Annotated in this window: 46 protein-coding genes and 5 pseudogenes (1 of these 51 running past the window's edge); 25 read left to right on the top strand and 26 right to left on the bottom strand. The window is 62.7% G+C overall.

The window, feature by feature from the left end:
• From repC to repA, 3 genes are all read right to left on the bottom strand, one after another.
• Positions 1-477 carry the 5' portion of a plasmid replication protein RepC gene (gene repC / locus FXB40_RS37800; protein WP_148777356.1) on the bottom strand. It extends 756 nt beyond the left edge of the window, so only the first 477 of its 1,233 coding nucleotides appear in the window; the start codon lies at positions 475-477; its stop codon lies beyond the left edge, outside the window.
• 197 nt (positions 478-674) lie between these two features.
• On the bottom strand, positions 675-1,694 hold the full coding sequence (repB, locus tag FXB40_RS37795) for a plasmid partitioning protein RepB (RefSeq protein ID WP_148777355.1): 1,020 nt from the start codon (positions 1,692-1,694) through the stop codon (positions 675-677).
• Positions 1,691-2,905, bottom strand: coding sequence for a plasmid partitioning protein RepA (repA, locus tag FXB40_RS37790; protein ID WP_148777354.1), 1,215 nt, complete (start codon positions 2,903-2,905; stop codon positions 1,691-1,693). The genes repB and repA overlap by 4 nt, the downstream gene beginning before the upstream one ends.
• A gap of 1,765 nt (positions 2,906-4,670) precedes the next feature.
• Between repA and FXB40_RS37785 the strand changes: the two genes are divergently transcribed.
• From FXB40_RS37785 to FXB40_RS37775, 3 genes are all read left to right on the top strand, one after another.
• Positions 4,671-4,916 carry a type II toxin-antitoxin system VapB family antitoxin gene (locus tag FXB40_RS37785; RefSeq protein ID WP_028152781.1) on the top strand — a complete coding sequence of 82 codons (246 nt, stop codon included), beginning with the start codon at positions 4,671-4,673 and terminating at the stop codon, positions 4,914-4,916.
• A complete protein-coding gene (locus FXB40_RS37780; RefSeq protein WP_148777353.1) occupies positions 4,916-5,311 on the top strand; it encodes a type II toxin-antitoxin system VapC family toxin in 396 nt (131 codons plus the stop codon). Before FXB40_RS37785 ends, FXB40_RS37780 begins: the two co-directional genes overlap by 1 nt.
• A 233-nt stretch (positions 5,312-5,544) precedes the next feature.
• Positions 5,545-6,684 carry an RHE_PE00001 family protein gene (locus FXB40_RS37775; RefSeq protein ID WP_148777352.1) on the top strand — a complete coding sequence of 380 codons (1,140 nt, stop codon included), beginning with the start codon at positions 5,545-5,547 and terminating at the stop codon, positions 6,682-6,684.
• A 6-nt stretch (positions 6,685-6,690) separates the two neighbouring features.
• Here FXB40_RS37775 and FXB40_RS37770 read toward each other — a convergent pair whose 3' ends face one another.
• Positions 6,691-7,074 carry a DNA -binding domain-containing protein gene (locus FXB40_RS37770; RefSeq protein ID WP_283813010.1) on the bottom strand — a complete coding sequence of 128 codons (384 nt, stop codon included), beginning with the start codon at positions 7,072-7,074 and terminating at the stop codon, positions 6,691-6,693.
• A gap of 135 nt (positions 7,075-7,209) precedes the next feature.
• On the opposite strand from FXB40_RS37770, the gene FXB40_RS37765 reads away from it, so the two are divergent.
• Together FXB40_RS37765 and FXB40_RS37760 are read left to right on the top strand one after the other, a co-directional pair.
• Positions 7,210-7,947, top strand: coding sequence for a type IV toxin-antitoxin system AbiEi family antitoxin domain-containing protein (locus tag FXB40_RS37765; protein WP_148777350.1), 738 nt, complete (start codon positions 7,210-7,212; stop codon positions 7,945-7,947).
• Positions 7,944-8,858, top strand: a complete 915-nt coding sequence (locus FXB40_RS37760; RefSeq protein ID WP_129273744.1) for a nucleotidyl transferase AbiEii/AbiGii toxin family protein — start codon at positions 7,944-7,946, stop codon at positions 8,856-8,858. The genes FXB40_RS37765 and FXB40_RS37760 overlap by 4 nt, the downstream gene beginning before the upstream one ends.
• 207 nt (positions 8,859-9,065) lie before the next feature.
• On the opposite strand, the gene FXB40_RS37755 is transcribed toward FXB40_RS37760, so the two are convergent.
• The 6 genes and pseudogenes from FXB40_RS37755 to FXB40_RS37720 form a co-directional block, all read right to left on the bottom strand.
• Positions 9,066-9,383: a DUF736 domain-containing protein gene (locus tag FXB40_RS37755; protein ID WP_129273743.1), complete on the bottom strand. Its 318-nt coding sequence runs from the start codon at positions 9,381-9,383 to the stop codon at positions 9,066-9,068.
• A gap of 655 nt (positions 9,384-10,038) precedes the next feature.
• Positions 10,039-10,311, bottom strand: a pseudogene (locus tag FXB40_RS37745) (zincin-like metallopeptidase domain-containing protein); the annotation flags it as partial.
• A pseudogene (locus FXB40_RS37740) lies at positions 10,293-10,961 on the bottom strand (tyrosine-type recombinase/integrase); the annotation flags it as partial. The pseudogenes FXB40_RS37740 and FXB40_RS37745, both read right to left, overlap by 19 nt.
• On the bottom strand, positions 10,958-11,899 hold the full coding sequence (locus tag FXB40_RS37735) for a tyrosine-type recombinase/integrase (protein WP_148777349.1): 942 nt from the start codon (positions 11,897-11,899) through the stop codon (positions 10,958-10,960). The gene FXB40_RS37735 and the pseudogene FXB40_RS37740, both read right to left, overlap by 4 nt.
• Positions 11,896-13,107 carry a tyrosine-type recombinase/integrase gene (locus FXB40_RS37730; RefSeq protein WP_148777348.1) on the bottom strand — a complete coding sequence of 404 codons (1,212 nt, stop codon included), beginning with the start codon at positions 13,105-13,107 and terminating at the stop codon, positions 11,896-11,898. Before FXB40_RS37730 ends, FXB40_RS37735 begins: the two co-directional genes overlap by 4 nt.
• A 116-nt stretch (positions 13,108-13,223) precedes the next feature.
• Positions 13,224-13,853: pseudogene (locus FXB40_RS37720) on the bottom strand (ArdC family protein); the annotation flags it as partial.
• Positions 13,854-13,935: 82 nt separating this feature from the next.
• Between FXB40_RS37720 and FXB40_RS37715 the strand changes: the two are divergent.
• Positions 13,936-14,157 carry a hypothetical protein gene (locus tag FXB40_RS37715; protein WP_148777346.1) on the top strand — a complete coding sequence of 74 codons (222 nt, stop codon included), beginning with the start codon at positions 13,936-13,938 and terminating at the stop codon, positions 14,155-14,157.
• Positions 14,158-14,190: 33 nt separating this feature from the next.
• Here FXB40_RS37715 and FXB40_RS37710 read toward each other — a convergent pair whose 3' ends face one another.
• From FXB40_RS37710 to FXB40_RS37690, 5 genes are all read right to left on the bottom strand, one after another.
• The gene (locus FXB40_RS37710) at positions 14,191-14,778 is read right to left on the bottom strand and encodes a hypothetical protein (protein ID WP_148777345.1); all 588 of its coding nucleotides are present in this window, start codon (positions 14,776-14,778) and stop codon (positions 14,191-14,193) included.
• A gap of 394 nt (positions 14,779-15,172) precedes the next feature.
• Positions 15,173-15,586, bottom strand: a complete 414-nt coding sequence (locus tag FXB40_RS37705) for a hypothetical protein (RefSeq protein ID WP_148777344.1) — start codon at positions 15,584-15,586, stop codon at positions 15,173-15,175.
• The gene (locus FXB40_RS37700; protein ID WP_148777343.1) at positions 15,583-16,476 is read right to left on the bottom strand and encodes a DUF7007 domain-containing protein; all 894 of its coding nucleotides are present in this window, start codon (positions 16,474-16,476) and stop codon (positions 15,583-15,585) included. The genes FXB40_RS37705 and FXB40_RS37700 overlap by 4 nt, the downstream gene beginning before the upstream one ends.
• Positions 16,473-16,949: a hypothetical protein gene (locus FXB40_RS37695; protein ID WP_148777342.1), complete on the bottom strand. Its 477-nt coding sequence runs from the start codon at positions 16,947-16,949 to the stop codon at positions 16,473-16,475. The genes FXB40_RS37700 and FXB40_RS37695 overlap by 4 nt, the downstream gene beginning before the upstream one ends.
• A gap of 89 nt (positions 16,950-17,038) precedes the next feature.
• On the bottom strand, positions 17,039-18,724 hold the full coding sequence (locus tag FXB40_RS37690; RefSeq protein ID WP_148777341.1) for a ParB/RepB/Spo0J family partition protein: 1,686 nt from the start codon (positions 18,722-18,724) through the stop codon (positions 17,039-17,041).
• A gap of 507 nt (positions 18,725-19,231) precedes the next feature.
• On the opposite strand from FXB40_RS37690, the gene FXB40_RS37685 reads away from it, so the two are divergent.
• On the top strand, positions 19,232-19,657 hold the full coding sequence (locus tag FXB40_RS37685; RefSeq protein WP_148777340.1) for a hypothetical protein: 426 nt from the start codon (positions 19,232-19,234) through the stop codon (positions 19,655-19,657).
• A gap of 162 nt (positions 19,658-19,819) precedes the next feature.
• Here the strand turns inward: FXB40_RS37685 and FXB40_RS37680 are convergent, their stop codons facing one another.
• From FXB40_RS37680 to FXB40_RS37660, 5 genes are all read right to left on the bottom strand, one after another.
• The gene (locus tag FXB40_RS37680; RefSeq protein WP_148777339.1) at positions 19,820-20,227 is read right to left on the bottom strand and encodes a hypothetical protein; all 408 of its coding nucleotides are present in this window, start codon (positions 20,225-20,227) and stop codon (positions 19,820-19,822) included.
• Positions 20,228-20,268: 41 nt separating this feature from the next.
• On the bottom strand, positions 20,269-21,399 hold the full coding sequence (locus tag FXB40_RS37675; protein ID WP_148777338.1) for a helix-turn-helix transcriptional regulator: 1,131 nt from the start codon (positions 21,397-21,399) through the stop codon (positions 20,269-20,271).
• Between the two features lie 582 nt (positions 21,400-21,981).
• A complete protein-coding gene (locus tag FXB40_RS37670; protein ID WP_148777337.1) occupies positions 21,982-27,300 on the bottom strand; it encodes a cadherin-like domain-containing protein in 5,319 nt (1,772 codons plus the stop codon).
• 282 nt (positions 27,301-27,582) lie between these two features.
• The gene (locus FXB40_RS37665; RefSeq protein WP_148777336.1) at positions 27,583-28,341 is read right to left on the bottom strand and encodes a hypothetical protein; all 759 of its coding nucleotides are present in this window, start codon (positions 28,339-28,341) and stop codon (positions 27,583-27,585) included.
• A 30-nt stretch (positions 28,342-28,371) separates the two neighbouring features.
• A complete protein-coding gene (locus FXB40_RS37660) occupies positions 28,372-29,652 on the bottom strand; it encodes a YadA family autotransporter adhesin (RefSeq protein WP_187437423.1) in 1,281 nt (426 codons plus the stop codon).
• Positions 29,653-30,326: 674 nt separating this feature from the next.
• Here FXB40_RS37660 and FXB40_RS37655 point away from each other — a divergent pair.
• Positions 30,327-30,746 (top strand): hypothetical protein, encoded by a 420-nt coding sequence (locus tag FXB40_RS37655; protein ID WP_148777334.1) that lies wholly within the window; start codon positions 30,327-30,329, stop codon positions 30,744-30,746.
• A gap of 34 nt (positions 30,747-30,780) precedes the next feature.
• A pseudogene (locus FXB40_RS37650) lies at positions 30,781-31,742 on the top strand (transposase); the annotation flags it as partial.
• Positions 31,743-32,215: 473 nt separating this feature from the next.
• Here the strand turns inward: FXB40_RS37650 and FXB40_RS37645 are convergent.
• The 4 genes from FXB40_RS37645 to FXB40_RS48375 form a co-directional block, all read right to left on the bottom strand.
• On the bottom strand, positions 32,216-37,318 hold the full coding sequence (locus tag FXB40_RS37645) for an N-6 DNA methylase (RefSeq protein ID WP_148777333.1): 5,103 nt from the start codon (positions 37,316-37,318) through the stop codon (positions 32,216-32,218).
• Positions 37,319-37,487: 169 nt separating this feature from the next.
• Positions 37,488-38,093: a DUF1419 domain-containing protein gene (locus tag FXB40_RS37640; RefSeq protein WP_148777332.1), complete on the bottom strand. Its 606-nt coding sequence runs from the start codon at positions 38,091-38,093 to the stop codon at positions 37,488-37,490.
• A gap of 197 nt (positions 38,094-38,290) precedes the next feature.
• Positions 38,291-39,253 (bottom strand): DUF3991 and toprim domain-containing protein, encoded by a 963-nt coding sequence (locus tag FXB40_RS37635; protein WP_148777331.1) that lies wholly within the window; start codon positions 39,251-39,253, stop codon positions 38,291-38,293.
• Positions 39,254-39,459: 206 nt separating this feature from the next.
• A complete protein-coding gene (locus FXB40_RS48375) occupies positions 39,460-39,636 on the bottom strand; it encodes a hypothetical protein (protein ID WP_028343048.1) in 177 nt (58 codons plus the stop codon).
• A gap of 648 nt (positions 39,637-40,284) precedes the next feature.
• Here FXB40_RS48375 and FXB40_RS37630 point away from each other — a divergent pair.
• The gene (locus FXB40_RS37630) at positions 40,285-40,542 is read left to right on the top strand and encodes a WGR domain-containing protein (protein WP_148777330.1); all 258 of its coding nucleotides are present in this window, start codon (positions 40,285-40,287) and stop codon (positions 40,540-40,542) included.
• Here the strand turns inward: FXB40_RS37630 and FXB40_RS37625 are convergent.
• A complete protein-coding gene (locus FXB40_RS37625) occupies positions 40,515-41,351 on the bottom strand; it encodes a helix-turn-helix transcriptional regulator (protein WP_246208230.1) in 837 nt (278 codons plus the stop codon). The two genes, FXB40_RS37630 and FXB40_RS37625, sit on opposite strands and share 28 nt — an antisense overlap.
• A 412-nt stretch (positions 41,352-41,763) precedes the next feature.
• Between FXB40_RS37625 and FXB40_RS37620 the strand changes: the two genes are divergently transcribed.
• From FXB40_RS37620 to FXB40_RS37550, 15 genes and pseudogenes are all read left to right on the top strand, one after another.
• Complete coding sequence (locus tag FXB40_RS37620) at positions 41,764-42,399, top strand: acyl-homoserine-lactone synthase (protein ID WP_148777329.1); 636 nt, start codon at positions 41,764-41,766, stop codon at positions 42,397-42,399.
• Between the two features lie 40 nt (positions 42,400-42,439).
• The gene (locus tag FXB40_RS37615) at positions 42,440-43,009 is read left to right on the top strand and encodes a lysozyme family protein (RefSeq protein WP_148777328.1); all 570 of its coding nucleotides are present in this window, start codon (positions 42,440-42,442) and stop codon (positions 43,007-43,009) included.
• A 76-nt stretch (positions 43,010-43,085) separates the two neighbouring features.
• Complete coding sequence (locus FXB40_RS37610) at positions 43,086-43,382, top strand: TrbC/VirB2 family protein (RefSeq protein ID WP_148777327.1); 297 nt, start codon at positions 43,086-43,088, stop codon at positions 43,380-43,382.
• Entirely contained in the window at positions 43,382-43,720 is a 339-nt protein-coding gene (locus FXB40_RS37605) for a VirB3 family type IV secretion system protein (RefSeq protein WP_148777326.1), read from the top strand. Before FXB40_RS37610 ends, FXB40_RS37605 begins: the two co-directional genes overlap by 1 nt.
• Entirely contained in the window at positions 43,713-46,079 is a 2,367-nt protein-coding gene (locus tag FXB40_RS37600) for a VirB4 family type IV secretion/conjugal transfer ATPase (protein WP_148777325.1), read from the top strand. The genes FXB40_RS37605 and FXB40_RS37600 overlap by 8 nt, the downstream gene beginning before the upstream one ends.
• Positions 46,037-46,411, top strand: a pseudogene (locus FXB40_RS50010) (type IV secretion system protein); the annotation flags it as partial. The gene FXB40_RS37600 and the pseudogene FXB40_RS50010, both read left to right, overlap by 43 nt.
• Positions 46,412-46,533: 122 nt before the next feature.
• Positions 46,534-46,797: a type IV secretion system protein gene (locus FXB40_RS50005; RefSeq protein WP_283813008.1), complete on the top strand. Its 264-nt coding sequence runs from the start codon at positions 46,534-46,536 to the stop codon at positions 46,795-46,797.
• Entirely contained in the window at positions 46,794-47,039 is a 246-nt protein-coding gene (locus FXB40_RS37590; RefSeq protein ID WP_148777324.1) for an EexN family lipoprotein, read from the top strand. The genes FXB40_RS50005 and FXB40_RS37590 overlap by 4 nt, the downstream gene beginning before the upstream one ends.
• Before the next feature lie 11 nt (positions 47,040-47,050).
• Positions 47,051-48,034 carry a TrbL/VirB6 family protein gene (locus tag FXB40_RS37585; RefSeq protein WP_148777323.1) on the top strand — a complete coding sequence of 328 codons (984 nt, stop codon included), beginning with the start codon at positions 47,051-47,053 and terminating at the stop codon, positions 48,032-48,034.
• Between the two features lie 349 nt (positions 48,035-48,383).
• A complete protein-coding gene (locus tag FXB40_RS37575; RefSeq protein ID WP_148777321.1) occupies positions 48,384-49,055 on the top strand; it encodes a VirB8 family type IV secretion system protein in 672 nt (223 codons plus the stop codon).
• A complete protein-coding gene (gene virB9, locus FXB40_RS37570) occupies positions 49,052-49,903 on the top strand; it encodes a P-type conjugative transfer protein VirB9 (protein ID WP_148777320.1) in 852 nt (283 codons plus the stop codon). The genes FXB40_RS37575 and virB9 overlap by 4 nt, the downstream gene beginning before the upstream one ends.
• Before the next feature lie 11 nt (positions 49,904-49,914).
• On the top strand, positions 49,915-51,060 hold the full coding sequence (virB10, locus tag FXB40_RS37565; protein WP_148777319.1) for a type IV secretion system protein VirB10: 1,146 nt from the start codon (positions 49,915-49,917) through the stop codon (positions 51,058-51,060).
• Positions 51,057-52,088, top strand: coding sequence for a P-type DNA transfer ATPase VirB11 (virB11, locus tag FXB40_RS37560; RefSeq protein ID WP_148777318.1), 1,032 nt, complete (start codon positions 51,057-51,059; stop codon positions 52,086-52,088). Before virB10 ends, virB11 begins: the two co-directional genes overlap by 4 nt.
• Positions 52,054-54,000 (top strand): type IV secretory system conjugative DNA transfer family protein, encoded by a 1,947-nt coding sequence (locus tag FXB40_RS37555; protein ID WP_148777317.1) that lies wholly within the window; start codon positions 52,054-52,056, stop codon positions 53,998-54,000. The genes virB11 and FXB40_RS37555 overlap by 35 nt, the downstream gene beginning before the upstream one ends.
• Positions 53,984-55,141: an LPD7 domain-containing protein gene (locus tag FXB40_RS37550; RefSeq protein ID WP_148777316.1), complete on the top strand. Its 1,158-nt coding sequence runs from the start codon at positions 53,984-53,986 to the stop codon at positions 55,139-55,141. The genes FXB40_RS37555 and FXB40_RS37550 overlap by 17 nt, the downstream gene beginning before the upstream one ends.
• A gap of 627 nt (positions 55,142-55,768) precedes the next feature.
• Here the strand turns inward: FXB40_RS37550 and FXB40_RS37545 are convergent.
• On the bottom strand, positions 55,769-57,205 hold the full coding sequence (locus FXB40_RS37545) for an alpha/beta fold hydrolase (RefSeq protein WP_148777315.1): 1,437 nt from the start codon (positions 57,203-57,205) through the stop codon (positions 55,769-55,771).
• Positions 57,206-57,671: the final 466 nt, after the last annotated feature.

Genomic DNA, 57,671 nt, shown 5'->3' with positions numbered 1-57,671 from the left:
TTCGAAATCGGCCGCCAGGCTCTCGAACTCTTCCGAACGCACGACGAGCGGTGACAGATCGAAGCCGAACGCGAGCTCGATTTCGCCAGCATCGTCCTTCCGCGCATATCGCTTGCCATTTGGACTGTCGCGCCGAACGATTAGCCCCGCGTCGACCAGCACAGCGAGGTGGCGTCGCAGCGTCGATGCCGGCATGCCGTGCGCTCGCCGAGCGAGCTGATGGTTCGAGGGGAAGACAATCAGGTCATCCTCTCCCGTCAGCGCGGTCTCGGGATGGAAGGTTAAGAGCGCGTTTAGCACCGAGAGCGCGCGCTCCGACACCCCAAGCCGCGGCCGTGCCGTGCAGATGGCGTGGAAGATCTTCCATTTGTGCACGATCTTCTCGGGAGGACGTGCCGTTGCGACCATCTGGCTTGCCACATGGGCAAGCGTCAGCGATCGCCGCCCAAAGGGCGTCGTTGGAGAGTGTGACTGCATGTCTTTGCCTCAGTTGGGCAAAGAAAATCCGCTCGCCGAAACGACGATAAAATCGCGTAGAAACGCTTGACTGCGATTCGCGAAAGTGATTCTCTGTCAGTCGCCAAACTTGAAGAGAAGGGCTTCCGGAACTCCGTTTCGGGGGCCTTTTTCTTTTGCCTTGTCTGCTCCTGGTTCGTGTTTACGGGACGAGACCGTCAGGCCTCGGTACTTTCCTGACCACTGCTCTTCTTGGAAAAGGCGTCGAACAGGGCCGGGAGTTGGTCCACAAGAAATGCCGCGAATGTCGTCGAGACATTCTTGTCGATGGTAAGCTTCAATTCGCGCTCGGCCTGACGCACGTGCGCAATCTTATCCCCGGACACGGAAAAGACCGGCTTCTCGTCCGGCTCTTTCCGGGGCTCCCCGCGAGATGGACGGGTTGCTGCGGAGAATGCTGCAAGAAATCGTGCGTCGGTTTCGCGCTCTGCAAATTTAGGTTCGGCGATCGCCGCTCTGACACGTTTGAGTGCCGCGGAATCCTTGATCAATTCAGCGAATGACTGCCAGCGGCCGCGGCCAACTTTCGGGGCTTTCCCGATTGCTTGAATGACCTCGGCAGGAACCGATCGAGCCACGGCAAGAAGTTTCGAGGCCTCCGCCCGATCGACCGACAACGCATCTTGCACGACTGAGCGGCTATGCCCGGCATCCTCGATATGCATCGCGAAGCTGGCGCGCTCAATGAAACTCAAATCTTCGCGCGGTGCGTTCTCAAGTCCTTGCGCCACGACAAGCGCTTCATCTGACAACGGTCGCAGAATCGCTTTGACGGAAATACCTAGTTCGCGCGTGGCGCGGACGCGGCGATGACCATAGGCGCTCTGATAGCGCCCTTTCGCTTCAGGATGCTCCCGAACGAGAATGGGCACCTCTTGGCCACGCTGTGAGATCGACTGTTTGAGCGCTTCGAACGAGCTATCATCCTGATCGCGAAAACGGTCGGCCAGCGGTGACGGATCGACGAGCGAGGGGTCGATTTCAAGTATCACAGCCCCGGATGCAATTCTTTCGCGAAGCTCCTCGTTCTCTTTCTCAACCTCAGAGAAAGAGTCTTTCAACGAGCGAACCGAGCCCGACGAGACCCGCGGCAAGGCAGCGGGCATGTTGTCAGCTGACAACGCACTTGATTGCGGGGCCGTGAAAAGGCTCTTGATAGTGTCAGTACGTTTGCTCATCGACCCCACACCTTCTTAAGAAGTTGCGCGATTTCGGCATTGACCGCGTCGACCGACTCCAACGCTCGATCGTAGGCGCCCCGCCCTACGGCTCCGCGCTCCAACTCATAAAGCGATTGCTTCGTGAGACCGGCGTTGGCGATCGCGGTCGATTTCCACACAGTCGCCTGGAGTACATCCGAACCAAATAGGGTACGCAGGAGGGCCACAATTTGAGCTTCAGGCACGTCATTGGGATCGTGACGCGTGATGACGTACCGGATGAAATCGTGATCGAGTCGCCCGCCAGCTTCTTCGATGACGGACATGAGGTCCGACGTCATGAGGAGAAATTGGCTCATGGATGCGACATCAACCATCTGCGGGTGGATGGTCACGAGCATAGCGGTCGCCGCGTTTAGCGCGCCCATGGTCAGGTAACCAAGTTGGGGTGGGCAGTCGATCACAACGACGTCGTATTCGTCTGCAACCTGGTCGATGGCACTGGCGACACGGCGAAAGAACAGGTCGTGTCCGCGTTCTCGCCGCTCGACCATTGCTCGAGGCGTAGTGTGCTCAAATTCCATAAGCTCGAGATTGCCTGGAACGAGCCCTATCCCGTCAAAATAGGTCGGCCGGACAATCTCGCGCAGTGGCCGGCGGTGTTCGTCATATCGGATGGCCCCGTACAGGGTTTCGTTCGCCCCAATGTCAAACTCGGGTTGGTACCCGAACATTGCTGAAAGCGAAGCTTGCGGATCGAGGTCAATCGCGAGGACCCGAAAGCCGGCAAGGGCGAGGTATTGCGACAGATACAATGCCGTCGTCGTCTTGGCGGAGCCGCCTTTGAAGTTTGCGACGGTGATGATTTGGAGCTTGTCGCCTGGGCGCCGGCGCGGAAGGAATTCCATTGCTTCGCGCGGCCGCGCAGTGGCTAGATACTCGCGCAACTCATGAATCTGACCCAGAGTGTAGGACCGTCGCCCCCCGATTCCTGTCGCTGGGGTCGGTCCAAGTCCGTCAAGAGAGAGCTGCCGAAGGTACCCATCGGACACGCCCGCAATTCGCGCAACCTCTCCAGAGGTGAACGACCGGAGCGACTTGCTCGCCGAAGGCGGGAAAAGAGTTGTCGCGAGCGAGCGAAGCTGGCCGGAAAGAATGCCCGCGTGCCGAGTGATCCGCGCAGACGCAGTCTCGCTCATGGTAGCCGAATTTTCCGCTAAGATCGCCATTTGCCTTCTCAAGACGGTTTCTGCTCGTCAGACGCCTAGTCTCCGTCTTGAGAGATGGCCACGATTCTGTGATTTGAGCAAGAATTAAAGGGTTAACGAGTTATTAACGCTCGATGACGTGCCAAACGGCGCGCGGGCCTTTTTTTTGGTGCACCGCCCTGTTGTTGTCAGCTGACAACAACGGCTCAGCACGAATGGATGAGCCTCGACTATGGCGTGAGTCGGCTCGCCTTCACGACTCCCCAGAGCGTCATTTTTTTAGCTCGCCAACCGCTGCGCTGAACGGTGCTGCCACGGCTGGAGTCCGGACGACGGGACACGCCCCGGTGCGTAGCCTCCGTTCAGTGCTCTGATCTCAGGTCATGTAGGGCAAATTCTAGAGAATCGCGCCGCCATGTAGCGTCGGCTCCTGCCCGCCATTGCCCAACGTCTGGCGCCGCGGTCCCGCGAGAAGCACCCTCCCCGCCTCGTTCACGACAATGGCCTCAGACGCCCGCGCTGAATGGCAAGACAACCGTAAAGCGACGATGTCGTCTCGCTTGGATCGGCGGCGCGCCGGACCTTCCCGGGTGTTGATCGGGGGGCTGGCGCGTCACTTCGCTGCGTCGCCGCTCGCCCCAAAAAGGGCAAGCAGAAGAACCGCACTGTCGCAGGGGATCCACCGGCCGGCCGGGCGAACAGGTCGCAAGCAACCGAGCAGACGCATCCCAGGTCATCCGCGCTGGCCCTTCTCTTGCACTTCCGTGTGGCCACACCGACGGATCGCCAGGCGCGACATCGACCTCAGGGCTCGGCGCTGCAACGGGGCCCCTTGCCCTTTTCAACGATGCAGGAGTGCCGCAGCGCGTCAATCATCGCTTCACCCCGGGCGCGTGCGATCCGACGAAGGAACGGCAACGGGCCGCCACCTCGTCCGGGATGCGGTGCGGATCCAATCTTGAGCGGGGAGCTCGACGCCGGGCCTTCAGATCCATTCGCGGGAACGCTCGCCGCGCCCGGGTTCCAGATAGGGACGGTTTTCCTCGAAAGCCCGCATCGTATCGCCGCGCGGGAACCTCCTGTTGACTCGAATCGACCAGCGCAACAATGGACCGGCGTGAGGGGCCAAGCAGGCGAACGCATTCAGGACCTTGGGCGAGGTTCAGGCCGAGCTCGCAGGTTGATCGGAAGGCGTCCGGCGTGGGGTGCCCCTTTTGGCGAGCGGCAAGGCCGTCGAACGAATACGATCTCCCGATGGTGGGTGCTGGCGCGGATATCGAGCTGCGTGGCTCTCGAACGAAGCCGATCTGACCCATGGACGCCGCTGGATCATGGCAGACAGTAGCGCCCCCCTGGGCGATTGTTGTCAGCTGACAACAGGGCCCTGCCAAGGATGGATGTTGTCAGCTGACAACAATTTGTGCCCTGCGGTCATCCCTCGCTTCAATTCGCCAAGGCGCGTTGCACCAGTCGAGTCACGATCGGTATCGCATCAGCAGTCGACGTCGATCCGCGCCGCGCAGAATTCAAAGCGAGGAAGGAGCGGGCGAGGGTGGGATGGTCGTTAATAGCCCGAAGGGCCAGATGATCTGCGAGGACAGCCCTGAGGGAAGTAGCACCCGGGAGACGGAGAGGGCAGGCGTTCATAGCCAACTAACCATAAAAGTTGCCCTCACACGCAACGAAGGCCGCGCGTCTTAGGGGCGCCAACGACGAGGCCGGCCCTTCCGTCAGTGTATCCGTGATGGTATATAGGTATACACGATGCGGTCTAGAGGAGCGCGCCATGGCCTTCCACATCAAGAACCCGGAGACCGACGCGCTCGCTCGCAAGGTGGCCTCGCTAAAAAAACTCGGCCTCACCGAAGCAGTGCACGTGGCGCTCGCCCATGAGCTCGAGCGCGAGCAGGGCAAGCCGTCTTTGGTCGACCTTGGCGTCCAGTTCTGCCGGGATCTACGCGCGAGGGGCGACGCCGCCAAGGGACAGCCCGCCGATAAGGCGTTCCGCGACAGTTTGTATGAGGACACCTGATGTTCATCGACGCTTCGGCTTTGACCGCGCTCCTGACCGACGAGGAGGAGGCACGAGAGCTTTTGGCTCGCCTGCAGCAGACCGGAGCGCGTTTGACGTCACCGTTGGCGGTATGGGAGGCGGCGGTCGCGGTCGCGCGCGTGCTGGATCTTTCGGTCAGCGCCGCCGCCGAAGCGGTCGAAGAGTATTTGGCGCTGATGGAGATCTCCATAGTCGCGGTGCCGGCTGAAACGGCAAGGCTCGCGCTCGACGCCTTCGACCGATTCGGCAAGGGCCGGCATCCGGCGAGCCTCAATTTCGGGGACTGTTTTGCCTACGCTTGCGCCCGGCATCTGGGGCAGCCCTTGATGTTCAAGGGCGGTGACTTTCCGCAAACCGATATCGAAGCCGCCTAAGCGACCCGGCTGGGGCGGCCGCGGCGCGCGGAAAGAAGGGGGCTTGTCCGGACCAGGGCAGGGAGTCTACCGGGCTGCGGCCCTGGGATCGCTTATGCGCTTTAACGGTCTGCTCAATCGATAAGCAGTGATTATTGACAGCGAGTGCCACGGGGAACCAGCCTGTCGCTATGACCGAAGTTATTCCCGTGATAGCTTCCGTTTGAACGATTCCTGTTAAGGTTAACAAGACCTTGCAAAACGGTCACTCAATTCCCGATCCACTGCCTTGGGCTCAGCTAGCCAGCCCGCTCGCCATCGCCGAGGACGCGCTTGCCCGGCTCGACGAACGCCTGGCCAAGAGCCCGATCCGCGACGGCTGGATTGCGCGCACACATTATACTGACGCCTGCGCCAGTCTGTGGCTGGAAGGCGAATTGGTCCACCTCGAAGATCTGGTTCTCCACGACGCCGGCATGGACATCCGCGCCCCGACCCACGAACTCACCCGCGCCCACGCCATGCTACGGACCCGGCGCCGCATCGCCGACGCGAAGCCGGATTGGGCGCCATCGCCGGCGGGGCTCGACAGCCTGCGCGGCCGCACCGGGCAGGGCGAGTGGGAGGAGGGCAGGGGCATCCGAAAGGAAGGGGAGCGAAGCTTCGTCGGCGGCTACGATAGCGGAGACGCTGATCTCGACACGCCGCTTGGCGGCATCGAGTCCGACCCGCACCTGGCCGCCGCCTTCGCCGCGGTCGACGCCGCGAATGCCAAGGCGGAGCGGACACTCGCCGGCGGGAGTCGCACCCAGTCCGAGCGGGACCCGCTGGTCTACGACCCCGACTGGGACGAGGACGCGCGTCTCGACGACTGGCGCGCCGTGGTCGAGCAGACCCGCATATTGCCGCCGACGCTCGCGGCCGCGCTTGCGACTGAGGCTTGGGACGCCATCGCCCCGCTGCAGCACACGCCCTGGCTCGGCCGGCTGCTGGCAGCCAGCGTGTTGCGCGCGCGGGCCAAGACCCGCTGGCATCTGCCCTGCCTGCATGACGGGTTGAAGGCGATCCCCCGCGAACGCCGGCGGCCGCGCGACGCGGCGGCGCGACTCGCCGTGCAACTCGAGGCCATCACCGCTGCCGCGGCGGCCGGGCTCAAGGACCACGACCGCTGGCTTAACCAGCGAACCCTGCTCGCCCGAAAACTCGCCGGCCGTCGCGCCACGTCAAAACTGCCGGCGCTGCTCGACTATATGCTGACCCGGCCGATCGCCTCGGCCGGTATGATCGCGAAGGAGCTTAAGATCACGCCGCGCGCCGCTCAGGACCTGGTCGGCGAGCTTGACCTGCGGGAGGTGACCGGCAGGGGACGATATCGGGCCTGGGGGATTCTGTAGGCGCCCTCAGTGCGGTGCCCCGCCCCGCAGCAGATCCCGGTAGCCATGCTCGGTGATCCAGCGGGCACGGGCGAGATGGGTTTCCCACGCCCGGCGCGCCCGATCCGGCTCGCGCGCGACGTCAATATGCAGCACGGTCCGCGCGACCTCTTTCCAGTCGGCGCCATCGGCTGCGGCGTCGAGCAGACGGAGATAGGTAACCAGGTGCTGCTCGTCATAGCCGGTCAGAATCGGCGCGGTCGGCGCGACATCGGCGACATCAAGATTGGCCGCTGACTTCTGCATGGGGTGTATTCGCCGGCAGGGTTTCTTGTCAGCGGAGAGTAGGCGCGTTCGTGCACCGGTGAGTAGTTGCGCACCACGTGGTGCCTGTCGGGTATCACCGGGCATAGCGCAACCGCAGCTGACGGGTTCATGGCTGATCTTGAGGTTCCCTTAGCTTAATCCGGGTTATCGTAGCCTGACTACGACTTCAGCTTCCAATTCAAACTTGCAGAACTTTGATATTATTCTTATTATCGTAGCATGGCTACGACCCAAAGAAACAAACTAAACAGGCTCTGTACCCGCTTGGCGCCGGGGGCGCCGCTGACCTCCGGTGACCTCGCCGTCCTCGGGATATCGGCTGACCTTGCCGTCCACTATGTCCGCGCCGGCTGGTTGCAACGGTTGGCACGCGGCGTCTATTGCCGGCCAAACGATCCGCCCACTTTGCACCCGAGCCTCGTCCTGCTGCAGCGGAGCTTCGAAGGATTGCATGTCGGCGGGAAGTCGGCCTTCGACTGGCACGGCATCCGCCAGTACGTCCCCCAGCGGCCCGTCCTCCATCTGTACGGCTGGAAAGCGGGACGCCTCCCGGAGTGGTTCACCCAGCGCTTCCCGGCCGAGTACCACCGCAAGCGACTCTTCAAGGAAGAACCGGGCGCGCTGCTTCATGTCCGGCCCTTCGAGAGCCGCAAGGGCGGCCCGCTCGTCTCGGCGCCGGAACGCGCATTGCTGGAGGTGCTGAGCGAAGTCGGCGTCCGGCAGCCGCTGCAAGAAGCGCGCGAGCTGGTCGAAAGCACTTACAGTCTGCGGGCCGATCTGCTGCGAGACCTGCTCAAGCGCTGCACCAGCGTCAAGACCGTGCGTCTGTGCCTGCAGCTTGGCCGCGAACTCTCACAGCCCTGGGCCGGCAAACTCGATCCGTCTCAACTGCCCAAGGGCAGCGACAGGGCCTGGGTGTCCCGCTCCGCTGACGGGCTCCTGGTGCTGAAGCCATGAACCAGGTCTACCTCGACAGCGCGCGGTTGCTGACGCGCGTGGCGCCGCTGGTGCTCATCGACGATACGTTCGCACTCAAGGGCGGCACGGCGATCAACCTGTTCGTGCGCGACATGCCGCGGCTCTCGGTCGATCTCGATCTGGTGTTTCCCGACCACACACTGCCGCGCGAGCAGGCGCTGCGGCGCATCAACGAGGCCATCCGTCAGTCGGCCGCGCGCCTGCAGAAGCAGGGCTTTCTGACCCATGCGCCGGCCGCGACGGATTCCGGCGAGACCAAGCTGATGGTGCGGCGAGGGGGCATTGAGGTCAAGATCGAGGTCAACTTCGTCATGCGCGGCACCGTCCATCCGGTGCACATCGCGTCGCTGACAGAGGCCGCGCGCGACACGCTGCAGGCGGATCTCGAAATCCCGGTGGCGTCGTTCGAAGACGTATATGGCGGCAAACTGGTTGCGGCGATGGACCGCCAGCATCCCCGCGATTTGTTCGACGTCACGCAGCTTTTCGCGCACGAGGGAATCACGGCCGGCATTCGCCGCGCTTTCGTCGTCTATCTCGCGAGCCATAACCGGCCGGTGCATGAGGTCCTGTTTCCATCGCTGCGGGATCTCCGCCAGGAGTTCGAGCACAATTTCGCGGGCATGACCACCGAGCCCGTTGAACTTGACGCGCTCTTGGCAGCGCGCGAGCGAATGATGCGCGAACTGCAGCAAGGTCTGAGCGCCGACGAGCGCCGCTTCCTGCTGTCGCTGGTTGCCGCAGAGCCCGAATGGTCGCTACTAGGCGTGCCGCACTTGGAGCAGCTTCCCGGCCTGCGATGGAAGCTGCAAAACTTGGAACGGCTTCGGAAGGCCAACGCCCGAAAATTCACCGAGCAATCGAATGCGCTGGCTCGGCTATTTGGATGAGCGTAGGTGGGCCGTCGCCACGGCCCGCAGGTGATGCGGTGTGACTGCCGACGAGGCCCTGCCGGCCTCCCCATCGGCTATCCGTGAAGGGATAAGCTGCACGATGAGGCAGCGCATGCCGACCTTACGCGCGCGTTCAAAATCGTTTCTCCTTTCCGCCTACGGGGTGAAGGCCCCGCCTCGCGGCGGGGCCACCTGCGCGGCGTCTCAGTCGCGACTCGGGCGAGACCAGATGAGCGAGTGGCCTTCCTCGCCTTCGACCTCGACCAGCGTCGCGTAGATCGGAGCCGGGAAGCTCGGGTCGTCCAGCTTTACCGAGTGGTACTCGCGGCCCGTGTCCTGGGACTTCTTCTTCCACATGGCGCCGAACTCGATGTTCGCGCCCGCGAAGATGCGGTAGTCCGGGGCCTTGTCTGAAGTGCGTTCGGCCGGAACGATCTTGGTCTTGACGGTGCCTAGAGCGAGGGTCTTGACGGTGCCGACGAAGCCGTTGCCGTTGACGATGAAGTTGCCGATGGTAGCCATGTTCGTGTCCTCTTTCGTTCTCGGGCCGCGACCATCGCGACCTCGATGGCTGTCGTTGACCGGAGGCGATCGGGCCGCACCCGAAGGGCCGCCACGCAGTAGAGGGCGGCCAGGGCGAGGCTTTCTTGTCTCGCGAGGAATGGGCGCGCAGCGGCCAGGGGAAGAAAGCCGAGAACGGCCGTTGCGGTCTTTTTGATCGAGGCGGAGCGCAGCGACGACGGCCTTCGGTTAGACATGCCAAATCGAGGACGCATTGGGCGCGACAGGCCGAACGATGAGGATACGACTGAGCGACAGGCAAGCCACACCGCACGACGACGGGCGCATTGGTGAAAGCACTCGCGTGCGCCGCGTAAGCTTTCCGCCAGTCCAGCGGACGCAATAACAACCCCAGACTGTCGTATCGTGATGACATCAGCCTTCCGCGGCTTCGGAAAAACGCTCGCCCAGAAACAGACGGGCATCTTGGAAGCCTGAAGAACCGGCCCGGCGCATCTCCCCTACGCCGTCGGGATGGGAAGCACCGCCTCTCCAGTCGCCGGCACAGGCATGACGACGCACAAAAGAAAGGCCCCCCGCCGTGAGATGAGGCCTTCGTCATTATCTAGAAAGGTGAACGATGAGCGCAAGCGGCCGAGACACGGATCGTTGCACCTCATGCCGCTTGGTCGATCTCGGCCGGCTTGGGTTGAAGATCGTGCAGATAGGTGACTGCCCGCTGAGCGTGGGCGGCCGCGCTGAAGATGAAGCGCCTGTCGTTGGCTAGCACCTCCAACCACGATGCAAGGTAACTCGCATGATCGGCACGCGGCTCGAGTTCGGGCACGATACCAAGGTCCGCGCTGAGGAAGCACGCGCCAAGTTCCGCAACCAGCTCTTCACGGGCGCGCTCGCTGCGATCCTTTGCGTAGCGGCTGAGATCGCGATTGTCGGCTTGCTCTGATCTTTGTCGTTGCCGATCCACGTCGCCAGCAGCTTGGCTGTCTCGCGGCGAAGTGGGGTGGCGCGCTCCTTGCGACCCTTGCCCATGCAACGGATGTGAGCGCCGGTTCCAAGCGCGACATCGCCCCGGGTAAGGCCGACCAGTTCGGAAGCTCGCAGGCCTGTCTGGATTGCGAGCAACAGCAGAGCATGATCGCGCCGGCCCGCCCATGTGGTACGATCCGGAGCCGCCAGCAACGCCGCCATCTCTTCGGCATCGAGGAACGTAACTGCACGCTTCACATAGCGCTTGTTGGGCATGGCTAGGATACGCTGGCAGTGCAGTAGCCAGGTCGGATCGGTCATCGCGACGAAGCGGAAGAACGATCGGATCGCCGCGAGCCGGGTGTTGCGGCTGCGAGCGCTATTGCCCCGCGTGGTCTCGGTATGGGCGAGGAAGTCCGCGACCAGATCGGCGTCGATATCTTCGACCGTCAGGTTGACTGACGGCTTGTTGCGGCGAGTGCTCGCGTACCTGAGCAGCAGCCGGAACGTATCGCGATAGCCAGCGACCGTATGTCGGCTCGCCTCCAGTTGCGTGCAAAGCCGCTCGGTGAAGAAGCGCTGGATCAGCGCAGGTAAGGCGATGGTGCTCATTGTGCCATCTCCCCGCCGCTCGCGGTGGCGCGGCCCATCGCTAGATCGAGCAGCTCCGGGACCGCCTCCAGATACCAATATGTTCCAGAAGGGTTGCTATGACCCAGATAGGTCGTCAGCCGAATCATCTCGCGCGCCGGGTCCTTGCCAGTCCGGTACCAGTTGATCATCGTACGCACGGCGAAGGTGTGGCGCAGGTCGTGGATGCGCGGTCCCCGGCCGTGCCGCTGGTACTGCTGCTCGGATCGCAATCCGATCTGCTGGCATGCTTGCGCAAAGTTGTAGCGTGCCCCACAGTCGGTGAGCCGGGTCGCCTTGTCAGTTACGAACATCGGCTTCGCCGGATGACCGATCAACCGGTCGCGTTTGACGCGATAGTCTAGCAGTCGCTCGACGGCGCTGGGGTCGAGCGGCAGCAGTCGCTCCTTACCGTTCTTACCCTGTCGGACGCGTAACGCACCATTATCGGCATCGAGGTCGTCTCCATCGAGCGCGAGCCCCTCGCTGACGCGCAGGCCCGTGATCGCGATGAGTGCGAACAGCGTCGAGCAGGTCAGCCCGCGCAATCCGCAAATCGACGGAAGTGCCATTGCGGCCGCGATGATCGAAGCGACTTCCGCATCGCTGTAGATATACGGTCGGGAGCGCATCACGGTATTCGGCAACAATCCCCGGGGCGGGGCTTCATGCGCCAGATCGAAGCTACTTAGCCACTGCGCGAAGAGGCGCACGACGGTAAGCCGCGCCGCTCGCGTCCTGCCGTTGGCCTCGTCGAGCGTAGCATGCCAGCGCAGGAACAGCGCCGTGTCGATATGCGTCGCACGCTCGCGGTCGGCAAACCGCGTGAAGCGGCGGAGGATGCGCTCGCTGGTGCTCAGGTCGTAGCCGAGGCTGCGCCGCACGGCCAGATAGCGATCGAGTTGGGAGGTGAGGCTCATTGCGCGCCTCCCACTACGGGCCAGGGCATTGCTATCGACCGCAGCCCATCTATGTCGAGACGGGCATATATCATGGTCGATGTGCGTGAGCGATGCCGCAGCACGTCGCCCACCTCGTCGAGCGATGCACCCGAGTTCACCAACTGGACCGCAAGGCTATGACGCAGCAGGTGCGATCCCACATAGGGCGTCACCGGTTTCTGGCCGGTCGCCTTCAGGGCATCCTTTAGGACGGCGTTGACGATTTGGCTGTCATTGAACGGACGGTGTGGCGCGCGATGGGTAACGAACATCATGCGGCAGGACGTGGGGCCGCGCTCCTCGCGCAGATAGCGGCTCAGCGCATCGCCAACCTCCGAGCTGATCGGCACGCGATCGTGGAGTTTGCCCTTGCCACGAACCAAGAGTTCGCCCGCGCGCCAGTCGACATCGTCCAACCGGATCGCGATGACCTCGGCAGCACGCAAGCCAAGCCGGGCCATGATGAGCAGCATCGCATAGTCCCGAGCCCCGTGCCGCGGGTTGGCGCGCACGCAGGCGAGCACCGCCTCAACGCCCTCGGGCACCAGATGGCGCGGCAGTCGTGCTCCCCAGCGTTTCGCCGTTCTAGGCAGACTCAGCGCTAGATTGGTCGCTGTCGCGCCGTTGCCGAACAGATATTGCAGGAAGATACGAACATGCGTCGCTACCGTCTTGTCGCGCCGCGCACTTGCCATTACGTGCTCAAGGAAGCCGATCACGTCGGCGGGCCGCAACCGCCCCGGATCAACCATCGCATCGCCAAAGCGATGATCGAGGAACCGGTTGGCGAACCGCAGCGTGTGATAGATCGTCCGCGGGCTAAGGCCGCGATGCTTGACCAAATAGGTCTCGAAGTCCGCCAGTAGGGCCGCACGCTCTTGCTGCGCCTCGCTCAACGGCACTGGATGCGTCACGCCGATATCGAGGAGATGCTGCGCGAACCGGCGGGCCAACCTATACGGCCATATCGTGCCGGTTTTCTTACGCGGCACCTTGCGTCCCAGATGCTCGGCCATATCGAGCGTCAACGCTGAAGGACCGATGCCCTGGACATCCATCGCGTGACCCACCTTTCGTAGGATCGATAGGTAGGTCTTGACCGTGCCGGCGCTGTAATTCTCCGCCGCAAAACTCGCTGCGAACGAGCCAAGATGCGGCTCGATGCAGGTCTGCAAATATTGAGACATGATCTTCGTGCTCCTTGTTGTTGGAGCGACGAAGATTATGCCGAATGGGATTGGCGCGATCATGCCGCCAACCGGGCCCAGCCGAGCAGATGCGGCATAATCTGGATCGCGGCATTATGCACGCATTCATGCGCGAGCGTGGCGGCATAGCTCTCGGCGTCACGGAAACTTTCGAACGGCGGCATCTGGATGATGTCGAGCGATGGTGCGAAGAAAGCCTTGTCACCGCCATGCCGGATGGTCGCGCCGGTGTTGGCGAAGAAGGCGTCCACATGCGCGATGCGCTGCGCCGGCGCGATGGTCGGCGCCGGGCGCCCGTAATAGTGATCCGGCAGGTCGTCGATCTGGTCGACGCAAAACACGGTATAGGCGCGCAGGAACGGAACCGTCCGTTCGACGTCGTCGCCATGCTCATCGGTCTCGGTCTTGGTGATCTTGTTGGCGTAGACCACCATCGTTCCGGTCTCGCCCTTGCGGATGTGGCCGCCGAGCTCGAGTGATTGTTTGAACGTCATCCAGATCGGTGACGTGAAGCCGCGCGCGACCGCTTCCGACCACAGCAGCACGACGTTAATGCCCTGATAGGGCATGCCGTTGTGGCGCAGCGGGCGCGTGATGCATCCAGCCGCGGTGGCCGCATTCCATGGCTTGACCCACGGACGCACACCGCGCTCAAGGTCTGCGACGATGCGATCGGTGATGCGCGCATAGATGTCGGCGCGGGGTTTGGTTTCCTTACCAGTCATAATTCTAACCTCCGTTGGAGGCCGCGCCCGTCGCGGCCCGTCACGGCGGTCCGCTGCGAAGGCCTGCGGGGTCGCGCATCCGGTGACGCTGATGGTCGGGGTGAGGGGAGAGACGCCGGACCGGAACGCAGTGGAGGACGGCAAAGCCGTTGCGCTGCCGCGCCGGCCGGAGCATCGACCGAAAGCCGGTACGGGCCGCAACGTGCGCTCCATCCCGGGTCATTTCTCTTTGCTCGTTTGCGCCGTCGCGATGTGCGACATGAAAAAGGCCGGTCCCGAAGGACCGGCCGATATCGGATGGTGAGCGAGAGGCGGGGCCGAAGCCCCGCCGGCGGCGTCACCCGAACGCCGCCATCTGAACCTCGGCCGCCTTGCGGCTGACGGTCTCGCCGGGTTGTTCGGGCTGGCGTTCGAACGGCTTCCAGCTCTCGCCGACGACGTGCTCGTAGGCTGCGGCGGCTCCTTCCGCCGCCATGCGCAGTGCGTGTGCCTGAACGGCGACCTCGGCGGCGAATTCGCGCTTGCGCTGGGCCGCGGATTCGAACCCGACCGGTCCATCGAGGTCTTCGTCGCGCGTGTCGTTGGCGAGCTTTGCCGTCGCCTCGCGTGCTTCGGTGACCGCGCGGCTGTAGAACTGCCCAGCGCCGTGGGCCGAGCCGACATAGGAGCCGACGATGCGCTGCAGGTGAATCTGCATGGCGCGTTCGTTGACGCCTTCGTCAAGCGCGTCGGCGGTCTCGCTGATGAGCCGCTGATGCAGGTCGCGGATGGCGTCGCTGTCGAGGACGGGGAGGCCGAAGCTCTCGGCGATGCGGGTGGCCTGGGCTGCGTCCGGGCAAACGAGCCGGACCATTTCGACGGTGGTGCCGCGGCGAAGCGGGACGACGCGGGCGTTGGTGCGGGGTGCGCGAGCGGTCTTGGTCATGGTGAACTCCTTTTCTGGTTTCGCCGTCGGGTTCGGTCCGGCCCCTGCCGGCTCTCCCCTCGGGTGCGGTCGCCCAGCGCCGCCGGGATGAGGGCCGCTTCAAGGTCCGGGCACCGCCAGGCGAGCAAGGTCCGGTTGCGGACAAGCGGGGTCCCAGGCTGCTGGGCCCTGCGCCGGACGCGGCCGGGCCTTGCCGAGATCGGCGGTCTCCGGTCGCTTGCGACTTGGCCTTGAAGCGGACCGCCGGGGGCGCAGACCGCAGCAAACCCGAGGGGAGAGGCGACAGAATACGGGCCGGGTTGGCGATACCGGAAAGGTTCGATCTGGCCTCCGCCGCTTCTGTGCTCGCAACGTGTGGCCGGGAATGCCGCGAAGTATGCACCTGCGTGGTCCGCTATGCCGCAGCGCCATGCCGCTTCCCTGGACGACACTCGGCCGGACTGCGACATTCGTCCTTGCGATGTGCGCGCTCCGGGTCGTCACGAGCGTGTCGAGACTCCGGCGCGCACCGAGCCCGCAGCATCTCGATCGCGGTATCCTGCCGGGCGAGCTTGCGCGATAACGCGTCGATCTCCGGCTGGCGCGCTGCCGTGATCGCCGCAAGATTCCAGCGGTAGCGTTCCAAGAACGCACTCGGGTCGGGCGGCTTGCCGCGGCGGTATCCCGACCGCTTGCGACCGAGCTGTGATATCAGCGCCGTCATGCGACGGATGATCTGCCGGTCGATCATGTCGAGTTGGCGCTGCGTCTGGCGGCGCGCCTCCTCCACGCGCGAAAGCTGGGCGAGGCGCTCGGGGGAGATCTTCATGGGGACGTCCTCCCTTGCCAGGTGACGAAGCTCGATGGCCCGGAATAGACCGAGTGGCGGGTCTCATCGACGACGAAGCCGAAGCGACCCATTCGGTACTCGTCGGACGGGACCAGGAAGCGCCGCTCCTCGGTGCCTGCGCCACGTCGGCCGCCCGGCGTGGCGACGACTTCGACAAAGCCGGGATGCTGATCCGACGCGTTCGCCGACACGACGATCCAATCGTAGGCGTGCTCGGTCTCGAAGGCGCGCCGATCCTTCTCCCGGGATTCGCCGGGCTGGAGCAGGGTCCCGAAAATCACCTCCCAGGCATCGGGCCAGCTATCCCTAATCGTGCGCTCCGCGCAGCGCCGCTCGTAGCTGGTGAACAGATTCGGGAAGATGATCGCCACGATCGCCCAGCCCTCGTCCTCCTCGTACCAGCCACCCCGCGCGCGCAGCATCGAATGGACGCTGCGGTTGCGTTCGGCGGAAAGATGAAAGCCGCCGTGTCCTGCCGTCGAATGGCAGACGACGCCTTCCGCATAGACGGTCGCGCCCTGAGATGGGCCCCAAGGCGTGTTCGCCGTGGAGGCGATGTCGCGGCGGCCGAGCGCACGCGCCTCGCGCTGGTGCTCGGCATTCTCCGCGATCTTCGCGCGGAAGGCGGCCTCGTCGGCGAGCTCGCCCGAATGGCCGTAGAAGTCGGAGTGCTTCCATTCGGCGATCGGCCGGCCGATGCGCCAGCCGGTTGCGAGATAGTGGCGGCCCTCGCGTGCCGGCAGCATGGCGAAGGCGGTGTCGGCAACGCGCGCCGCGAGGAAGCCATCGCCGCTGCGACCGAACGCAACCTCGGGGAATCCCGAGGCTGAGTCATCGGTGATGGTGGTGGGGAGGGTGGGCGCGGTCATGCGGCTGTCCTCCCCTCTGCAACGTCGGCCGCGACCGCATCGGCCATCACCTCGTCGAGAACGGCATTTGGATAGCCGTGGCTTTGTAGCCACGTTTCGGCATCGGCGCGGCTGCCGGCGAGATAGACCAACTCGGCATCCTCGCCGGGCCGGTCGACCACGCGCACCGCGCCGGCCTTCGGGCGCTCGGTCACAGCGAATTTAAGGTCGCTGTCGACCGAGAACGAGCGGTGGACGCGAAGCACCACGACACCGTCGCCGCCATAATCGCCGGTGTGCAGCGTGATGCTCGCACTGATGACGGTGTTGCCGACGCGGCGTTCGGGTTGCTTGCGGATCAGCCGGCCGCCGCTATTGCGGTATTCCCAGGCCGCGAGCTTCTTGCGGTGGCGCTCCGGTGGTCGCGGCGTGCCGTCTGAAAACCGGACGATCGCGCCGAGCGGGACGAGGTCGTAGATCAACTGTGCGGACATGACGTACTCCTGTTCATGGCGGTGGAAACGAAGCCGCCGCCAGCTGAGCCGGCGGCGGGGTGTCATTCGGATCGTTGGGTGGGGACCGGCTATTCCGCCGCCTCGCGGAACGCCTCGGCGTCCAAGGCTTCGCCATCGTCGGTATCGCCGGCCTCCGGGTCCTCCACCTGGTCGTCGGCCGCGTCGTCTTCGACGACGGCGTTCTTCGCCAGCCACGACAACAAGGCGACCTTGTCGGGAGCGAACAACGCGGCCGGATGCACGAAGCGACCCTCCCTGAAGTGCTCAACCAGGGCGATGCGGGTGTCCTTCACCTTCTGGCGCGGGAGAACCGGCGTGTCCTTGCACGAGCCTTCGAGCGCAGCCCGCGACAGGCACGACAAGAAGTCGTCGGTGCCCATGTTCGGCAGGAAGTTATCCGCGCCGACCACGTCACCGGCGACGCGGGCGACGATGCCGCTGGCGGTGCGGTTCTCCCGGCACGACAGGACTTCCATGAGGGTTGAGCGCGCCGCGACGCGGAGCGTGTCGATGTCGAGGACGAGCTTGCCATCCTGATCGAATAGCGCGGCGGCATGGCGGGCGAAGCGCCGGTTGCCGTAGTAGGTCCCGCCGCTACCGGACTCGACCGAGACGTTCTGGCTGGCGAAGGCGAGGATCAACAAGGCCATCAACGTGTCATCCTCGATCGGCGCGCGGGCCAGCGCCTCGTGCAGCGCGTCCGTTCGGAAGTCGCCGATCATCTCGAGGCCCTTGTGCGTCACGTCAGGACGCGGCTTCGAAACTGTTGCGGACTCGTCCGCAGCGTCGCTGTCGGCCGCGGCAGCCTTGCCCGTCGCCTTCTTCGCCGCGGGCATGCGGTAATGCACGCTCTGCACCCGGCCGTCACGGTCCAGATACATCGCGGTGCAATCGCTCTTCGAGGGCTTGCCGTAGACCCGCTCTGCCTTCGGCGGCAGCTTGACATCGCCCCAGTTCGTCGTCTCAGCGATGATGCCGCGCTTCGGCAGGTTGTTCGTCATCCATTCCTGCTGCGCGCCGAGGAAGGCCTCGACATCCGTGGTATAGCGGCTGTCCTCATCAGCTGGCGCGAACAGATCCTCTGCCCATTGGATTCCGTAAGCCTGGGCGAGGTCGTCGCCGAAGCTGGCATCACGTGCGTACATCCGGGCCTTGGTCAGAGCCTGCGCCACGCTAAACCACGACACCTGCGGATCGGCCTTGGAGGGCTTGTGCTTCTTCCAGACTTCCTTCTGCTCATCCAGCGAGGCGGAGGCGATGGTGCGGAGCTGCCGCTCGTCGGGCATGTCGCCCTTGGCCATGTGATCGAGCATGGCGGGCAGCACGTTCGCGAGCAGGCGGAGCTTTCTGATCTGTCGCACCGGCAGCGCCAAGGCGACGCCGATGGCCTCCTCGGTCCAGCCGAGCGCGACGAGGCGTTCGATCGCGCGCCACTGGTCGACGGGATTGAGCGCTTCGCGGGCGATGTTCTCGATCATCGCGCGCATGGCGCCGTTGTCGTTCGCCGCCTCGTCGACGAGGACGTCGATCTCCTCGAGGCCGGCGGCGATCGCCTGCTTCACACGGCGATGACCGGCGTTGATGACATAGCCGTTGCCACCGCCAGTCTCGGGCGTGATGACGGGCGGCTGGACGATGCCGACGGCCTTGATCGTCGCCAGCAGGAGGGCGTCAGCCTGCGGCGTCGACTTCGTCTGACGCATGCGGTCCGGACTCTCCTTCAGCGCATGCGGATCGACCTTGATGAGTTGCATGGGATTTCTCCTGTTCGGGGTTCGCGGACCGCGGCTCGCGCGTCCTTTTCCGTCTTCTTTCCGAAGACATCCCCCGGCCCGCGGAGCGGTCAGGCCGGCACAACTGCGGCCGAGCATCCCTGGCCGGCCGGACAAGCAGGGCTCTTAAGCCATGCGAAGGACGACGGGCCGGGATCGCGCAGGCCGCGGTTGAGCATCAGCGTTACCGGCCTGACCGATCTGCGAGCGGGCTTTCCTTTCCGCCTATATTGTTCGCCACTGTTCGTGATCGTTCGAATTCAACGGAAAATTCAGTGACTTGCGCCGACATACTGTACTTCGCAGTTCGTCGATGTTCTTGCTAATCGGGTCGGCCACCAGTCACGGTTCGTATGTGCGTGGGTTGCACCCGCGAACGGGCACATGGTCATGTCATCCATAAGTTGTCCCCTCTCGCGATTTATATTCTTTCGTAAATTGAACGCGTGACAACGACAATCCCGCCTGCCTTCGTGTTGGGCAGGTAATTTGTCGAACTGGTCCAGCTATCTGAAAATCGGCGATGGGCGTAAAGCGTCTCTAACAGCGAAACAACCCGACGCTTGCGCGCAGTACTCTGTTCGAGCGGATACTGTAAGGTTTTGCAATACCCGTCCAGATCATAGCTTTCGATTGCACGTCGTCCTGCGTGATCGAGCAGTCGATGAGGCAAAACGATCCGAGCACATTGCTGCGGCGCTAGATGCTGCGCGAGACCCGAAATCGGGCGACATTAGCTTACAGGCACGCTTTGCCGCCAATCCGACCATCGACCTGGCAAGACAGCTAAGAGACGTCAGCGCCGAACCGTCCGGAGCAATCCTGACGATACTGCCTCAAAAGGAAGCGCAAGATCTAGCGCTCGACTACATGGCACATTTCTTACGAAAACTGATCTTCCAAGTGACGACTTGATCGAACATCTTGTTTTTTTGGCTGGGGATTGCAATTGTCCCGAATGCCCGGAGTCCCTTCGTAGGCTCCCCCACTCGCAAGGGCAGTCGTGTGGAAGCGTCTCACGGTCGGGTGCTTGGAAGGCGATGTGAACGCCATTCCCGGCGGTTGCCGGCAGCCCATCTACGGGAGTTTCGAGACCGAAAACGATGTCCGATGCACCGTAGTGCAGTGACGTCTCCGAGGCTCACGAGCATGTTGTCGTGCGGTCCGACCCGCCAGGCATCGGGCAAACAGCCCTTCGATTACCTTGGTGCTTGGATTGATCAGCGACGACCCGTGGGGAAGGCCGAAATCGCTCCTGGAGTTGCCATCGAGATTGCCGAGCAATCCTTCGAAACTGCCGGGCCCGCGGACGCTTCCCGCATGCACGGATAGATCCAAATAGCTGTCATGATCGAGCATTTCAACGAAGTCGAGCGGTGTTTCGATCTGGTGCGTCGTCGCTGTCGCCCTGCCGATGACGACACCATCTCCGAGGTCGAGGCGGTCGCCGACCGCAAACGTGACGGCATGGCCGTCGACGAGCATCGTGCTCCGCGACTAGTGGCAGCAACACGTTTCGTCCTCTCTTACCCGGGAAACGGCCGGGCATCTCCCGCAACAAGCTTGATCAAGTCAGCCTGACGGCGCACGCCGGTCTTTCCAAAGATATTCTGGAGATGAGTTTTCACGGTGGCCTCGCTGACGCCAAGCGCCTCCGCTATCTTAGGTACTCCGCCTACCTTCAGCACCGCATCGAGTACCCGCACTTCGCTCGGTGTGAGTCGGAATTGTCGCGCCGCCACTTCGATCGGATAAGGCGCCGCCATTGATACCTTTCGGACGAAGACGGCAGCGACCGCAGAGTGTCGGCCCCCGGCTTGACGGCGCGCCCCTGACGTCAGCGGCAGGATATCAGCGACCCAGTTCTGGCCAGGCTTGCTAGACAGCGGAATGGCCACACCATCCGTGCCGACAGCGCCATCGCCAGCGTTCGCGGCGGCGATAACATTGCGCAATACCTGCGCCGCATGTGGGTCCACAGCGATCAACGTATTGTTGACGGTTCGTAAAATCGTCGCATCATTGAGCAGCGCTTGTGCGGCTATGTTGGAGAATGCAATATGACAATGATCGTCCAACAGAAAAACACTAGCGTCGAGCCTGTTGAACGCATCTGATAGACTTCCGGCCTTTTCCTTTTGAAGGTCGATGACATTGCCGATCAACACCGCGCGGCGCACGTGAGGAACCAGCAGACGCATGCGCTGCCGCATATCGTCGTCGGCAAGCCCTTGGCGCTCATTCCGGAAGACTCCGAACTGAGCGAAGCTCGTTGCGGATTTGTCGAGCGTGGCAGCCAAATGATCGGCCCACCCGTTCGGCTTGACCCACTCCTTATAGAAAGCCGTCTCGATGAACTCATGATAAGGCAAAACGTTAGTCGTGTTGTAAATCTCCTCAACCTTAAAAAAAAATTGAGCCGTCAAACTCGGATCGAAACGGATGTAGTTGTTAAAATACGCGTCCACGCTGGACGGTTCAACATTGTAAACGTAGTGAAGTTCACCCTGAACGGTGATGTCCTTCCAGTAAATTCCAGCCGCAGTTCCGCCGATGAATTGCGTCGCCTGCTCGAGGACGCCTACCCATAAGCTGGAGTCGAGTGCTGCGTCGTAGATATCGCCGATCAGCTGCGACAAAAATTCCGGATCGACCATTCCCGACACCGCTCATTCGAATGACCACGGTATTGATGCAACTCGGCAATCGCATCAACCGACCTGTGGGATACCAATATGCTCTGAGACCTGATGGCTTTCAGTGTGTGTACGGCGCGAGTCGACTGCCTCCCACCTTAGCCGAGCGTTGTACAGGCGTGGAATATCGCAGACCAGCGTAGATTTTGGTGCGCCACTATCGTGGCAAATTGCCAGATGGCACAGCGAACAGGCACTTTGTCGAGTGGAACGGCAAGGCAGTGGCGTCGATCAAGGCAGGCTTGGTGACAGGAGTGCGCCTCACCGGGCGGGATCCTAACGCAGGAAACGTCACACCGCACACCTTGAAGCACACAGCGGCGACGCGACTCCTGGCCTGGCGTTTGAAGGCTTGGCAGTCACCGAAATCGGAAGACTATTGTTTGCGGCGTGGGCAGTCGTATAAGTCGCATCCGCGGGGCAGCAGCAGCCTTGGTTTGATCGGTTGCGGCTAACCGTTGAGCTACAGGCCCCGCCGCGAGACGGCTGCGGGAATGCTTGTCCGATCAACAGGAACGGGCCGCGATCTCCTTCGGAAAACGCTCAGATCAAGTGCCAGTCGTGTACGGAGATCGCCGACGCATGATCATGTGTCGCATCGCTTCGCCTTTGCGTGAAAGTTTCGTTGCCGAGGCTCACGAGCATGTCGTCCTGCGGTCCAACCCGCCAGGCATCCGCAAACAGCCCTTCGATTACCTTGGTATTCGGATTGACCAGCCACGTGCCATTGGCAAGGCCGAAATCGTTCTTGGCGTTACCATCGAGATTGCCGAGCAATCCTTCGAAACTGCCGGGCCCGCGGGCGCTTCCCGCATGCACGGAAAGATCGAGATAGGTGCCATGATCGAGCATTTCGACGAAGTCGAGCGGTGTTTCGATCTGGTGCGTCTTCGCTGTCGCCCTGCCGATGACGACACCATCGCCGAGATCGAGGCGGTCGCCGACCGCGAACGTGACGGCATGGCCGTCGACGAGCATCGTGCCCGGCTTGGCCTCGTCGAATACGATGAGGTGGTCACCGGCTTCGACAGCAACGGCTGTCAGATAACTCACCCCGGTGTGCCCCAGATTTTCAGCGCGTCCTTCGACCTCGAATTCCGGGCCGGACATTGCATGGGCAATGACATAGTCGCCAGTCGACTGCAGGTTGAATTTGAATCCATCGAACGAAGTGTAGTGGACGTCGCCCCAGCCGCCGCCGGTGGAGCCTGACTTGATGTTAACGCCGACGGTCCCCGTGACCACGCCGCCATGGCCATCGGAAATCGTGTAGTCGAACGCCGCGGCACCACTATAGCCTGCATCCGGCGTGAAGGTGACGGTCTCGTGGGCGGCATCGAACACCACCTCGCCGTGGGTCGCGTGACCGACGTTGACCAGATTCAGCGTGTCGCCGTCGGGATCGGTGTCGTTGGCGAGAAGTGCGGCGGCCGATATCACCAGCGGGGTATGCTCCTGCGCGGTGACATGGTCATTGCCGGCGGTGGGTAGGCGATTGGCCGTCGCCGACAGCGTGGTCGAGATCTGATCGGTATTGCCCGCGAGGTCGGTGACCGATGCGACCAGCGTGTGATCGCCGACGCCGTGGAGCGTGACGTCAGCATGCCACGCGCCGTCGGAGCCCACGATCGCGGTACCGAGCACCGACGTGCCTTCGGTGATGTCGATGGTCCGTCCGGAATCCTCAGGTCCGGCTGTGCCGGAGATTTCAGTCGGCCTATCAGTGATGATGGGTCCGGATGGCGCGGTGAATGCCAGATCCGGCGCTGTGGTGTCGTAGGTGAAATCGATCTCGCCGGCGGCCGAAACGTATCCGGTGGCATTGGTCTGGGTGACGCTGACGTGGTGGTGGCCTTGCGTGAGACCTGCGGGGTCATAGGAAGCAACGACGCTTCCATCCACCGTGTAAACAAGGGTTTCTCCGGATACGGCCGCGACCGCGATGGTTGCGTCGCTGGTGATGTGGTCGGAGTTCGACGCACCGGAATCGTGGGCGAGTGTCAGCGTCGGCGCCGCAGGGGTCGCGATGGTATCGGCGAGATTGCCTTGCGCGTCGGTCTGGATCGCGCTCAGCGACGCCGCATCCGGCGCGGCATGGATCTGGCCGTTGATCGATACCAGCGCCTCCGTGACTTGGTCCGCGGCGTCGCCGGTCAGGCCGGCGAGGGTCGCGATCTGTCCGAGCAGACTGGCATCGGTCAGGTCGATGGTCGGGTGGCCGGCGATGATACTGGCGAAGGCCGAGTATGCCGTCGCAGTGGCCGCCATCGCGGTCGCATTTGCTTGTCCTTCGAGGCCAGCTACGATCAGTGCGACATCCGCGATCACAGTCGTACCGGCCACGAGCAGCGCGAAGGCCGAGGCGTCGCCGGCCGCATTCGCTGCCACGGGATCGATGTGAAGAAGATCCGTACCTGCCGGAAGCCCCAACGCCTGCAGAACTGTCCCGACCGGATCGGCAACCCCGCTCTCGGTCAGCATCTCCGCCAGAGTGGTCAGCGGCGTAATCACTGTCGCGCCGGACGGGGCAGACATGAAGCCTTTGAAGGCAAGACCGGTCGCAATGTCGGTGCCGCCGATGGCAACGAGGGCGCCGCCACCGCCGCCGGGGAGCATAAAATTACCCTGGCTGTCCGAGGTGGTCGAGACTTCACCGGCGCTCAGTGCGTGATCGACATTCGCGTCCACGAATACGGTCGCGCCTGACAGATAACCATCGACCACCTTGCCGTCGATGTCGGGCGGCGTCGGCACTGCCGTGGTGAAATCGAGCGTGCCGTTGGAGAGGCCGGCGAACGCGGTGCCGGCAGCATCGACGACGACAGCGGCCCCGAACGTGACATGGTAGGTCTGCCCGCCCGCGAAATTGTCGGTCGGATTGATCGTCATGGTCGTGCCGGAGAAGATGACCTGACTGGCGTCGGTGACATCGATCGTGCGTACGTCGCCGGCGTCGCCTGTGATCGTGATCGTGCCGTGGCCAGCATGGACAGTCTTGTCGAAATTCAGAGTAATGTCAGCGGCTGCCGCGACATCGGTCGCTTCGTCTGCAGGGCTGATGCTGGCGAGGGTCGGTGCGACGTCGACCGGATGTGACGGATCGTAGGGAAACTTGGTCAGATCCTTGATGAAGACATCGCCCGCTCCATTGGTGTCGCCCGGCACGAGATTGGCTGCGTAGGAGAAAAAGCTGATTTTGGTCCCATCGGTGGAATAGGTGGGGTTCGTCGACCAGCCGCTTCCGTCCGTCCCGAAGGAGTCGTCGGAGACGAGCCTGATCGCTCCCGTCACGAGATTCTTCTCGTAGATGTCACCTGTGCTGTTGCCGACGCCGGGGACAAGATTGGCGTCCGTCGAGACAAAGGCGATCCGCGTTCCGTCGGGCGAGAAGACCGGATATTCATAATACGCGGTCGCGGTTGTCGTCCCCTGTTCCCCATTCGCACCAGTCGAAACCCGCGTGATCGCGCCTGTTTCCAGGTTCTTGATAAAAATATCCGGGGCTTTGTTGGTATCGCCAAGGACAAGGTTCTCGGCGGCGCTCTGAAAAGCCACAGATTTTCCATCCGGAGAAAACACAGGCAATTCAGAATCGCCGTAGGCCTGCGCGCCGTCGGCCGTCGTGGAGACGCGGATAACTTGTCCCGTCTGGAGATTTTTGGCGAAGATGTCGGATCCGTGGTTGGTATCTCCTGCGACGAGATTGTCGGCGGTGGATGCGAACACGACCCATTTGCCATCGGGCGAAAATGAATATCCGGGCTCGAGTGAGCCGACCAGTTGCCCGTCGGCAGGCGTGCCATCAGCCGCTGTCAAAACGCGGGTGGTGGTGCCGGTCGTGAGGTTCTTGACGAAAAGGTCGCCGGCCAAATTGTCGGTGAGGTCGGAGCTTGACGATCTGAACAGGATGCTGTTGCCGTCGAGCGAGAAGACCGGAGAGTAGCTGAGCCCGACACCAACCGTCCCGCCCGGGGTCGTCGAGACCACGGTGGATGTGCCCGAAACGAGATCATCAACTATGATGTTGCGGTCACCCGACGAGAAAGCGACTTTCGTTCCATCGGGGGAAAACACCGGACTGTCGCCACCCTCCGGGCCGGAGACAATGGTCAGGTCGCCGGTCGCCAGGTTCTTGAGCACGACCTGAGCCGCGGCGGCATAGGGGTTTGGCGCGAGATCGGAGGAGTGCGTGACGAAGGCGGCATATTTTCCGTCCGACGACAAGACGGGTGTTCCGGCAAACACGCCGAAATAGGCCTGGCTGCCATCCGCCTGCGTATCCACCCGCTCGATATTGCCGGTTACTTTGATCGTGACCGTTGTGTCTTGGCTCGACTGGTAGCCGGCGCCAGCCTTGTAAGTGAAGCTGTCGGTCCCGATGAAAGTCCCGTCTGGCGTGTAGGTGAATGACCCATCCGGGTTCAGGTCGACCCGCCCGTGCTTGGCGTCTGAAAAGGAGGTGACCGCCAGGGTGCGCTCGCCGGCCGCCACGGAGTCGTTGGCGAGCAGGCCATGGGCCACATCCACCTTGAGCGGCGCGCTATAGCTCGCAACGTATGTGTCCGCCGCCGTGCCCGGCGCTGGGTGCAGCGTCTTGATGAAGACCTCGTCGAGGGAGGGTGGCTTGCCACCCGCCACGAGGCCGCTTTCTGCCGAAGTAAAGGCGATCATGCTGGCGTCGGGCGAGAAGCCGCCCGGATAGGTGAAGTTTCCGTCCGGATTCTGATAGATGCCCTGCGATCCGTCGGCAGCTGTCGATACGCGAGTGACGGCACCGGTGACGAGGTCCTTAATGAAAATGTCGCGGCCACCATTGGTGTCGCCTGGAACAAGGTCGCCGGACAGGGACATGAAGGCGAGCTTGCTGTCGTCGGCAGAGAACGACGGTGCATATTGGCTCGCGAAGACCCCGGAATCGGTTTGGCTTCCATCTGAGGTCGTGGAGACGCGCGTGATTATCCCGGTCTTGAGGTCCTTGACGAAAAGATCCGCGACGCCATTGGTATCGCCGGCGACAAGGTTGCTGGCGTCCGACCAGAACGCGACTTTTGTGCCGTCGTGGGAAACGCTGAAAGCCTTGGTAGAGCCATTCGCCTGAACTCCATCCGCGACGTCTGAAATTCGAGAGACAATTCCAGTAGTCAGGTCTTTGACGAAGAGATCCGTCGCCCCATTGTTATCGCCGGCGCTGGCATTCGTGGCGTCAGATGTGAAAAAAAGCTGATTGGCGTTCCAGCGGATCTGACTTCCGGAAAGCCCGCCATTGAGTTCGGCCCCGCTACTCGACGTCGAAACGCGGGTGATCACGCCAGTGCCGAGATCCTTGATAAAGGCGTCGTACGAATTATTCGTATCTCCGGGAACAAGGTTCGAAGCGAAAGAAGAAAATAGAAGCCGATGTCCATCCGGCGACAGGACTCCACTGCTACTCAGGCCGTTAGCTTGCACACCCGAAGCGGTGGTCGACAACCGCGTGATCGCGCCCGTCGTGAGGTCTTTCTCAAAGATATCAGACACACCATTCGTATCGTCTGGTACGAGCTTGTCGGAGGACGACGAGAAGATAACGGAGTCGTTGGTCCCGAAAGTGCCTGAGCCGTCAGAGTCCAAAGCGGCCGAATCGGTTCCTCCGGGTGAGGAGACAAGGGTCACTGCGCCTGTGGTGAGATCCTTCACATAGAGCCGAGCGCCACTGACAGTCAGGTTCAGCCCCGGAACCAGATTGGTTGCGTAAGACTGAAGGAGCACCTTGGTGCCATCCGGTGAAAAGCCGAAGAAGTAGGTATCACCGTTAGCCGGCGTTCCATCCTGAGCGGTTGAAACGCGTACGATTTCGCCTTGTGCGTCGTTCGGTCCGGCCATCTTATTTTCCTGCAATCTGATTGGTGAAATTGAACTCGATCGCGTTCGGCATTCGGGTCATCGTTCCATCCAGGGCTTCGCGATCTGATCCGTCAGCGGCTTGGTCGACACACGGAGCGCACGCGCTGGCGTCTGATGCGGCAATGCAGAAACACTCAATCCGAAACGGGCGGCCGCTGCCTCCACCGTTCGGTTGAGCCCGGTCCGATTTGGGCAACGCTGCCGCCCACACCGATCACAAGACAGAGAGGCCGCACTTGCGCGGCGAGGTGCCATGCCCTGTCATTTCGCCGGCGGCATCGGAGATGGTGAAATTTTCGGCGCCGGTTGAGCGACCGTCGGCGCCGCGGCTGCACCGGCGACATACTGAACGCTGACGCCGATGATCACGCATCCATTGCCAGCGGTCGGCATCAGGATCCGATGTTCGCCGGCGTTGCTCCGGTACAGTGGAAGTCCCGCCAGTTTTCCAATCATCGCGGAAGACTTCAGAATGTCCTTTTCGACGTCAATGCAGGGCCGCGCCGATGGAAACACCTGAATGGAAGTCGCATCGCATCCGTTGACGGAAGGACTTGCCAAAATCACCGAAGCCGCGCGCGGCGCAATCGGGCTCTGGTAGGTTTCGACGACGATGGATTGAAAGGCGTGCAAATTGGGCGCGCCGGGATTCCAGTTGGAAAAGGCGCTGTGGGGCGCATCGATCGACGACGCCGATCCGCGCTCGACTGCGCTCGTGCATGGACCGAGACCGGCATTTTTGGCGTGCAGGACCGGCTCCGGTTTTTCCGGCGGACTTAAACTGCCGACATCGGAAACGATCGGAATCGATGCGACAGGCGGCGTTGCCGGCGGAGCCGCTTTCTTCGCTGTTACCTTTGGCTGCTGCGCCGTTGCGGGTGGTTGGGCGGCAATCGGTCTGGGACCATTTGCGCCCGGCGGCACTTCAGCTTGAGAGGGCGCTTGTGCGAACGCGTCGCCGATGGCCAGGCACAGCAGGACGCCAATGGCTATTCCCGATCGGCGCACGATATCACGCAATGCCACTTCCAAATCCAGGATTCATCGCGGCTAGTTCAGCGTAAACGAACTGGACACCACGCCGCCGTAAGCGCCTTGATCCGGCGAACCGGAGAAAGTGGCATTGACCCGCCAGCGGTCCGTTGCGGCATAGCCGATGCCGATCGCAAGGCCGGACGAGCCTTTGAAATTTCCATAGGAACCTGCGACCGACACCTTGCCGGGCCGTTGATCGAACTGAAGCGCACCTGCGGCCATCGCCAAGGCGATGCCGGCGCGCGCTTCGCGCAAGTTGTCTGTCACCTGGTTCTGCAAGTTGCTGATCTGCCCCTGGAAGCCGCCGGTGATGCCGGCGAGTTGGCTGACATTGACGGCATCGGTCGGGTTGATGCCGGCTGCAACATTGGTGATGCGGCGCTCGCCTCCCGTCGAGCCGACCGACACGGTGTTGGCGGCGGAAGCGACCGATCCGTTGCCGATCGCCACCGAATTGGCGCCCGATGCCACGGCTCCGGTGCCGATCGCGGTGGCATTCGTGGCGGAAGCGACCGCGCCGTTGCCGAAAGCAGAGCTGCCGGAGGCTGCACTCGCTTGCGCGCCGTCGCCGATCGCGGTGTTGCCGAATGCCGCCGACGAACTGGCGCCGATCGCGACCGAGCCGGTCGAGACGGCGCCGGTGCCGATGGCGATGGCATTGGCGCCGGTGCCGGCGGTTGCACCATCGCCGATGGCGACGCCGCTTGCCCCGGTGGCGCTGGAGTTGTTGCCGGCTGCGAAGGAATTGGTGCCGCTGGCGGTCACTGCGTTGCCCAGCGCAACGGAGTTGTCGGTCGTGGCTTTCGCACCACTGCCGATCGCCGTCGTATTTGCCGCCGATGCGACCGAGTGGTTGCCAATGGCGGCGCCGCCCGCTCCCGATGCGCTGGCGTGGTCGCCGGCAGCGAAGGCGCTTGACGCCGATGCCTCCGAGCTCGTGCCGATGGCGATGCCGCCGACCCCCGTCGCGCTGGAAGAGTTGCCGACAGCTAAGGAACTGAGGCCGCTTGCGGTCGCCGCGCTGCCCAGGGCAGTGCTGGCGAGGCCGCCCGCCGTGCTGCCCCGTCCGTAGGCGCTGGCAGACGTGCCGGTCGCATGACTATTCTGGCCGGTCGCCGTGCTGTTGGCGCCGCTTGCTGTCGTGCCATCGCCGATGGCGACGCCGCTTGCCCCGTTGGCGTGGGAGTTGTTGCCGGCCGCGAAGGAATTGGTGCCGTTGGCGGTCACCGCGTTGCCCAGGGCGACGGAGTTGTCGGTCGTGGCGCTGGCTCCGCTCCCGATCGCGGTCGAGGACACGCCCGCCGCGGCACTGCTCAGGCCGATCGCGATCGATTTGACGCCGGTGGATTGCGCGCCTACGCCGCCGACTCCGTCGCCACCACCGATCGCTACACTGTAATCCCCACTCGAAAGCGCAGCAGAGCTAATACCTGCTGTAACAACACCGGCGCCGATCGCAGTGCTGTATGAGCCTGAAGGAACAAATGTGGCATTGGCGTTTGCACCGATGCTCGTCGCACCAGTTGCGAAAACAGTTGAACCAGCGCCGGCACCTACTGATGTGCTCCCGCCACCGGCCGAGGAACCTTGGCCGATCGCCGTGGCGCCTTCGGTGGCCGTGCCCGAGGCGAACGAGCCGGCACCGCATGCAAGGTCTTTACTGGCTACTGCAGTTCCGGTGCCAGGTCCTGGGCTGAGCGCACAGGCTTGTTGAGCCGACGCGGAACCAACCGGCGCAGAAATTGCCGTGGCGAGCGCTACCATGCCGGTCGCGTAACGTGCCGCGCTCCAGAGCTGGGCGACGCGCACGCGGGATTTAATCAAACGAAACATCGCTTCAGTGACTATACGAGGCATTTGCGCTCTCAGCTCCAAAACGTCGACCAATCTTGATCGATCGGGCCAGACTCAAGATGCGAGAGCCGAATAGCAGCTCCCATTCATCCCAGGCCGAGCGAAGGTGGAAGGAGATGGCGCGCCGCACATCAACCGTTCGGTTGAAGTCGAAGCGATACCGATCTTTGGCGGTGCTTTTTTTCCAAATGTTGCCGAATTGCATCTCCTTCAGCGTCGGTGCGTCCAACATCGGTTCGGCCAGCAGCTTCTTGAGCCTGCGATTCTCCGCTAGCGTGCTCCTCCTTTTCGGCGACAAGGAAAATGACTATCGGCAGTGCAACGATGGCTCCGACACGTATTTTTACAGATCAGGGGACGGCAACGATGAGATCGCCGACCGGTCAGGCTCTGCGATAGATGTTGATACCCTGAGCTTCACGGACCTGAACGCCGGGGACGTGACCGCCAGCCGCACCGGCAACGCCCTGCTTGTCAGAGGGTGTGAATCTTTTGACTGCTTGCAAGCAAGTATAGCGGATCGCAGGTACGTATGATTCTCTTGCCGCGATGGATTGGCAGGAGGCGGCGATGTCGGCTGATGAGTTATTTGGGCAGCTGCCGGAGCAGGCGAAGGCGCAGGCTGGAGCGGCGCCGCTCGGCGCGCCGCGGCTCCGAGAACCCCAACGCGACCAGATCGAGTTGCGGGCGGTGGATATCGAGAGCCTGATTGGGGAAGACCATCCGGTGCGCCTGTTCTGGTCCTATGTCGAAGGGGTTGATCTGAGCGAGTTGGAGAACCGGATCAAGGCGCGGGGTGAGCGGCCCGGTCACCCCGCGACATCGCCGCGGCTTTTGCTGGCGTTGTGGCTCTATGCCACCAACGAGGGCGTCGGCAGCGCGCGCGCTTTGGAACGGCTGTGCGAGAGCCATGACGCCTGTCGTTGGCTGTGTGGCGGGGTGTCGGTGAACCATCACACGCTGGCGGACTTCCGGGTCGGTTGGGCCGAGCTGCTCGACCGGCTGCTTTGCGAGCATCTGGCGGCGCTGGCGAAGGCTGGCCTCGTCGATCTGGAGACGCTGGCGCAGGACGGGGTGCGGGTCCGGGCCAGCGCGGGAGCCGCCTCGTTCCGGCGCGAGGCAACACTGGACAAACATCTGGCTCAGGCTGAGGCGGTTGTGGAAGATCTCAAGCGCGAGGTCGACGCACGCTCGGACGCCAGCAATCAGCGCATGAAGGCCGCAAGGAGCGCGCCGCGCGCGAGCGTCAGGCACGCGTCAAAGCGGCGCAGGCGGCGCTTGCCGAGATCAAGCAGCAGCGCAAGGAGCGCGAAGAAAAACGCGGCAACGGCAAGAAGCCGAAGGAGCCGCGGGCTTCCACGACGGACGCCGATGCACGGGTCATGAAGATGGCCGACGGCGGCTTCCGCCCAGCCTACAACGTGCAGGTGACGAGTGCGGCCAGCCAGCAGATCGCCGTTGACATCGAGGTCTGCAACACCCGGTCCGATCGCGGCCTGATGCGTCCGATGCTGGAGCGGCAGCGCATCCGCGACAGGCTCGAAGAATGAGATCGATTTCCTGAGCGGGATCACCAATCAAAACTTGTGGTTCGAGCAAGCCGGAAATGATCTCAAGATCGATCTTCTTGGGACCAACACCAGCACGACCATCAGCAACTGGTTTTCAGGAGGTGCCAGCACCTTGCAGGGGATCACCGCCGGTGGCCTCAAGATCGACAGCCAGATCTCGCAGCTCGTGCGGGCGATGGCAACATATTCGACGACAATACGGGATTCGATCCGACTTACTCAGGTATCCAGGCTCTGCCCAACGACACGGCGCTCCAAGGCGCGGGGCGTCACTTTGACGGCCTCGCGCAGGGGCTTATCCTCAACGAGACCGACAAAGCATGCCGCGCTGGCGTGGGAGACCGCGAAGGGCCGTGGCTAGGACCGTAGATTGAATGAGATGCGTCCAGAAAAGCCGAGCAATTACAGCTATGTTGACAGACACCCCTTCCTCGTCACGCTGCGATGGCGTTCTCGCCGCTCCCCTCCACATCCGTCGCAAGGGCCTTCTCCACTTCCGCCAATTGCCGGCGCTTCTCGATGAGCTCGGCGGCGAAGGCGAAGTCGCCGTCCTCGCGCGCCTGATACGAGGCGAGCCTACGACGTGTATCCGCGAGACGCTGACGATAGCGCTCCCGCTCGCCCTCGAAGTCGTCGAGCGCGTGTTCGAGACGCGAGATCGCGCCGAGCGGCGTGACCGTGACAGGCAGCTCGACCTCTGCTCCCGCGCCGGTGCGTAGCAGCACGGTGCAGTAGCGGTAACCGTCGCCGCCGAAGCGTTCGCCGGAATATTCGAGGTCAAAGCCGCCGATCGTGGCGATCACAATCTCGCCCTCCTGCTGGAGCTGCACGAGGGTCAGGATTTCCTTCATCAGTGCGCGGCCGGTCTCCTTGCGCTCGACATAGCGCTTGCCGGCCACGCTCGCGGCGAAGGCGTCGGCGGCCGTCGCAACGCGGCGTTCAATATCGTTGCCGACATCTACGATCCGCCGCGTGCAGAACTCGATGTCACGCTCCGCGTCGCGGATCTGCCGGCGGACGGTGTGCTGATCATCGATATGCGCCGCGCGGAGACGTTCCAGCCGCGCGATGTCGGCTTCCAGTCCCGCCTTCTGCATCAGCCGTTGGTCGCCGCTCGCGATCGCCTTGGCCATCGCAAACTGGTTGGCCTGACCTTCGCCGAGGTCCTCGAGCCGGCGAATCGACGTATCGCCGGAGAGCGCCGCGGCGATGAAGCGGGCCTTGCGTTCGTTGTTCTGCCACATGCTCGCGTCGAGCGACCCCTCCGTGGCATAGGCGAAGATCTCGATGACATCGTGCTGATTGCCCTGCCGCTCGATGCGGCCCTCGCGCTGCGCGATCTGCGACGGCAGCCACGGCACGTCGAGGTGGTGGAGCGCCTTCAGCCGAAGCTGCGCGTTGACGCCAGTCCCCATCGTGTCGGAGGAGCCGATCAGGAAGCGGACCTTGCCGGCGCGCACGTCGCCGAACAGGCGCTGCTTGGCCTCGGACTTCCTGAAGTCCTGCATAAAGGCGATCTCGGATGCCGGCACACCCATGCGGACCAGCTCGTCCCTGATCCAGCGATAGGCCGAGAAGCCGCGTGTCTTCTCGACGCTGATGGTGCCGAGATCGGAGAAGATCATCTGCGCGGCGCCCGACAGCTCGTAGGGCTTGCCGTCCGCGCGCACGTAGCTGTTGTCCGATGTTTCCTTCCAGATGCGGAAGGCGTTGGCGACGAGCAGGTTCAGCTTGTTGTCCGGCTCGTTGTCGCTACCTGGATCGACCAGACGCAAATCGATTGCGGCATGGCGGCCATCGGTAATGACGGAGAGCAGGATGTCGTCGCCCGGCTCCGGCGGCCGGTCGCGCATCTCGATTGCCTTGATCCGCGCGTCTAGCAGGGACTGGTAGCGCCTGAAAGCCGGGGTTGGCTTTGCGGTCAGGATCTGCCGCTTGCCCGTCGAGATGGCCGGGACCTTCACGTGCTGCCGCAGGTCCTCCGGCGTCATCACGTCGGCGAAGGACCGGAACATGGCGATCAGCTCGGGGACATTGACGAAGGTCGCAAAGCGTGTGACCGGCTTGTATTTGCCGGACGGCTGAAGCTCGAGCTCGGTCGAGACGTCGCCGAAGGTCGAGGCCCAGGCATCGAACTCGTGCAACCCGCGATCCAAAAGCGCCGCGTAGCCGAGATAACGCTGCACCGAGAACATCTCGCCGAGCGTGTTGGTGATCGGCGTGCCGGAGGCGAGCACCAGCGCTCGGCCGGGGTTCTTTGTCGCGATGAAGCGGGACTTTACATAGAGGTCCCAGGCGCGCTGCGAGCCGTTGGGATCGACGCCCTTCAGCGTCGACATGTTGGTGGCGAAGGACAGCTTGCGGAACTCCTGCGCCTCGTCGACGATGATCTGGTCGACGCCGATCTCGGAGATGGTGAGGAGATCGTCCTTGCGGGTGGCGAGCGCTTCGAGCCGTTCCTTCAATCCCTCCTTCAGCCGCTCGAGCCTTTTGCGCGAGACCCGGTCGTCGCTCTCGACCTTGCTGAGCAGTTGCTCGTAGAGCTCGAGCTCATCCTGGATCATCTGCTGCTCGAACGCGGACGGCACGCCGATGAAGCGGAAGGCGGAATGGGTAATGATGATCGCATCCCAAGTCGCGGTCGCGGCGCGCGATAGGAAGCGATGCCGCTTGTCCTTGGTAAAGTTGGTCTCGTCGGCGACGAGGATGCGCGCGCCCGGATAGAGCGCCAGGAACTCACGCGCGGCCTGCGCCAGGCAGTGGCCGGGAACGACCAGCATGGCCTTGGCAACCAGGCCAAGGCGGCGCTGCTCCATGATGGCAGCCGCCATCGTCATCGTCTTGCCGGCGCCCACGGCATGGGCGAGATAGGTCGCGCCCGAGGCGATGATGCGCCAGATGCCACGCTTCTGATGCTCGTAGAGAACGAATGCGCCCGAGGCGCCCGGCAGCTTCAGGTGCGAGCCGTCGAAGGCGCGCGGCACGATGTTGTTGAACCGGTCGTTGTAGACCCGCGCCAGGCGATCGGTTCGATCAGGATCGGACCAGATCCAGTTCTGGAAGGCGGTCTTGATCTTGTGCAGCTTCTCCTTCGCCGCCTCGGTATCGATGACGTTGAGGACACGGCGCTCGCTGTCGCCGTCCTTGATGGTGTCGAAGATCTGGGGCACCGAGGAATTGAGCGCATCGGAGAGAAGCTGGCCGGCGTGCCGCCGCTCGGTGCCCCATTCGGAGGTGCCCGCGGCCATCCAGCCGAGCTGGCGGGCTTCCACGGTCCACGATGCCAGTTCCGGCATGTGGTGGATCTTGATCTCCGCGCCTATCGTCTCCTTGACGAAGACGACGATGTCGGCGGCGGGGATCCACGGAGCGCCGAGACGCGCGGTGATATCTGATGGCCGGAGGTCGAGGGGTTGCACCTCCCGCAGGGCCGCCACATTGCGCTCATATTCGCGGTCGAGCGCGGCCGCGGCCTGCGCCGCCGCGAGCTTCGATCGAACCGCGCCTGAAAGATAGGCGTCGGCGGTTTGCCAGGAGCCGTCGGCCGGATCGCGGAAGATGGCGCTGCGGAGATCGGCGATCACGTCGTCCGCATCGCGATGCACGAGCTCGGCGATGTGATCGGGATCGACATGGCCGCGCTCGTTGAGCACGACGGCCAGCGCGTCAGCGGCGCTGGTGATGACGGGCGGCGCCGGCGGAGCGAGCACCCGTTCGGTGAAAATCGGGCCCGGCCGTGCCGTATCGGATTCGAGGTCGTAGTCCTCGATCGACGCGACGAGCCAGCAATCGGGATCATCGAGAAAGGGCTGGAGGTTCGGCCGGCGGTGTGTCTCGCGGACCTCGCCGGTTTCTGGATCTTCCGTTGTCGAGACGACGGTCGTGTTGATCGGGCCGAAGGCGCGGACGAAGTTCGACCAGGCGATGCGTAAGCGGACCTGCGCGTCCTTCCACGGTTGGTCGAGCTCCTGGTATTTCAGCACCTCGCGCACCGCATCGCGGATCGGGATCAGCTTCTGGATGATCCGGGCATGCTTTTCCGGAATGCCGTCGGCGCTGCGGCCCTTGCGCACCGCAACAGGGACTGGCTCCCCGTCGAGGATCTGCGTCAGGCCATGCCGGTGATCCAGGAGGTAGCTGCCCTCGCGCGCCGTGAGGCTCGCGGAGCTATCCGGCTTCGCCGGCACGACCTCGTCCTCGCCGTCAGAGTCGATCGCCTCCTGTTCGCCGTCATAGATGGCGTCGGGAAGGAGGGTGATCGCCTCGGCCAGTACGGGCGCGAGGTCCTCGCCCGCCTTGGGAAGACAGGTGTAGGTCTCTCCGAACGGACCGGAGGTCAGCGCGTGCGCGCCGAGCACAAGACCAGGATGGTGCGCAAACCAGCGGTTGACGCGAACGGCGCCCTCATCCTCCGTCGCCGGGCGCACTTCCTCGAGCTCGAGCCAGGACAGGTCGCCTTCCGGCTCGCCGTGCTTGCGCCGGCGGAAGAACAGGATGTCGACCACGACGTCGGTGCCGGCATCGGCGCGGAAGCTGCCTTCCGGCAAGCGGATCGCACCGAGGAGATCGGCATGCTCAACGATCAGCTCGCGCGCGGAGCCATCCGCCTTGTCCATCGTGCCGTGCGAGGTGACGAAGGCGGCGAGCCCGCCCGGCTTCAACAGCTTGATCGCCTTGACGATGAAATAGTCATGGAGCCGCAGGCCGAGCGACCGCAGCGCGCGATCCGAGCGGACGGTGCGATCGGAGAAGGGCGGATTGCCGATCGCAAGGTCGAACCTCGCCGGTAGATCGGCGCGCGCGAAATCGCCGGTGACGATCCGCGCCCGCGGCTGCAGCAACCGGGCGATGCGCGCCGTGACGGGATCGAGCTCGACGCCCGTGACGTGCGAGATATGGCGTAGCGGTTCGGGCATCAGTGCCGGAAACAGGCCGGTGCCGATCCCGGGCTCGAGCACACGTCCGCCGCGCCAGCCGAGCCGCAGCAATGCCGCCCAGATCGCCCGCACGATGAACTCCGGCGTGAAATGGGCGTACTGGGTACAGCGCGCGAGCGAGGCGTAGTCAACATCATCGACCGCGTCCTCCAGATCGGCGCCGATCGCGTCCCAGCCCTTCGCGAACTCGGTCTCGCCCGGCCGGCGGAAGATGCCATTGGCAAGCTCCGACGCGCCGAAGCCGGTAAAGCGGATCAGTCGCCGCTGCTCCTCAATCGTCGCGGGCCGCTGCTCGGCCTCGACCTGTGAGGCGAGCCGGACCGCCGCAACATTGTCGCGGGCGCGCTGCTTCCAGTTCCTTGCGAGGCCGCGCGCATCAGCAAGGTAGAAATTGTCGCAGCGCTTGCGCGAGCCGGCCGGGGAGGGCTGCGTCCACGAGACCGCCGGCCCTGCGGGGACCGACGGCGACGGCGGCGGATCGTCACCATGATCGTCGTCGCCGCCGGGATCGGGGCCGAACGCAGTAACGCCGAGGCCGAGGCCCGATGAAAGGGCGGTGTTGCCGAAGAGGTCGAGGGTGAAAGGATCGTCATGCGCCATTTGGAAATGTCCTTCTGCTGGGCGCGCGCAGTCGTCCGCCGGCGCGGGCTGCGACGGAGGGCATGGGCGCTTGCGGGTTTGACGGAGAGCCGGCGCCAGGGCCGGATGCGGGAATGCGAAGCCCGGCGCGTGGCCGGGCTGCTCGCAGGTCGGGAAGGGAAGGGCGAGGCTAGGCCGCGACCGTCTCCGGCAGATGGCGCAGCTGCACCGGCAGCTTGGCCGCGATCTCCGCCTCCGCCAGGTCGTCGAGAAGCTTCAGGACGGTGCCGCGCTGGCCGGCGTAGACGAGCACGGTGCGGCGACCGCGCATGGGCGCGGGCCAGCGTTCGCCGGCATAGCCGCGATAGTCGTCATGCGTGCTCGACCAGATGTGCTCAAGCCGCTCGTCGCGCGTCATGGCGCGGACCGGCCGCGATTCGCGCTCGATGATCTCTGCCTTCATCCGCTCCGGCGAACCGGGGGCCGACAAGTCGCAATAGCCGTGGATCCAGCGTCGCCTGCCATCGATGGTGAGCGCGAAGAAGATGCTGGTGACGCTGCCGGTCATAAATTCGCGCATCGCGAACATGTCGGCGCGCATCCATAGCGGCGGCAGGATCTCGAGCATATAATCATGATCGCATTCTGCGATCTCGAACCACTCGCCCGCAAAGAGATGCGGGGCGTCGCCTTCGGCCATTGCCGGATCGCCGCGATGGCGGTGGAACATGCGGTACATCTCGGGGCGGGTTGCGACGCCTTCGAAGACTTTGCGGATGGTGAGTGAGGTGTGCATCGGCGGCTCCTTTTCAGCCTGACCGGGCTGAAGCGCGAGCGATCCGCCTGATCTCCTCATCGCTTCAGTCCTTCGTCACACCTCCTCGGCAGCCGCCTCTCCGGTCCGGCGGGTCAAGGGCCGCGGCACGCGGGCGAAGCTTCACCCTTGACGCGCCGGCCGGGCATGCGGCAGCGATCCTCGCTTTTTCTCATTCCTCATATTCGCTCGCCTTCGCGCGGACGACATACAGCACGGGACCATGCCGTATTGCCTTCCTGTCCACCTCCGATTCGGGCGGCGCTGAGGTCTTCGTTCCAATCGTCGGTGAGCGGCTGCGACCGCAGGAAACGAGAGCCGGCCTCGTCCGCGATCTCCCGAATCCGACGGGCGTAGACTTCGCCCTGCCGATTGTTATCGGTCGCGGCGACAATGACGGCATTGGCGCGCCCGGCCAAAGCGCGGACCGCCGTCTCTGTTGCCGGCGCCCATCCCCCGCCCGTGCTGATATACAGAGTGTCATCACGCAGCTCTTCGAGAGCGGCAAGGCTCATCGCATCGACTGCGGCTTCCGTCACACAGATGCGCAAGGAATCCGCGGAACCCAGGCGGAACAGCTCTTTCGTACCGCCCGTCGCAAACCCGCGCCAGCTCCGGCCACGCTCCTCCCAGCCAGTGATGACGCCGACCGAATTGCTGTGTGCCGCCCACATGCTGCCTTGCGGGCCCTCGCGAAGTCGTCCTTCGCCAATGGCAGCGACGATGATCCGTTCGGGGATATGCCGCTCGTCGACCAGGTAGCGCCAGCTCGCGGAGCCGGGCCGAGGTTCGGATCGGCGACACCAACGCTGCGCGATCGAGGCGAGCGGTTTTGGACTTGCGGTCGGCCGCCAGGCGGGCGCGCTGGGCACGAAGCCGACGACGCCGGAAACACGATCACACGCGTCAGCGAATCCAACGGCGCCAAGATGTTGGGCGAGCGAAAACACGTCCCCTTTCGCCGGCGACAGGGGATCGAACCAGCCGCGGCCCTGGTGGATGACGATGATGATGTTGGTGTCGCGGCGATACTTGATCGCACGGCGGGTACTTTCCTTGAGATCGACCTTCCAGCCGTCTTTCTCCAGCAGGGCTGCGCAGCCAACATTTTCGCGCAGCTCTTCGATTTCTCTCTTGTCCATTGTTTGCACCGGCGTCGCGCACGCGGCGTCCGGCCCCTTGTTCTGTTGGTCTCACTTGTTCCTGGCCTTGCGGCACATCCCCGAACGGCCGCGAAGCCTGCCGAATGCAAGGGCGCGCGTACAAGCTGTCGAATTTGTCAGATACCTGGGCGCGGCGAAGCTTCCCTTGCAGCCGGCATGGCGCCAGCGGCAACCGGTCACCCGGCTCAATGAGCCGGGCACCAGGGGTCATATTCATGGACGATGGCGTCCTGGTCGCCGTCGTATTCGCTGGAGACCATCACACCGAATTCGCTCTCAGCCTGGAAAAGTATGACAGGCACCATCAGCGTGCGGGCCAGATCGAAGGCGTGGTTCTGAGCGAGGGTGAGATTGTGCGACATTGAAAGGCTCCCGTCTTGCGGCGGGGACCATCCCCGCTCGACAGGCGCCGACGTGTTCGGGGGTGGCTGCGGTCACCTCGCAGGCGAAGCCGAAGAGGTCGCACGCTTGCGTAGCGAACCCCTTGCGGGTTGATCGTGGAAGGCCGCACCAGAACCAAGGAAAGCCCATTCGAGAGCGGGGTTGGTCCATCACCGAAAAGCATGGCGAGCCAGCGCGCACATCTTTCGTCCATCGGACGCAGTGTTAGTCTGATTGACAGCGAGAACTGCCGCCGTCCTTTTGTCGGGAGCGAAAGTGGATTTGCCCACCTGGAGGTTGCTCTGCGAAAGGTCCGACGCGAATATACGGTAGCTTTCGATGACTCAGCCGCTGTCTTGTTCGGGGACTCGGGCCGTTTCGCGTCAGGGATGGCAGCCCGTAAAGGGGGAAGACCCGCTCGCGGGGCTTCAGCGCAGCCTCCAGCCCGGCCCGCAGGGCGACGCCCACTTTCTTCGCAGTCAGAGGCGCACAACACCCTATAGTTTCGGAGACCGCTTGTTGAGCACCCTCAATGGCTTTCATCACCGGTATTAACATTCTGAATCGAGAGGCCTGATCGATTCGATAAATTAATTGGACGGCGGTTTCGACAGTTGCGATTCTTGCGCATGTCCGAACTCACAGTGCCATACCTCGTGCTCCAACGGTGCGATCCGGCCTCCAATATGGCGAGGTTCTATGTCCTCACGATCGAACCGACTCTGTTCGGTGATACGGCGCTGGTGCGCGAATGGGGGCGTCTCGGCCAACGCGGCCGCCGGCGGATGGATCTGTTTGCCGGGAGGGTCCAGGCCGTCGAAGCGCTCGAGGCTTGGCTCGCCCGCAAAGCACGCCGTGGTTATGTACCAAAGGATCCCGCGCCCTGAGTGCGACCGCCCAGTCTCCCATCCCGATTGAACGGTCGATGCTGGGCACATCTTACAAGCCGAACAGCTGTTTTGCGCTTACGGGAGCAATCCCTGTCGAAACGCAAGCGCCACAGCGTGTGAAAGGTCGATGCAGCGAGATTTCGCCTGGCATTGTCCAAATGAAACTTCACGCCTCGCGGTTTGATACCGAGAAGCTCAGCTACATCTTGCATTGTCTTGCCGTCAGAAATCCAACCGAGACACTGCCGCTCGCGCTGAGTCAGCGCGCAACCCTGCTGCTCGTTCGGGATCGTGCATCCAACTCTAGCGGCACTCACATGTGCATGGTATGTGTGCCCTACCATTTCCAACATGTCCTGCGAGGTCTCGATGAAACGTTCGAGTCCCAGGCTGCGCTCGTCCACCGCCAACGTAAACGCCGCGAACTGGTTCTGACTCGAGGGAATGCGAACCGTGAGGCCAGTCCTGATCTTGAAGCTGAGTGCATCGTCAAACAGACGGCGCTCTTTCGCCGACTTTGCGCTTCGCGCCTCACGTCCATCCCACAGGAACACACGGCTCGTGTTTCGCGGCTCCTGAAGAACGGGATCGATGTTGTGATAGCCTTCGCGGAAATAGTGGCTGGTCCAGCTCTTCGGATAAGATGAGATCAGATGGGGGCCATTCGCGCGCTGCCCAAAATAGGCGAACCACCGGAATCCCAAGGCATGTGCGGTTCGTTCCGCGATGCGCCGAAAATCATCTTCCGTACAGGCAGAATGAAGACAATCGACCAACTCGTTGCATGTTCTTTTGAGATCTTTCATTGCGTTACTTCAGTCACTTCTTAGTTCCCACAACGCGAACAATTTGACGATTCGCGCTCGACGTGCAGTCCGTAATGCGACGTTGCGGCAGCTTTGCGGCACGAACAATTCGATATTGCCGGCCTCAGAACTACAGCGGCAAACGCGAAAATACAGACAGAGGAAGGACAACCTCCGACCGAGTCACCCAGGGAACAATTTTTCTCCATTCATAGAGGTGAAGGAATTCCATTCCTTGCGCTGTCAGATATGCGCGTCACGAGTTTATAGAGTTTCCAAAGTTAGTCGCGCCCTGCGAATACGGTTCGCGCGCCGACGATCCATAGCGCCCTGTCAGAACTGACAGCGCAACGCCGTGACCGCGGCTGCTTTCTTGATCTCGAAGCTGTGATTCGTAAGTTTGAGGTTAAGAATGAAGGTCATTGTGCGTAGCCGTGCGGCACTCCTGCACGACTCCGAACTAACGCTGGGAATGCATCGCCTGCGAAGGCGCGTGTTCAAGGATCGGCTCGACTGGGAGGTCTCTGTTTCCAACGGATTGGAGATCGATCAGTACGACACCTTCAAGCCGACATATCTGCTGGCACTCGAGCAGACCGACGTCGTGGGTTGTGTTCGCCTACTGCCGACCACTGGGCGCAACATGCTCGCGGATACGTTCCCGGTGTTGCTGGATGGCAACCCGGCGCCGAAAGCGACCACAATTTGGGAGAGCTCGCGCTTTTGCGTTGACACCAAGAGTGTGGCGGCAACCGCAGAGAACGGTCTGCGCAAGGCGACGTTCCTGCTGTTTGCGGCCATGATCGAATGGGGTCAGCAGCGCGACCTTCAGGCCATCGCAACGGTCACTGATCTGCGCATGGAACGCATCCTGCGCCGGGCCGGATGGCATCTCGACCGCCTCGGCACGCCTCGTCAAATCGGGCCGACGAAAGCCGTCGCTGGATTGTTGCCCATCACCGCAGAGGCTCTCGGCGCGATCCGAGCGGCCGGGCAGATTTCAGGGGGTGCGATTGACGCGCCATCAAGCCTGGCGATCGCCGCCTAGCATCCAACGTCTTCGGCTCCTGACAAGAAGGCTCTCAAGCATGGATCCAGCTGCATTCGCAGCCCTGGTCGAACGATGCGCCCCCACGGCAATGGTTCGGCCGCTGACGGCAATCGTCCGGCAGGCGAGCTCGTTCGAGCCGCTGCTGATCACGATTCAGGGGCGCAAATCGATTCCGATTCAGGCAACCGACCGTGACGAAGCCATCCAGCTCGCAACCGAGGCCATCGCGACCGGCCAGCAGGTCCGAACGGGTCTCGGTCAACTTGATGCGGAGGAAACACGAAACGCCGGGCTGACGGCTAGTACCACCTTCGATCCGTGCCAGCACATTGCCGGGCTTGGCAGACTGTTCGATGCGCGACTGCAAACGGCGAGCATAAAACGCGCAGACCGCGACCAGGCGATTGCCGAGGTTGTCGCGAGCTTCGCGCCGAACACATCCGGTCACGTCTCGGAGCCTCGCATCGAGCCGATGGCGACCACCGATCGCAATCGCCCCACCGGCGATACGGCGATCAATCCACCCGCAGCCTCTGCCAGCGAGCGCCGGCCCTGGGACGTTTATCGCTCGCGAATAGGCACGTCAGCCTTTGTTTACGAACGATGAGGATCGCCGTTTTTCATCTCAACTCAATACCGCGGTCCGGGCTGGGTCCGGCTGCAGTGCCAATCGGAGCCGTGCCATGACTTCTCCTCTTAAACACTCCGCTGCCCTCCTTTGCATGGGGGCCGTCCTCAGCGTCGCGTTGGTTGAGCCGGCGTTTGCGCAGACCGCGAATATCGAAGGCGTGCTGCAGAACATCGTCAACATGCTGACCGGCAACGTCGCCCGCCTGCTGGCAACGCTGGCCGTCATCATCGTCGGCATTGCCTGGATGTTCGGTTACCTCGATCTGCGCAAGGCCGCCTACGTCGTGCTCGGCGTCGCCATTACCTTCGGCGCCTCCGAGGTGGTCTCGACCTTGACCGGGGGGCATTGATGATCGAGGCCCCGCGTCTCACGGAGGACACCTTGTTCCTGGCCTGCACGCGTCCGGCCATGATTGCTGGCGTCACCATGGAAGCCATGGCGCTCAATGTGATGTTTTCCTGCATCCTGTTTCTAGTAGCTGGCAGCATTCTCTACGGCTTGGTCGCGGTTCCGATCCATGGTCTTTGCCGCATCATCTGCCGCCACGACCCCAACATGTTCCGGATTCTGCTTGCCTGGATCGAAACGCGAGGGCGCACGCGCAACGCGTCATTTTGGGGCGGATCGTCCTGCACGCCGCTCAAGCTCGTTCGGCGATATCGAACAAGAGAACTTGGCTATGCGTAACGCAGCGCTGAAGACCCGAGAGATCGGGCCTGACGTCTACCTGCCGTTCGGCCGGCATGTCACGGATACGGTGATCAGTCTCACGACACGAGCGCTGCTCACGACGATCAGGCTTGACGGCACTTCGTTCGAAACCGCCGAGACGGCGGATCTGAACGACCTTCACGCCAAGCTGAACCTCACGCTGCGCAACGTGGCGGATCCACGGCTGGCGCTATGGGCCCATCTGGTGCGCCGTCGAACGTCGGACTACCCGGTCGGTACGTTCCGCTCGACATTTGCAGCCGCACTTGACGCGCAATATCGCGACCGGCTTCGTCACGAGGCGCTCTTTCGCAACGATCTCTATCTGACGCTGGTCTGGCATCCCGGCCGCGCCACCACGGACGTCGCCGCGGCGTTCTTCAAGCAGCTTGGCCGACGCGCTGCGCAATCCGTCGAAGTCGACAACGACGCCTTGAAGCGGCTCGAGGATGCCAGGCGCGACATGGTCGCGGCCCTGGAGCGTTACGGTGCCCAGACCATGGGATTAGTCGAGCGCAACGGGATCGTGTTTTCAGAACCCATGGAACTGCTTCACGCCATCACAAGCGGGGAGTGGCTCCCGGTACCATTGCCGCAAGGGCCGATCGGCCCCGCGCTCTATTCGAATCGTGTCATCTTCGGCCGCGAAGCCATCGAAATCCGGGGTGCCGGCGGATCGCGCTTCGCTGGCATGTTCGGGATCAAGGAATATCCAGCGTCCACCAGACCTGGGCTGTTGAACGCACTGCTTTCCGCGCCGTTCGAGATCATCCTCACGCAATCTTTTGCGTTTCTCTCAAAAGCCGACGCTAAGACCGTTCTGACGCGCAAGCAGAACCAGCTGGTCTCGGCGCAGGATCCGGCGGCCTCGCAAATCGACGAACTCGCTGATGCGCTCGACGATCTCGAATCCAACAGATTCGCGCTCGGCGATCATCACCTCTCGCTGCTGATCTATGCGGAGACGCCTTCCCAGCTACAGGGATATATGAGCCTGGCGCGACGTGCACTGGCCGATGCCGGTAGCGTGGTCGCGCGCGAAGATCTTGGACTTGAAGCCGCTTATTGGGCGCAGCTGCCCGGTCTGTTCAAATATCGGGCACGTACTGGGGCGATCAGCTCCCGCAATTTCGCGGCTTTCTCCCCGTTCCACACCTATCCCACCGGAAGGGCTGCCGACAACCATTGGGGTCCGGCGGTTGCGATGCTCAAAACAGCCTCCGGCTCGCCGTTCTACTTCTCGTTCCATCACGGCGATCTCGGCAACACCTTCATCTGCGGTCCGTCCGGGTCCGGCAAGACGGTCGTACAGAACTTCCTGCTGTCGCAGGCCGAGCGGCTCGGGGCCACCTATGTCTTCTTCGACAAAGACCGTGGCGCAGAGATTTTCGTCCGCGCCGCCGGCGGGACCTATCTGACACTCCATAATGGCCTTGCGACCGGCTGCGCGCCGCTCAAGGCCTTGGAGCTGACGCCAGCGAATCTGTTCTTCCTCGGCGCACTCATCCGGAAACTCGTCACGCCGGAAAACCGGCCGCTGACGGTGACCGAGGAGGAGCGGATCGATTCCGGGTTACGAGCTCTGGGTCATCTGCGGCAGGCAGAGCGCTCGTTCGGGGCGCTGCGGGCCTTTCTCGGCCAGCAAGATCGCGAAGGCATTGGCGCACGGTTGGAGCGATGGTGCCGGGGCGCGCCTTTCGGCTGGGTGCTCGATGGCGAGCAGGATGCCATCGGGTTAGAGGCCGGGTTCATCGGGTTCGACATGACCGATCTCCTCGATCATCCGGCCGTTCGCACGCCGCTGATGATGTATCTCTTCCATCGGGTCGAGCGGCTGATCGACGGCCGCCGCCTGATCATCGACATCGACGAGTTCTGGAAGGCGCTCGGCGACGAGGCATTTCGGGATCTCGCCAACAACAAGCTGAAAACCATCCGCAAGCAGAATGGCGTCATGGTGTTCGGCACGCAGTCGCCACGCGATGCGCTGGCCTCGCCGATCGCGCACACCATTGTCGAGCAATGCCCGACGCAAATCTTCCTTCCGAACGCGAGGGGAACACGAACGGACTATGTCGATGGCTTCCATCTGACTGACACTGAATTCCGCCTGATCAAGGAGGAGCTCGCGCCCGAGAGCCGGCGGTTTCTCGTCAAGCAGGGCCACAACTCGGTCGTGGCGGAACTTGATCTAGGCGGTTTCGACGACGCCCTTGCCGTGCTGTCAGGGCGGACGGAAACGGTCGAACTGCTCGATCGCATTCGCAGCGAGGTCGGCGGCGATGCGGCCCAATGGCTGCCGGTATTTCACGCGGAGCGGAGGAAAGTTCGATGATGGTTCAGCGCATGGCGGCGATGCTTGCCTCCGCGTCAGTCGCAGCCCTCCTGATCGCGTCTCCGGCAGCAGCCGAAATTGTGTTCGACCCCAACGTCTTCGCGCGGCAATTCGAGCAACTGACGGAGCTGAAGAAGCAGGTCGATACCCTGACGTCGCAGCTCAAGGTGGCGCAGGATCAATTGAACCAGGCCAAGCAGCTCTACGACAGTTTTAATAAGCGGACCAACGCCAACGACATCGGTTCGCTCTTGAACACACCGCAGTTCCGGAAAACTCTGCCCCAACAGTTCTCAGACATCGAACGTCTCGTCGTCGCGGGGCAGGGCGGGGGCAACTTTGCCGACGCGATCGACCACTATCTGTCCCAGAACCGCGCATATGCTGGCAACAGCGGCAATTCGTATTACCAGAGCGAGCTCGACCGGATCGCGCGACCGGCGCCAAGCACTCCATGGGCCAGGCAGTCTATGACGCGGCTTCGCAGCGTATCGATGCACTTGAGGAACTCAGAACTCGCATCAGTTCGGCGACCGACGTCAAGGAGACATTGGATTTGTCAGCCCGGCTGCAGGCCGAACAGGCGCTGCTGCAGAACGATGTGCTCCGGATGCAGGGCCTCGCGATGATCCAGCAGGCTCGCACAGACATGGACGGGCAACGGGAGCGCGAAAAGCAGCGTCAACTGGTCGATGAAATGAAAGCGGCGCTGCAATGAGACTGAGAGCATCCATTCTGCTGATCGCTGTTGCCGCCGCTCTTACGGGTTGTAACGAATCCGATACGACCCAGCAGACGAAGACCGTCAGCTGGTTTTTCGAGCATCGGGACGAGCTTCAAGCAACGCTCAAGGCGTGCCGCGATAACCCAGGCGAACGTGGGAACACGCCCGACTGCGTCAACGCGAATGAAGCGCGTAACAAGGTCACCATCCAAGAAATGAAAGACGCCCTGAAGTAAGGACCGCCGCCATGGCCATAAACGTCTTTGACAGTTTCCTGAAGGAATTCGAGCAACCCATTACGGCCTTCGTGTCGACCTCCGTGTCGAATCTCGCGTCGTACATCGATGGCCCGCTGCGCGTCGCCGTGATGCTCTATGTGGTCCTCTACGGTTTTGCTGTGATGCGCGGCGCGATTTCCGAACCGATCATGGAATTCGCATGGCGGGCCATGCGGATCGTGGTCGTGGTTCTGCTCGCGACCAATTCTAACGCGTTCCAGCAATACGTCACGGGCCTGTTCTTCGACTCCTTGCCCAAGGAAATCGGCAATGCGTTAGCGGGCTCAGGACTAAATACCAGCTCCGGAGCTCCTTTCGATCAGCTTCTCTCTAAAGGGATCGACGTTGCGAACAAGATCTACGAACAAGCCGGTCTGACCAACATCGCGCCGGCGCTGATTGCCGCCATTCTCCTGGTCTTCGTGGCGGTTGGTTCTTTCTTGCAGTTTGCCATCCTGCTTTACGCGAAAGTTGGTCTTGGCGTCGTCATAGCGCTCGGACCGATCTTCATTGCGCTGGGGCTATTTGAGGCGACGCGGCCGTTTACGGAAGCCTGGCTTCGGCAGGTCGCGAATTTCGTAATCCTGTTGGTGCTGGTGGTCGCGCTGGTCGGACTGATGTTAAGCACCGTCAGCGGCTTCATCGACAGGTTCGCAGCCAATGCGGGCACAGCCGGCGAGATGGTAGTGGCCGCAGTTGCGATTAGCGCCGTGCTCGGTCTGTCCGGATACATCTCGCTGCAACTGCCGATCATCGCAGGCGGTCTTGCCGGGGGTGGAGCATCGCTCGCAAGCCGGCTGGTCACAAGTCCCCTGATTGCCAATGCCACGGCGGCAGCGGGCGGCGCCTACGCCGGCGCCCGCTGGTCGGCGAGCCGCGGTCTCGCCGCAGTCAGAGGCAGCCGGCAGGGCGGCAGTATGCGGCGGGTCCGATCCCAGGGCACTACAGCGTAAGCAAAGATCGCCGCATCAGGCGACAAGAAAGACAGGGGCATCAGAACGATGTGGCGTCGACTATTCATCATTTGCGTTATCGCATGGCAGCTTGGGGGTTGCGCGAACTGGTCAAAGGGGCCGCCGTCCTGTGACGGTTTGACACGCCGACCGCTCAATCGTTCACTTTGGGATTGGGAGAACGGCACGCCATTGGCCGCGCCCGAGCCGCCAATTCCGCCGTCGGCGCCAGCACCCATCATCCGCAAAGGCGAGGCCGGCCCGTCCGCGCCATCCAGCCATACCGCCAATTCGAGCTCTCGGTTGGACATTGCAGCCTCTTACCGTGCCTGCGGCAGGGAGGCGTGAGATGGTCCGGCAGGATGATCTGAAGACCTATTTCGACAACGCGCGCCGGTGGGAACAGGATCTGTTGCTGTCGGCCCATCGTTCGCGCCGAACGGCATGGGTGATCGCCGCGGGTGCCTGTGTATTGGCGGCCGCCTCGGTCGGTGCGGTCGCAGCCCTTGCGCCACTCAAAACAGTCGAGCCGTTCGTCATCCGGGTCGATAATGCCACCGGCATTGTTGATACGGTCTCCGCGCTCAAATCGACGCCGGCGCGCTACGATGAGGCCGTGACCAAGTATTTTCTCGGACGCTACGTTCGTGCGCGCGAGGGCTACAGCTATCCGGAGGCGGAATCCAACTTTCGAACCATCTCCTTGCTGTCCGGGGCGGGCGAGCAAGCCCGTTTCGCGGCATGGTACCGCGGCTCCAATCCCGAAAGCCCGCAGGTCGTCCAAGGCCGCTTCGGGGTCGCCACCGTACGCATCAAGGCGATCTCGCTGCTGGCCGACAATGTCGCATCCGTGCGGTTCATGAAGGAGAGCCGCAAGGGCGAGGAAACCCGCATCACCCATTGGGTCTCGACGCTGACGTTCTCCTACGCCAGCGCGCCAATGTCCTCCGCCGACCGTCTCATTAATCCCCTCGGCTTTCTGGTTTCGGAATATCGCGCCGACCCGGAGGTCGTGCCATGAAACGTTCCGTCCTTTTGATGATCTTTGCGCTGGCATTCCCTGGGCCGGCGCTGGCACTGCAGCAGCCCGCACCTGGTCAACGCGACGCGCGCGTGCGCACGGTCACTTACGATCCGGCCAACGTGGTGCGGGTCAACGGCGTCATCCGGGCCTCAACCCAGATTTTGTTTGCTGATGACGAGGAGGTCGCGCATGTCGCGATCGGCGACTCCGTCGCATGGGAAGTCGCACCGGCGGGTTCGATCCTATTCCTCAAGCCTCGGGAAAAGCATCCGCCGACCAATCTGCAGGTTGTGACCACCCGCCCCGACGGCCGCAAGCGCTCTTACCAGTTCGAACTGTCGATCGCCGAGACCACGCTTGCGGACAGTTATTTCGTTGTGCGCTTCGCCTATCCCGGTGACGAGATTGAGCGCCGACGCATGGAAGCGGCCGCGCGTGGCGCCGAGCGGGAAGGCGCGCTGATCGAGCAGACCTTCGACTTGCATCATGCCTATGGGGCGCGCAACTGGCGCTTTTCGGCGCAGGGATCGGTCGACCTCGAGCCGGAAGCCGTGTTCGATGACGGCAAGGAGACCACTTTCCGCTTCGCGGGCAACCGCGAAGTTCCGGCGATCTACCTGATCAACTCAGACGGCTCGGAAAGCCTGGTGCCCAAGGACGTCCGCGGCGAGCTCGTGGTCGTCCATGCCACAGCACGAGAGTTTCGGCTGCGCAAAGGAGGCAACGTGCTCTGCATTTTTAACGAGGCATTCGACGCGGTGGGGATCAACCCCGGTACCAATACCACCAGCCCCTCGATCGAGCGGCGGGCGAAGAAATCACCTCCATCCCTGAAGTCACGATAGGCGGGCGCGACATGACCGAGCATCACGATGAGACGATTGCCGGCGACCGCGGCATTACCCCCGTGGGAGGCGGGGACAATGGTCGAGCGGCGATGCTCAAGCGCGGCTTCGGCGCGCTGGCGCTGACCGCTTTTGCCTTTCTAATCATCTGGAGCACCTGGAAGAGCGATAAGCCAGTGAGCGATTCCGCCCGCAAGCTCATGATCCGGCCGGCGGCGGCGTTCGAGCCCGCACCGGAACCGCCGTCCGCACCAATCATCACGGCTTCAATTGCAGCCACGCCGGTCGCAGCTGCGCCAGCGGCGCCGGCACCCGCCTCCGACCAGCTGCTGGAGAGCGCCCGGCGCGCCCCAGTGCTGGCGTATAATAGGCCGATTTCTTCCGGGCCTCCCGCCCGCGATAGCGTGACCGGAAGTGTCATTGCCGATCCCTATGGGTTTGGACGGGGCGAGCCGCGCAACGACCTTGCCGACAAGCTGAAACCTACGCCGATCGATGGCGTACGCGCCGCGCGGCTTCCCAACCGCAATCTGCTGGTCACCCAGGGTACTTCAATTCCGTGCGTACTGGAGACTGCGATGTCGTCTGATGTGGCCGGCTTCGTCTCCTGCGTCGTCATACGGGACGTGATGTCGGATTCCGGCAACGTGGTGCTCATGGAAAAAGGCACGCAGGTCGTTGGCGAGTATCGCGGCAATATGCGGCGCGGCTCAAAGCGCCTGTTCGTGCTGTGGACCCGCGCCAAGACGCCGACCGGCGTGATTGCAGCACTGTCATCGCCGGCCACCGATGCGCTGGGCCGCGCCGGCTTCGACGGCGACATTGACACCCACTTCTTTGAGCGGTTCGGGTCGGCGCTCCTGCTCTCGATCGTCAGCGATGCCTCATCGATCGGTCGTCAGCAGATGCAGGACGGCTCCATCCAGATCAACAACACCGCGGGCGCTACCAACACCGCCGCCGCTATTGCGGTTGAGCAGTCGATCAACATCCCGCCGACGCTGAACAAGAACCAGGGCGAACTCGTGAACATCTTTGTTGCGCGCGACGTCGATTTCTCCTCGGTCTACCAACTTCGGCGAATTGAGGCCCGGACCCAGATTCTCGACCGCACCATCCCTGGAACCATCGTGGCCCCGGCCGTGGTGACGAAATGAGCGCGGGTGCATCGAGCGAACGCGACGGTGGCCGCCTGGTCCTGGAGCGCTATCTGGAGCCGCTGGCACCATACCTGGCGGACGAGACCCTGACCGAAATCGTCGTCAACCGCCCGGGCGAGATCTTCGTGGAAGGGCCGGGCGGTTGGACCCGCCATGACGCGCCGACGTTGACGCACGCTTATCTGTCGCATCTGGCGACTGCCGCGGCCGGTCATACCCGCCAGGACATCGGTCCGGAGCATCCGGTCGTCTCGACCAGCTTGATCGGCGAGGAGCGCTGTCAGATCGTGGTCCCGCCGGCTGTGCCGCCCGGGACGATCAGCCTGACAATCCGCAAGCCATCGACCCTGACCATGACGCTTGACGCCTTCGAGCAGGCAAGACTGTTCGACGAGGTCCGTGTCACGGGGAATGAGCTCCGCCCTGACGAGCATCGCTTGCTTGCCCTGAAAGAGGCCGGCGCCTGGCGCGAGTTCCTCGAGCTCGCGGTGCGGAGCCGCCGCAACATTCTCATTTCTGGAGCGACCGGCTCCGGCAAAACCACCCTGTCCAAGGCGCTGATCGCGGCGATCCCGGCGCATGAGCGGCTCATCACGATCGAGGACACCGCCGAGCTTGTCATCCCGCACCAGAATTGCGTGCGGCTGCTCTATGCCAAGGACGGGCAGGGCGTCGCCAGGATCGGACCGCGCGAACTGCTCGAGTCGTGCTTGCGGATGCGGCCAGATCGGATCCTGCTGCAGGAGCTTCGGGATGGGATCGCGTTCTTCTATTTGAGGAATGTGAACTCCGGACATCCGGGGTCCATCACGACGGTCCACGCCGATAGCGCCCGGCTCGCCTTCGAGCAACTGACCTTGTTGGTGAAGGAAAGTGCGGAAGGCCGTGACCTTCATCGCGACGATATCCGCTCGCTCCTGCTGCTTCTGGTCGACGTCGTCGTCCAGATGCAGAAGCGAGACGGCCGGTACCGCATCTCGGAAATCTATTATGACCCCGTTCGCAAACGCGACCACGCCCACTAGGTTCGCGCTCGGTACTGCGCTTGCGGTCGGCGCAATCGGGCTGTTTCTGCTGGTCGCCTCAAATATTCTGCTGCTCGGGCTCAGGCATCACGACGGAGGCATCCATTGGTCCGAGATCGCCACGGGCTGGCCCCGGTACGGCACTGACCCACGCTTTGACCGCTGGCTGACGCTCTCAACTCTAGCCGGGGTGATCGTCGTCTTTGGCCTGCTCGGCGCTATCCTCCGGCAGCGACCTCTGCCGCTTCATGGCAGCGCCCGTTTCGCCTTGGAGCGCGAGATCAAGGCCGCCGGCCTGCGATCCAAGGAAGGCGTGCTGCTCGGCCGCAAGGACGGCAAACTGCTCTGTTTTGGCGGATCGGAACACGTGCTGATCTACGCGCCAACTCGCGCCGGCAAAGGTGTCGGCTATGTCATTCCGAACCTGCTCAATTGGCCGGATTCAGTTGTCGTGCTGGATGTGAAGAAGGAGAACTGGGATTGCTCGGCGGGATTTCGTGCAGCGCATGGGCAAGAGGTCCATCTGTTCGACCCGCTCGAGGAGAGCGGCCGCACGGCGCGCTATAATCCATTAGGTTATGTGCGCAGCGATCCCGCCGATCTCTATGACGATTTGCAGCGCATCGCGGTGATGCTGTTTCCGGCCGAAAGCCGTGGCGATCCGTTCTGGTTCGAGGCGGCACGGTCGGCTTTTGTGGCTGTCGGAGGCTATGTCGCGGAAACGCCAGGCTTGCCCTTGACGATTGGCGAGATCCTGCACCAGTTGTCCGCGGCCCCTGACCTCAAGACGCATTTCGCGAAGACTATCGCCGCTCGCAAGTCCGGTCCTTCGCCACTGTCGCGACATTGTGTCACCGCGTTGAACGACTTTCTCGCCGCCTCCGAAAACACCATGAATTCGGTGCGCAAGACCGTTACCGCAAGGCTCGGTCTCTGGCTCAACCCCCGCATCGATGCAGCGACATCGACCAACGATTTTGATTTGCGGCAGCTGCGGCAACGGCCGATGTCGATCTATCTCGGCGTCACGCCAGACAATCTCGACCGCATGGCGCCGCTTCTCAATCTGTTCTTCCAGCAGGTGGTCGATCTCAATACTCGCGAACTGCCGGAGCAGAATTCCAAACTCAATCGCAAGGTGCTGCTCTTGCTCGATGAGTTTCCAGCGCTGGGCAATGTCAATGTGCTTGCGAAATCGGTCGCGTTCATCGCCGGATACGGCATCCGCCTTCTCACCGTGATACAGAGCCCAGCGCAACTGCGCGCGATCTACGGCATCGATGCCGCCCGCAACTTCATAACGAACCACGCCGTCGAGGTCGTCTTCGCCCCGAAGGAGCAGGACGTGGCCAATGAGCTCTCAGAGCGCATCGGCTACGACACCGTGAAGGCGCGCAGCCGCAGCGGACCAAAAGGGCTTGCGACGCGCTCGACCAGCGAGACGATCTCCGAGCATCGTCGCGCCCTGATGTTGCCGCAGGAATTGAAACTCTTGCCTAGGTCCAAGGCCTTCATCCTAGCCTCGGGGCTGCCGCCCGTCATCACCGACAAGATCGTGTATTACGAAGACAAGGCTTTCCTGCGGCGTCTGCTCCCGCCGCCTGTTTCGGAGATGCCCAAAGGCCGTTCGAATGCGCTGATTGAGGCAGAGATCAAAGAGCTTCGGTCCGAAGTCGCTGAGCTCCGCATGGTATTTCGGTCGCGACCGATGACCGACGAGGAGGTCGCCGATCCTTCGACGATCCCTGCCGACGCAAGTTTCGATTTCGGGGACGTGGATATCGACCTTGAAGGCCTCTCCGAAGACGACCTGAAAGCCTGGACCCTGAACTACATCGACGCTCAGGTCATTCCGCCGCCGCGGCGGACCGGCCGCAGGCAGAAGGGTGAGCAGCATGAACGACAAGCATGACTCTGGCGAGGAATTCAGCCTGGGGCGGCAACGTCGCGCGGGGCGCGCTTCCGCCCGAGAAAAGGGAGAAGACGAGTCCATAGCAACAGCCCCCAACAAGCCTTCATCCGCGGAGGTCACCGATAGTGGGTTTCCGGACCGTATCCGTCGGAAATATTACGTGGTCGCCAGCGAATCCGGAAAGGATGGATCTGACCGCGAGGCGCGGCTCTATGCCGATGAGCGGAAAGAGTACCTCGCGTTCAAGACGACTGACGATCGCCTGGTCACCCGCATAGCTGCCGCCGAAGTGATCCGAGACATGGTCAGCGTGGCACAACATCGCCAGTGGGACGCCCTTCACGTCCGTGGTTCCGTCGAGTTCCGACGCGAGGCTTGGCTCGAGGCACGCGCGCACTTCATGGATGTGAAGGGGTATCAGCCAACTGAGCTTGATAACCAGGCGCTCGCTGATCGACGAGCGGCATGGGAACGAGCCCAGGCCCGGACCAACGAGGTAGACGCTCGCTCGACTCCGGACAAGCCGCTGCGGCCAGATAGGCTCGACTACGACAAGGGTGTTTCCGGACGTCTGATGGAGGTCGGTCATGGCGCCTACCGCAACCGCCCCGACGCGGAGCCATCAACCTATATAGCCATCGAACTGGATGATGGCCGGCGCCATCAGTTGTGGGGCGTCGGCCTTGAAAAGGACGTCGCAGACAGTGGCGGCAAGCCTGGCGACCGCATCCTTATGCGCAGGGAAGGCGTCGAGCCCGTCATCAGGGCGATCAAGTTCACAGACGCCGCCACAGGCCTTGCTGGCATTGAACGGCGGCAGATGTGGCGCAACAGGTGGAGTGTGACCGTGGAGGCACGCCGTGCAGACCGACCGGCGGCTGCGCATGATTCCGACCTGCTCGCGGCCCAATCCCAGATTGTCATCATCAACAAGCTTCTCGAACGCGCTCTGCCGAACGATGAAAATGCTCGCCAGAGCATTATGGCGTTCGCCAAGGAGCGCATCGCCCAGCATCTAAAGAACGGGCATTCGTTTGCGCGAGCGACGGTTCTAGAACCTGTTCAGGACCGTCACCGACCGGGAACCCAGAAAGGCGAGGCGCGTGAAGGGCGGCTAAGAATGAAGGAGCAAGAACGCTGACTTTTCCGTTCCACATGTAGGGCTACTGCAGCGTAGGCTGGTCGTCTCGATCGGCGACGTTGCGGCGTCTTTCTGCGACCGGCCCGCCCTTACCGCAACCGGTGAACTCGATTTCTCCGATGACGGATTGGAGCGAGAGTTTAATTCTTTCAATTAGTTAGATGGCGGCGTGTGCACGACGTGTGCGCCGAGAGATCAAAGAAAATCTAGCGAAGATTGCGTTGGCCATCGCGATAGAAGTGGATTGCTATCCCGAGAAGCGTCGTCGGCCTGAGAGCCAAGTGATGGGAAAGGGGTTTGCATCTTGACCTGCAACTTGGAAGCGCCTTGTCAGAGTTCGGCGCTGGGCGGATCACCGCTCCTCCTCACCAACAGCGCTATGCCCTGGAAGTTTTTGTACTTTCCGGGGGAGATGATGTTGCCTCTTATCGAAGCTACGGTCGCTAGCTACGCTTTCGCTGATTGACCTCTACATCTACCATTGGCTCACTCACGAAAGGCGTGATTATCGAGATCTAGGACCGCTCTCGACGCGAAGCAGACATTCGATCCATGAAATCGGCTACGGGCCGAGGACAGACATGAAAGAAAACCCGCGACGCATTTTGGTCAGCCCAGTACCCAATGTTAGTGTTTAGTATCGGAGGCCAGGAACGACCGTAACTCATCGAGAAACCGCACCAAAGCCGGCTCGCCTTCAAGCATGATGTGGTTCCGGCCCTCGAGCGGAACGAAGCGGGCGCCCGGAATCCCCGCGGCCAGTCGGCGGCCGGCTTCGAACGGCACCCTCGCGTCGTTGCGGCAGTGCATGACGAGAGTGGGTACCTTGACCTGCGGAAGCAGCGAACTGATTTCCACGTTGCCATTCGCCAAAAGATTGCGCGCGGCGTCTTCGGCTGAGCTCGAGATCCGCTGGAACTCGTTGAACCAGTCAGCCTGCTCCTTGTTCGCGTCCGGAATAAACTGGGATGTGAACATCTGCCTGAAGGCTGGATTCTCTTGCCCCCATCCCAGCCGCATCAGCGTCAACATCGCATCTCCGGCCGCCTTCTCCGCCTCGGTCCTGGCGCGCTTCTTCCAGCCGACGGCGTAACCTCCGTAGAGAATTAGATGCGACACCCGCTCCGGACGCCGCACCGCGTAGGCGATCGAAACCGCGCATCCCTGCGATATGCCCAGCAGCGCGAACCGTCCGATGCCCGCGGCGTCGACCACCGTTTCGAGGTCGTCCACGAACCGCTCGAATGTAACGTCCGGGACCTCACGATCCGACAGCCCATTTCCCCTTGCGTCGTATCGGACGAAATCGTGCTCGCGGGACAATTCCTGATAAAGATGGCGCCAGATCGGACTTTCGAAGTCGAATTCGATGTGGGTCATCCAGTGCCCGGTCTTTACCAGCGGATGCCCCTGGCCCATCCGGGCGTAGGCCAGCTGCACGCCGTCGCGGGTCTGGCAGAAGTGGATTTCCTGCTTGTGGCTAACGGTCGACGTCGCCACCGTTTCGTCCGCAGACGAGAGAATCGCGGCGTCCGGAATTGCCTCGATGTCCTTGGCAGTGAGCCCGAACACGCCGACCGCACGCGAGATATTCTTTACGGCCTGCTCGCCCAGATCGGCGAAGGCCATCGACAGCTTATCTCGGATCTGGTCGTTCGCCGCCCTTGATATGCATACTCCGCCGGGTTCGCAGAGCGTTTCCAGGCGCGCCGCGATGTTGACGCCGTCGCCGAAGATATCGTCGCCGTCGATAATGATGTCGCCGACGTTGATCCCAATCCGGAATACGATCTGTCGCTCCGCAGCGACGCCTGCGTTGCGCCCGACCATAGTGTGCTGGATCTTGACCGCGCAGGCGACTGCATCCACGACGCTGGCAAATTCCACGAGCATCCCGTCGCCGGTGGTTTTGACGATGCGGCCGTGGTGCTCGGAAATGCCGCAGTCGACCAGTTCGCGGCGGTGTGATTTGAGGGAATTGAGAGTCCCAATCTCGTCGACGCCCATCAGTCGGCTATAGCCGACCACGTCCGCCGCTAGAATGGCTGCAAGCCGGCGCTGCATGGCCCCTTGCCCTCTCGTGTCACTACTAGTCTGCCCGCAATCAGTGGCCGCGACAAGGCCGCAGCGGGCCGTCTGCGGACGTCTGCTGTCGGCTCCAACCGGCCTTTGCCATCGGTAACGTCCAGTTATCGAGACTTAAGACCGTCTCGGCGCGAAGCAGACATTTGATACAAAGCCAAGTTCGCCATCGGGCAACGCTACGTCGCGATGGGCCAGCAGGCGAAACCACGGCCCGCGACAACAGACCCCAACGGGCTCCAATCTAAGAGAAAATGAAGTGGAGAAGGTAGAGCGAGAACCCGACCACGAAGACGCCCACGGCCACTGAAAGCCATAATAGGAGTTTATCATCGTACATTTGGTGACCTGGATGGTGAAATCCGACTCGTCGATCAATCATTTAGCGGAAGTCGACGAACCTCGCTCGATAAAGCCTTTTGCGAGTGCGTGATAGATACCCTCCTCG

The organism is Bradyrhizobium rifense (assembly GCF_008123425.1).
In the GTDB taxonomy this organism is placed as follows: Bacteria; Pseudomonadota; Alphaproteobacteria; order Rhizobiales; family Xanthobacteraceae; genus Bradyrhizobium; species Bradyrhizobium rifense.
This window is presented reverse-complemented; position numbering and strand designations above follow the sequence as displayed.

What these genes read in the sequence shown, in the direction of transcription:
- repA (WP_148777354.1), bottom strand. Translation starts at nt 2,905, where the DNA reads ATGGCGATCTTAGCGGAAAATTCGGCTACCATGAGCGAGACTGCGTCT.
- FXB40_RS37575 (WP_148777321.1), top strand. Translation starts at nt 48,384, where the DNA reads ATGGTCCGGCAGGATGATCTGAAGACCTATTTCGACAACGCGCGCCGG.
- FXB40_RS37655 (WP_148777334.1), top strand. Translation starts at nt 30,327, where the DNA reads ATGGCGCGCCGCACATCAACCGTTCGGTTGAAGTCGAAGCGATACCGA.
- FXB40_RS37630 (WP_148777330.1), top strand. Translation starts at nt 40,285, where the DNA reads ATGTCCGAACTCACAGTGCCATACCTCGTGCTCCAACGGTGCGATCCG.
- FXB40_RS37615 (WP_148777328.1), top strand. Translation starts at nt 42,440, where the DNA reads ATGGATCCAGCTGCATTCGCAGCCCTGGTCGAACGATGCGCCCCCACG.
- FXB40_RS37760 (WP_129273744.1), top strand. Translation starts at nt 7,944, where the DNA reads ATGAACCAGGTCTACCTCGACAGCGCGCGGTTGCTGACGCGCGTGGCG.
- FXB40_RS50005 (WP_283813008.1), top strand. Translation starts at nt 46,534, where the DNA reads ATGGGCCAGGCAGTCTATGACGCGGCTTCGCAGCGTATCGATGCACTT.
- FXB40_RS37605 (WP_148777326.1), top strand. Translation starts at nt 43,382, where the DNA reads ATGATCGAGGCCCCGCGTCTCACGGAGGACACCTTGTTCCTGGCCTGC.
- FXB40_RS37590 (WP_148777324.1), top strand. Translation starts at nt 46,794, where the DNA reads ATGAGACTGAGAGCATCCATTCTGCTGATCGCTGTTGCCGCCGCTCTT.
- FXB40_RS37700 (WP_148777343.1), bottom strand. Translation starts at nt 16,476, where the DNA reads ATGACCGCGCCCACCCTCCCCACCACCATCACCGATGACTCAGCCTCG.
- FXB40_RS48375 (WP_028343048.1), bottom strand. Translation starts at nt 39,636, where the DNA reads ATGTCGCACAATCTCACCCTCGCTCAGAACCACGCCTTCGATCTGGCC.
- FXB40_RS37755 (WP_129273743.1), bottom strand. Translation starts at nt 9,383, where the DNA reads ATGGCTACCATCGGCAACTTCATCGTCAACGGCAACGGCTTCGTCGGC.
- FXB40_RS37675 (WP_148777338.1), bottom strand. Translation starts at nt 21,399, where the DNA reads ATGGTCGATCCGGAATTTTTGTCGCAGCTGATCGGCGATATCTACGAC.
- repB (WP_148777355.1), bottom strand. Translation starts at nt 1,694, where the DNA reads ATGAGCAAACGTACTGACACTATCAAGAGCCTTTTCACGGCCCCGCAA.
- FXB40_RS37735 (WP_148777349.1), bottom strand. Translation starts at nt 11,899, where the DNA reads ATGAGCCTCACCTCCCAACTCGATCGCTATCTGGCCGTGCGGCGCAGC.
- FXB40_RS37765 (WP_148777350.1), top strand. Translation starts at nt 7,210, where the DNA reads ATGGCTACGACCCAAAGAAACAAACTAAACAGGCTCTGTACCCGCTTG.
- virB10 (WP_148777319.1), top strand. Translation starts at nt 49,915, where the DNA reads ATGACCGAGCATCACGATGAGACGATTGCCGGCGACCGCGGCATTACC.
- FXB40_RS37600 (WP_148777325.1), top strand. Translation starts at nt 43,713, where the DNA reads ATGCGTAACGCAGCGCTGAAGACCCGAGAGATCGGGCCTGACGTCTAC.
- FXB40_RS37785 (WP_028152781.1), top strand. Translation starts at nt 4,671, where the DNA reads ATGGCCTTCCACATCAAGAACCCGGAGACCGACGCGCTCGCTCGCAAG.
- FXB40_RS37670 (WP_148777337.1), bottom strand. Translation starts at nt 27,300, where the DNA reads ATGGCCGGACCGAACGACGCACAAGGCGAAATCGTACGCGTTTCAACC.
- FXB40_RS37550 (WP_148777316.1), top strand. Translation starts at nt 53,984, where the DNA reads ATGAACGACAAGCATGACTCTGGCGAGGAATTCAGCCTGGGGCGGCAA.
- FXB40_RS37585 (WP_148777323.1), top strand. Translation starts at nt 47,051, where the DNA reads ATGGCCATAAACGTCTTTGACAGTTTCCTGAAGGAATTCGAGCAACCC.
- FXB40_RS37705 (WP_148777344.1), bottom strand. Translation starts at nt 15,586, where the DNA reads ATGAAGATCTCCCCCGAGCGCCTCGCCCAGCTTTCGCGCGTGGAGGAG.
- FXB40_RS37645 (WP_148777333.1), bottom strand. Translation starts at nt 37,318, where the DNA reads ATGGCGCATGACGATCCTTTCACCCTCGACCTCTTCGGCAACACCGCC.
- FXB40_RS37545 (WP_148777315.1), bottom strand. Translation starts at nt 57,205, where the DNA reads ATGCAGCGCCGGCTTGCAGCCATTCTAGCGGCGGACGTGGTCGGCTAT.
- FXB40_RS37610 (WP_148777327.1), top strand. Translation starts at nt 43,086, where the DNA reads ATGACTTCTCCTCTTAAACACTCCGCTGCCCTCCTTTGCATGGGGGCC.
- virB11 (WP_148777318.1), top strand. Translation starts at nt 51,057, where the DNA reads ATGAGCGCGGGTGCATCGAGCGAACGCGACGGTGGCCGCCTGGTCCTG.
- FXB40_RS37770 (WP_283813010.1), bottom strand. Translation starts at nt 7,074, where the DNA reads ATGCCCGGTGATACCCGACAGGCACCACGTGGTGCGCAACTACTCACC.
- FXB40_RS37730 (WP_148777348.1), bottom strand. Translation starts at nt 13,107, where the DNA reads ATGTCTCAATATTTGCAGACCTGCATCGAGCCGCATCTTGGCTCGTTC.
- FXB40_RS37625 (WP_246208230.1), bottom strand. Translation starts at nt 41,351, where the DNA reads ATGAAAGATCTCAAAAGAACATGCAACGAGTTGGTCGATTGTCTTCAT.
- FXB40_RS37620 (WP_148777329.1), top strand. Translation starts at nt 41,764, where the DNA reads ATGAAGGTCATTGTGCGTAGCCGTGCGGCACTCCTGCACGACTCCGAA.
- FXB40_RS37640 (WP_148777332.1), bottom strand. Translation starts at nt 38,093, where the DNA reads ATGCACACCTCACTCACCATCCGCAAAGTCTTCGAAGGCGTCGCAACC.
- FXB40_RS37680 (WP_148777339.1), bottom strand. Translation starts at nt 20,227, where the DNA reads ATGCTCGTCGACGGCCATGCCGTCACGTTTGCGGTCGGCGACCGCCTC.
- FXB40_RS37710 (WP_148777345.1), bottom strand. Translation starts at nt 14,778, where the DNA reads ATGACCAAGACCGCTCGCGCACCCCGCACCAACGCCCGCGTCGTCCCG.
- FXB40_RS37695 (WP_148777342.1), bottom strand. Translation starts at nt 16,949, where the DNA reads ATGTCCGCACAGTTGATCTACGACCTCGTCCCGCTCGGCGCGATCGTC.
- FXB40_RS37635 (WP_148777331.1), bottom strand. Translation starts at nt 39,253, where the DNA reads ATGGACAAGAGAGAAATCGAAGAGCTGCGCGAAAATGTTGGCTGCGCA.
- FXB40_RS37780 (WP_148777353.1), top strand. Translation starts at nt 4,916, where the DNA reads ATGTTCATCGACGCTTCGGCTTTGACCGCGCTCCTGACCGACGAGGAG.
- FXB40_RS37690 (WP_148777341.1), bottom strand. Translation starts at nt 18,724, where the DNA reads ATGCAACTCATCAAGGTCGATCCGCATGCGCTGAAGGAGAGTCCGGAC.
- virB9 (WP_148777320.1), top strand. Translation starts at nt 49,052, where the DNA reads ATGAAACGTTCCGTCCTTTTGATGATCTTTGCGCTGGCATTCCCTGGG.
- FXB40_RS37555 (WP_148777317.1), top strand. Translation starts at nt 52,054, where the DNA reads ATGACCCCGTTCGCAAACGCGACCACGCCCACTAGGTTCGCGCTCGGT.